This is a genomic window from Paenibacillus vortex V453, from assembly GCF_000193415.1.
Taxonomy (GTDB): Bacteria; Bacillota; Bacilli; order Paenibacillales; family Paenibacillaceae; genus Paenibacillus_AQ; species Paenibacillus_AQ glucanolyticus.
On record NZ_ADHJ01000037.1, the window covers coordinates 1 to 57,671 of the forward strand.

The following is a 57,671-nucleotide window of genomic DNA, read 5'->3' on the forward strand; positions in this document are numbered from 1 at the left end:
GTAGATCCCGTTAAACCCATGATTCCTGTTGGCCCGGTTATTCCGGTAGCTCCAGTTGCTCCAGTCGAGCCTGTTACTCCGGTGGCTCCTGCTGCTCCTGTAACGCCGGTTGGGCCTGTAGAACCTGTAACCCCAGTTATCCCTGTAACTCCTGTTGGACCGGTGGCTCCGGCAGCTCCTGTCGCGCCGGTTGGGCCTGTTACTCCTGCTGAACCTGTGTTACCAGTTACACCGATCGGCCCGGTTGAGCCTGTCGGACCTGTCACTCCCGATGAGCCTGTTACACCGGTGTGGCCTGTTGCCCCGGTTATCCCAGTTGCTCCTGTGACACCAGCGCTTCCTGTTGGACCTGTAACGCCTGTTGGACCAGTAACTCCCGTAATTCCGGTTATTCCAGTCGGGCCTATTGCCCCGGTTGGGCCTGTGACTCCCGTTGATCCAGTTACTCCTGTTGTTCCTGAAACGCCGGTTGCTCCTGTTGGACCTGTTGCGCCGGTTGCTCCGGTGACTCCAGTCGAGCCGGTTACTCCGGTTGCGCCAGTAGATCCTGTTGAACCCGTGGCTCCGATTGCTCCTGTGACACCTGTGCTTCCTGTTATACCTGTAACGCCTGTTGGACCGGTTAATCCCGTAACTCCGGTTACTCCCGTTGAACCCGTGCCTCCGATTGCTCCTGTAACGCCTGTTGCCCCGATTGCACCAGTGGTTCCCGTAGCACCTGTTACTCCCGTTGGACCCGTTAATCCCGTAGCTCCGGTGACTCCTGCTGAACCTGTTGCCCCGGTGGCTCCTGTCAAGCCAGTTGGACCGGTTGCCCCTGTGACTCCTGTAACGCCAGTCGGACCTGTTAATCCGGTTACCCCCGTAACTCCATTGGCACCAGTTGCTCCTGCTGAACCTGTTGCCCCTGTTGCCCCTGTTGCGCCGGTTGCTCCGGTGACTCCCGTTGCCCCTGTTACTCCAGCCAGACCAGTTGCTCCCGTGTTACCTGTTATTCCAGTCGAGCCTGTAGCTCCCGTCGCTCCTGCTGCACCAGTCGGACCTGTTAATCCGGTTACCCCCGTAACTCCGGTGGCACCAGTTGCTCCTGCTGAACCTGTTGCCCCTGTTGCGCCGGTTGCTCCCGTTGCCCCAGTGACTCCTGCGCTACCGGTTGCTCCTGTTCCTCCAGTCGGACCGATTCCTCCCGTTGCCCCGGTAGCTCCAGCAACCCCTGTTACACCCGTTGCTCCCGTATCTCCTCTGGTACCCGTCATCCCTGTAGCACCTGTTTCGCCGGTCGGGCCCGTCGCTCCTGTTATTCCTACCTCACCGCTCATGCCGGCTGCCGCCAGCAAGGTATAATCTGCCGATGCTCCGGGGATCCCCGTGGGATTGGCGACATTGACCAAATACGTACTACCATTGTATGTCACGACTTGATCCAACGGATAAGACTGACCTTGAGCTGGATCAAATGGTATAACCCCGTTTAAGCCTGCGCCTGCAGCAGCAAGCAATGTATAATCCGGCGACATGCCCGGAACGCCTTGAGGCGAAGTGACATTTGCAAGGTAGGTGCTGCCGTTATAAGTAACGACCTGACCTTGCATATAGAATAAACTTGATCCTGGATCAAAACTGACAATTCCATTTAATCCTTCACCTGTTGCTCCTGTTGCTCCTGCACCACCATCTGCTCCGCTATAGCCAATGGGTCCTTGAGGTCCCCTGACCCCCGGAGCTCCCGTTATACCTCTGGGTCCTCTTCTAGCGAGAACTACTTTTCGTATACATTTCCCACGTTTTCTTTTATGGTGATGATGATGTCGTTGCTTTCTATGATGTGACCGAGATTGTCTTGAAATGACCAAGCGATTTTTCCGAAGCGATTTTTGGCGACTGATCTTTTTCATTATTTTTTTTCGTTGAAGTACACGCTGTTTAGGCTTATTTCTGAGCGATTTCCGAAGAACCCATTTTCTTCTCAGCTAATTTCACCTCCTCGTTTTCGACTCGGTTGCATAAGTATATGAGAAATAACGCCTACCCTTGAATGATTAAAAATATTTAGCGTGATCATCAAGCAAAAAAAAGTCCCCCGGATGTTTCCCGGCGGACCTATTTTCTTCAACACCCAATGCCATTCATGACGAACCTAGTATTCCTTCGACTTCATTTATCTGCGCCTCCGACAAAGGTCCAAAAGCAGCTGCCCCGATCAATTCCTCCACCTGCTTCCTGGTTTTAAAACCTGGGATCGGAATTGTCACATGACTTCTCCCCCAAATCCATGCAAGCGCCCCTTGAACTAAAGTTCGATTTCCGCTCGTTAAGACCTCTCTGACTGCCTCAAGCTTTTGGAGGTACGAAGGTACCGCCTTACCATTCTTAAAATAGGTAACCCATTCATGACGGCTTCCCCTTACATCCTGATCACTGAATCTGGAATCATGATTGAATTTTCCGCTCAAGAGGCCCATAGCCAGAGGAGTATTATTAATGCTGGCTAGACCATAACGTTCACATAGAGAGAGCATTTCCTTATCATCACTAAGCACATTCAATACGTGCTGTATGGCAGCTGCTTCCGATTTTTGAGCGAAGATTTGGGCATTGGCTACATCCCATGTGCTCCAGCCATATGTACGGATCAGCCCTTCTTGACGAAGTTCATTCAAACTATCGATGACTGTATCGATTTCCTCTAAACTTAAACCACCTACATGAATTTGGTACATGTCAACATAATCCGTTTGAAGACGTCTCAGGGACCTCTCACACGCATGACGAACATATTCTGGTGTTACATCGTGACGAGTGAATGCTTCCTTGGTTGACTCATCATAGGTATATCCGAATTTGGTAGCAATGACCGCTTCGTGTCGTCTTCCCCTCAACGCACGACCAAGCACCCCTTCGCTATGCCCTGTTCCATATACATCCGCAGTATCAAAAAAGTTTACACCCCTTTCTAACGCTGCATGAATCCCTGCAATCGATTCAGACTCATCGACCTCCCCCCATCCGTCCGGCAAGCCATCTAACGTAAATTCCCCACCGATTGCCCAACATCCCAACCCAAGCGGACTTACGGATATTTCCGATCTGCCTAACATCCTGTTCATGTCATTTCCTCCCTTTTCGGATCACTTCAACATCATTATAATAAGGACAATGGTTTATGATTAGATCCAATATTCGCTGTTATACAGGAACCAATTAGAGGAGGAAAATCGTGTACGGCATTTACGTGGACCGTGAATCTAAGGTACCGGTGACGCGTCAGATATGCCAGCAGTTGCGAATGATCATCGAATCGGGGCAGCTGTCGGCTGGAACCAGACTGCTTCCCACTCGCGTTTTCGCTAAGGAATGGGGAATTGCGCGCAATGTTGTCATCGAGGTATATGAGCAGCTGACAGCCGAAGGATATCTGGATGGTCGGGCAGGATCTGGCACCTATGTGGCCGAAGGAATCTTCCCCTCTTCCGATTCGCGTATTCCCACAATTTCCAGCGGAGCGGCAGTCCAACCACAGCCTAAACCGGAGCGTGAACAAATCATTGATTTTGCGACAGGGGTTCCTGACCAAAAATGGTTCCCTAGGCAAATCTGGGCGAAATACTTGAAAGAAGCAGCAGAAGGCACGTTGTCGTGAACGAACATAATTACGGTCATATACCAAGGCGATTTATCGCTTCGGTCCGCGATATGCGAATATGTATACCGCTCCAAGGGCATTCAATGCACAGCCGAACAAATCATGATTGTTTCGGGCGCTTCCGAAGGTTTTTTTCTCCTGGCCAAATCATTCGCTCCAAAGTTTCATTCCTTGTACATAGAAGATCCAACAATCGATTTTACACAAGAGATTTTTAAGCTGATGGACTATCGTCTTGTCCCTGTTGAAGTCGATCTCAACGGAATGCGTATCGACTTCCTTACGAGTATCACTCCGGGTCATCTTGTTTTATTAACACCGTCACACCAGTTTCCTACTGGGAGCCTGCTGTCCATTCAACGCAGACATCAGATTATCCGGATGGTTGAAGAAGCGGACTCATTCGTGATTGAAGATGATTATGATAGCGAGTTCCGTCTTCGGGGAATTCCTGTACCCCCTCTACAGACCCTCTCCCCTTCCAGAGTCATCTATGTGGGAACGTTTAGCAAAACCTTATCGCCCAGTCTTCGGATCGGATTTATAATTGTTCCGCCGAGTCTAATCGATACCATTGCCGAAGTGAAAGATAAACTGAATTTGCACACACCCTTTATCATTCAAAAGGCATTAAGTCAGTACATTCTGGATGGCCAACTGGAACGACATATCCATAAGATGAAGAAAGTGTACAAGAAACGCAGGAATTTCATGACGGAACGGCTTCAGCACTTATTCGGTAATGATATTTCCATTCTGGGCGATGAGGCAGGCATGCATCTTCAGATCTCTTTTCATCCGAAAGCGTACGCTCTTCTTCCTTGGAATGATACGGCTGCATACGGCTTCCAAGCTGAAACGATTTCGAAATACAGGATCACCAAGCCGAGCCCCTCCACTCCAACCGGTATTGTATTAGGGTACGGGAACCTCACAACAGAAGAGATTGAGGAAGGACTGAGCAGAATTTATCAGTATGCTTCTCAGGCAGGGATACCTCGTGAATGAATACTTCTACAACCAAACAAAACGGCCTGTCCGCTTATTGCGAGCCGAGCCGTTTCATTGGAATACTTCTATGTTCTTCTACTTGCTGCACTTCAATCTCCTCGATCCGATCAGTTACGCAGCCGTCCAAAACGCATTCAGGATTAAACCTGGCTTCTCTATCGATTATTACGACTCTTCATAAAAAATGATTTTATTACCGAATGGGTCAATGACACACAGCTCTTTACTGTTCCAAGGCGCGATCTCGATGCCAGGTCTGGAGTATGGATAATTTTTCTGGATCAGTTGTTCATGAAAATGCTCAATCCCTACCAGGTCCACCCGAATGGCTGCGCCGGGTGAGCAGTCTCCATAATGCTCCGTCAAATGGATTTTTAACGAATCCCTGGATATCTGCATGTATAGCGGTGCGGAATCATCAAAGCGATGTTCCCAATCCAAGGTGAATCCAAGATATTGGATATAAAATTCTTTCGCCTTCGTTTCATCGAATACTCTGAATAAAGGTATGATTTCGCTCATAACTCTCCCTCCCATGTCCTGTTTATTCTATTCAATCACTTACCTAAATCTCTTTAAACGCATTATGTATGTGTGCAGCTACGCTGTAAGCAGCGGTTGCAAGGGCATTCAAATCTGCAGACCTTTTATTTTAAAATGCAAATCATGCCATTCATTCATTTCTGGTGGCATTGGAGAGCTTTTTGGCTTTCTCACGTTTAACGCGATTCCACACAAGCAGGATAAGAAAGGAACAAGCCAGACAGATAAAGATTACCTTCAGATAATGTTCGACCACATTCAGAATATACTGCCACTGCTCGCCAAAGATATAACCTATGCTGAAGAAGGATATTACCCACGCTGCGACCCCCGTGTATCCATAGATCCATACCGTCCGGTAAGGTACTCGAATCATGCCGATAAAGTACCCGATGAATTGCCTCACCCCGGGGATGAAAAAACAAATAATGAGCAGCTTATTTCCATACTTGTTGTAATACACCTGTGTTTTCTCCACAAGGGATGGCTTAATGAAGAGCCATTTTCCATAGCGTTCTATGAGCGGCATCCCCAGCTTATATCCAAGGATATGGGTAATGGTTAACCCTATGGCTGCCCCTATAAAAGCTGATCCAAATGCAGGGACCATCTCAACGATCCCCTTATAGGTCAGGAACCCGGTGTAGGTTAAGGTGCTGTTTCCAGGAGGAATTGGAAGAGCAATAAAATCAAGGGGCAGCCCAATCAATAACACCAAATAACCATATTGTTCAAATAACTGCTCAACCAATTCCAACAAATTCATGGATAAACTCCTTCATCTTACCGATAACTGTCATAGTAATGGTGTAGGGCCTCGTTCTCAAAGACCTCTCTGTTCAGCACCCCGTACGGTACAGCTGTTATGTCGTCTGACCATTCGCGAAGCCGATAGCTCTGTTGAATATGGAGCAATCTGGTCAGAACCGATAGTGCGGAATCTTTATGGGTATTGATTGCGGCTTTGTGCTTCATCTCCTGCAGAAGTGCCGGAGTCGTAATCAACTTCAGCAATTGCTGTTTCAGTTCACCAGCCATGGCTTGCTGAGCCACGCCGATTCCCACCAGATAATCCGCATTATCCTGCTCTTGACCCGGCAGCGGTTTAACTAATAACATAGGACGCTCCATCGTCAACGCTTCGGATATGGTGAGTCCTCCTGGTTTTGTCACCATCAAATCAGCCATCGCCATCAATTCATGCATACGATCTACATAACCCATGACCGTTATTTGGGAATGATCCGAAAAATCCTCCTGCAGCGATTGATACAACTTCGTGTTACGGCCGCACACGATCATAAATCGCACATTCTGCGGGTATTCCCGTGATTTCATCCATTCGATAACCTCTTTATCGATCATGCCTTCTCCTCCGCCCATGATCAGCACAACCTGCTCAGATGCATGTATGCCGTAATGGTCTCGCAGCCGGCCCTGATCCACCGGTTGGCTGTAGAGAGGATTGACGGGAATTCCGGTGACTGAGATTTTTTTACTTGGCACGCCTTTGCGCTCCAGTGCAAGCTGTACGACATCAGAACCCACCATATAATAATCCGTGTGAGAATGTATCCAGTAGCTGTGATCCGTGTGATCCGTCATGACGGTAGCCGTTGGCACATCGGTAAAGCCCATTGCTTTCAATAAGGACATGCCTGCTGCTGCCGGGGGGAACGTACTGACTACAATTGCCGGCTTCTCCGTCTCCAGCATTGTGCTGAGTTTATGCAGGCTGAAAGTACTGAAGCGCTTCAGCATCTGAATTAGGGTGTTTTCCTCACGTGTTTTTTGAAATAGATAACCGTAGACGGATGGGAAATGCTTCATCCACTGCACAAAGAAATACTGGCCTGCCACATGCAGCCGTGGATGGGTTAGCTCCATATAATCCATTACTTTAACGCGCAGATGAGGGTAGTTTTTTTTAGCTGACTCCACAATGGCCTTCGACGCCTGGTTGTGACCCTCTCCCAGGCTTCCGGTTAATATTAATATTTTTTGCTCATTTATGGATCTCATTGATATTACTCCTTATCTAACGTTATGTGTTGCTTATTCGTTAATCAAAACTTCATCATCGAACCATCAATCATTCTTCACCTGCCGTCACATCAATCGAATCTTTTGGAGGCTGCACCACTGAGGTCTCAGAGCGTTTTTTCTTGCGGTTCTTAATCATCCGTACTGTGAACCAAACGCCCCCGATCAGAATCCCAACAGACAACAGAATAATCGTGAGTACACTATCCACCATATTCTCAGCTGCGCGGCCGTAAACATAGAACAGCACGCCCACGGTATAGAACTTCACTGCGCGGCCGATAGCCGCATAACTGAGAAGTTTCCATAAAGGATAGTTCATGCAGCCAGATAGAATGGTAAATATTTTAAAGGGAATTGGCGTGAAAGCTCCAACAAGTATGGCAGCTTCGCCATGCTTGGTGAACAATGCGGTTGCTGAATCATACCATTTTTTCTTCATGATCTTGTTTAAGACTAAACTGCCGGAAACTTTTCCAATTCCATAACCGATAGGCGTTCCAATCAAACACCCTGCAAATCCGATCGTCGCGAGCCAGATCGCCCGGTCCGGGCTCAGAGCGCTCAGGGACAGCTGCGAGAACAGTGCCGGAATCGGAAAAATAAATCGCATCGATCATGGCATGAATAAATAATCCGATATCGCCTAAATTACGTAAAAAATACCATCAGGCCTTATCTCCTCTGCTTGGTTACCACCTACGCAACCCGTATATTGTGCGATATCGTTGTTTAGAATCAAATCAGTAAGCATCCGTTCACATTCCTCTCCCGTGTCTTGTTAATGCAAGGATATCATGATCGGAGAGGGTTATCTTCCGTCTTCAGACGATATTCATCCTAGACTTAGGTCTAGATACTAATAGTAGATATAATATAGTAGATATAGTATAAACGAGTTTTATGATCAATAAGTTGGGTTTATGTCCATTTGGTGTAAAACAAAAAAAAAGCCCAGCCGCAATTCGCGGCCAAGCTCTAGGTAATATTCTATTCGAATTGGCAGATCTGCGCAACTTCCGAAACGGCATGCACCACATAATCGGCTTGGGATAAATCCTGATTTCCCGAATTCGGATTCACGAAGCCGATGCATTTCATCCCTGCCGCTTTCGCTGCGGCAACACCATGGCGGGCATCTTCAAGCACCATGCAATCTTGTGGCTTCACCCCCAACAATTCGGCAGCCTTGAGATATACATCCGGTGCTGGCTTCCCTCTCTCCACTTCTTCTCCACTCACAACGCATTCAAAATGATCTAGCAGATCAAACTTGCGGAGAACGGCCTTAATGAATACAGGTGGCGATGATGACGCAATAGCCGCCGGAATATTCCGTGCTTTGAGCTCTGCCAGGAGTTCCCGTATGCCATCGATAGGCTCCATCTCACTTGAAGTCAGCATTTCGATTTTGTTGGACAACTGGTATTCAATAATTTCTGAAACGGATGGAGTCAGATTATGCTGTTCTTTCACGGCTGCCCACATCTCCGGATTGGTCATCCCCACGTACTGCTCCAGCTGTTCATGGGTTATAGCCGACCCGTAATAGTTCATAACCTGAATATCCACTTCAAAGTGCATGGGCTCGCTATCAATAATGACGCCATCCATGTCGAAAATAAAAGCTTGTATCATGTTCATACCCCTTTGTTGTATTGTTTCTTGCTTAACCCCATATGATATCCAGCACCGTTCCCAGCGCCCCGGATTTATGGCCCCGCAGGACATCGGGATTGAATACCTCTACGAATCCGCACCGGGTGCAGGATACGAACAAATAATGGTGATAATCGATATCGAAAATTTTGCTAACACCGGTACCGCTCATGCTAACTTCCTGCGAGATGCAATCCCGATGACCACAGCGTCGGCAATTGAATTTGCTGATCATCAATTCCTCCATGCTGAGGCAGCCCGCTTCAGTTAATGGATCACTCTGGACGCTTGTCTCTTCATCCGGCCCAGATATCAGATGCTCAGGCAATACCTCGTGTTTACATACCGGACACGTCTGGTCAATCAAAGCTACATCGCTCGCACACCATGGGCATTGAACCACACCAGCACCTTCCTCCCAATCATGTAGACAACAACGTTCTCTCAAACCCTACTCGTGAATACCCTTCGGCAAAATAATTAAGCTCGTAACGGGTTTGTTGGTATCCGAGGCGTTTGTAAAAGTTGAGAGTACCTTCATTCCCAGGGTGACCCAAGGTGAATAAAACGGCTGTGAAATGGCCTCGATCCCGAATGCCTGCACATACGGCATCCAGTATGCCGGCGCCAATTCCCTGCCGTTGATATAACGGAGAAACCACCACACCAACAATTTCATATCTTTTCAGATCAGAATTCCATATGTATCCAGCATGACCCACAACATCTTCTGTATCCCTAACAGCCACCCAGTATTTCGCATCATCCTTATGTTTTAAATAAAGATTCCACCTTTCAGGATACAATCGCTGGACAAAGCCAGGAAATTGCAGTGGATGTCGCCCCATTAGCTCCAACACAAGTTTACAATCTTGTTCCTGAAGAAGTCTATAATGGATCATACTCATGATACCTCCATATTCATCCTGCCCATCGAAACCGATCCTCTAAAACGATATAATATCGTGTAACTCCTCCAGCGTATGGATCTCATACTTGGGTTGAATGGACGTGGAGTTCGCCTTGCGATGCGGGTTATACCAGCAAGTATCAATCCCGTAACGAATGCCGCCCTGTATATCGGAAGTTAGAGAATCACCAACGATGAGGACCTCCTTCTTATCGGGGTAGTTCAATTTATCGAAGGCATAATCAAAAATCCCTTCGTGGGGCTTTTGAGAACCGGCATCCTCCGAGACGATAATACATTCAAAGGCATCACATAACGCAGAACCGTGAATTCGGTTAAACTGTACTTCCTTGATTCCGTTCGTAATGATGGCCATTCGCTGCCCGCGTTCCGCAAGCTGACTGCATAGCTCTTTTGCCCCTTCGATCAGGTATGAGCCCTGCCCTAGATACTTAATGTAGGTATGACTGAATGCATCGGCATCCAGGTCACATTCAATACTGTGTTCGGCCAGCAGCCTTTCAAATCTGGCTGTTCGCAGTTCACTCTGCGTAACGCTTCCTTGCTCGAATTCGTTCCATAACTGCTGGTTAATACGCCTGTAGCTGTCCACGATAGCAGCCGTGCATTCCTGATCGATCTCGCCAAATGAACCTGACAATGCAAAAGCCTCCGACTTGGCATAATCATACAACGTATCACTCTGCAATCGAATAATATAACCTTATATCGCAACGATGTGCCTCCTCGCATGCTTTATTCTTATTTACGCTGCTTACTCCGATGCCGATTCGGATGGCAGATGTTCTCTGGACTTTTGATTCAGTTCATGAATCTTTTGTCTTTTTTGATGGACCACATAATCCCTGCCACTCTTCACCAGCTTCATCTGATAATGGAGTATTAAAGATAACATTGTAATCATAACACCTGCAGCCAGCATAATCATGATCCACACATCCACTGCCAAGAGCATAATGAGCAGCAGCTCAACGACGATGAATATCCCTGCTCCCAAGGCAAGAGTTTTCATATTACCTCCTTAACCCTCTTTGCTGAGCCTATAGTAATGATGAAGCTCCTGATCGAGCTCGACCTCGCCGACGTACGTAAACCCACATTTTCGGATAACTTTATTGGAAGCCTCATTGCCGGGCAGAGCAGCAGCACATAATTCGAGCTCCCCTGTATTCTGGAACAAAAACTCGATTAATCCCCGAGCAGCCTGGGTTGTATATCCCTGATTGTGATGCCGGTTGGACATTCCATACATGATTTCCCTGTTAGGATAAGGCAGCCCGTCCTTGGGTCCTGTGTTGCACCAGCCAATGGTCTCTCCGGTATCCTTCAACACAATAACTAATCGCAGACGCAGTTGGCCCACATCCCCGCCGTCCTGAACGGCTTGCAGGAACTGTCGATTCTCAACCATCTCATAGTTGGTCAGCCAATCAAGGCGCTGTTCCTTCGGCACATCCCAACCCGGCAGGTACTGCCTGATCTCCGGTTCATGCGTGATCTTGTATATGGCATCCAGATCCTCCAGCATATATTCCCTAAGAACAATATCCTCACATTCAATCATAAAGGGTTTGCCTTGCGGATCGGTCATTGTATAATTGTTCAAAATAGTCCTCCTACATTCATTTCCTTAACGAATCCGGCTTAGACTGCTTCCTCTAAAACCGGGTCTTCCGCAGCCTCTTCCATGATTATACAACGGTTACTGATACAGAGTAACCCCCGGCGCGCGAGGCACAGAGGCTCGAACCCCCTACAAGCACCTAACGCACTACCTGTTTACGTCTATACCAATACGTATAAATCTCTTTATACTGTAACCGATCATACAAACGGTTAGCTGCAACATTATTTTGTATCACTTGCAGATAACTGCAAGTTGCACCTTTCGCTTTTGCCCATTGAAGGATGTGCAGCACCAGCTGCTTGCCGAAACCCCGATTGCTGGCAGCTGGCGAGGTGGCAATATCATAAAGCCCGAGAACCCCCTGCTCCAAAGCTCCAATCCCGCAGGCTACGGGCTTGGATTGATCATATAGAGTAAAGAATCCGTATGGAATAGCAGATTGACATAACAACCTTCTCGTAGTTGCCAGATCCTGCTCTGACTGTCCCGTTATCACTCCCAGATTATGAAGCCAGCCATCGCTTACATGCTCCTGAACGGTCACTTCATGATGAGTAGGGGCCTCGATATCATGCAAATGCTCCAGGATTCTGACACTGGATGGATCAACAACAGAGTAATTCATAGAATCTAATGTTGAATCCAGATCGGGCGGGTTGAATGGCGTGATTTTGAAAATAACATCAAGTCCGGCATCTGCATAACTTCTCTCACATAGATGAATCTGTGCGTGAAGATCTATCGGATGTTCTGAATATAACGCGCTGATTGAGTTGGACCTCTTCGTAAAACCGTCTGCAAATCGCAGCAACCAGCCATGCTGGACCACCGTCTGGATGGCCGGCCACGCATTCAGTGTCAGTTCTTCAATTCGCTTATGCATATTTACCACTCCCTATAACCCGTTTAGAATAAATATACATTTTATCGAAAATTTATTCAATAATTTGAGCAAATTGATAGGAAGCTGCCGGTTACACGCATGCCTCTCCTCTAGCTTCCAAGTACACGCTGGATAAACTCTGTTTTTGCAGCCGTGTATGCCTCTCGATCATCCTGATTCTCTTGTGCCAGCTTCACTTTCAATTCAGCATATTGCTGAGCCCACTTAGGCTGCTCCCTAAGCCGATCCCGAAACTGAAGCTGCTTCTCCCATCTCGGCTCCTTGTCCAGCATCAGATGCAAGTGACACTCTCGCCGATCATTCCTGACTCTGACAAAAAATCTTCGGTACGTTCTCCCATCCAACTCTGGTGGAACATAGCTCCAGCGATGCACCTCCAGCATCTCAGCTATACAGTCAATCTCTTCAAAAGATTGGATCTTCGCCATGACATCGATAATCGGTTTTGCCGGCATCCCAGGTATGGACGTGCTTCCGATATGTTCGATCTGCACAACACCATATTGTGCCAGCAACTGCTTAAGTTCGGCAACCTCATGAAGTCCTTTGTTAAGCCAGGCAGGATCCGGTGCGGCAATACTAATCTTCTCCGTTGCCCAATCGGGCCAAGCTTCCTGATGAAACTCCCCCATGTCATTCACCTCGTGTTTAATTGGTTAAGGTCTGTATTGTTCTTCTAATAGGATGGCAGAGTCTCCCGCATACCGCACATGAAACAAACGATCTACGAGATTCATCGTGACCATTTCATGAAGCTTCACTTCAACCGTTCTTGACCCGTCCAGTACATACAGCAATGCATCCGTTGGGAGGTGTATATGCGTATCGTCTGTTACCGGATTGCGAATATAGAATCCATTGCTTAAAGAAGCAGTGTCAGGAACGCCATCCTCGGCGGCAGCTTGCTCTGCTGCTTCAGCTGAGAACCATTCTACATCATCCAATACAAGGGAATAGCCGGCAGCTTCCTTCTTAACAGCTAGAATAAAACCCAGCTTTTCCTTAACCTGAGGCAGATGATCTACGATCTGATTGAGTTTCTTCATATCAGCTTGGACCTCGGAAATGGCCTCGTCGCTCATGCTGCTGACCGCCACAGCCTCCTGTTGCTGATGAGCATCGGATTGTGGATTAACACGATCCATCTGCGTAATTTTGGACTGGGCCAGCAGCATATCATCCTGTAATTGCTTCATGTTCTCTTCCACTCTTTGAATGCTCTGGGCATTCTCTTGCTTATTCTTATGTAAGGCGTTGAATAATACCAGATTTGAAGCTAAAGACACGATGATTAACAATATCAAACCGATGGCAACCTTAGGCTTTTTGGACATACACGTACCCTCTCCCGATCGATAATCAACAGCCTATATTTCGAAATACAATGGGGCCGAAGCATGATACCCCCTCCACAGCGCTGATGATATTGATATAACGCAAAAAAACGAAGACCCAGCCTCAAAAACTCCCGTCTCAGGCCTCGAGTCTCGGTAAAACGCTTCAAGCACTTTACTCCAGGCGTTCATTTCGGATAACCATATGAAGATGGTCCTCCCACACACCGTTAATTTTCAGGTATTTGATTGCCAGACCCTCTTCATAGAAGCCTAAGCGTCTCACCACATTCAACGAGGCTGCATTCCTCGGCATGATATTGGCTTCCAGCCGGTGCATCTCCAGTGTATCAAAGCAATGGGATACGACAGCGCTCAGTGCTTCGGTCATATACCCATTTCCCGTGTGACTCTGTGCCAGCTTGTAGCCGACATGCCCCGATTGAAATACGCCCCGAACGATGTTGCTGACCGCTACGGATCCGATGATCTTGTCATCCTGATGCAGCCACACCTTGAACAGGGAGCCGTCAGCTATACTGCGTCTTTCCGCCGCAAGAAGCTCTACTTGTTTACCAATCGTAAAGTATCCGGTTCCCTTACAGGCTCCCAAATTTTGAAGCAAGGCTCGTTCCCGACGATAAAATCCACCACTTCTGCTGCCCGATCCTGATCCAGGATCTTCAACTGCAGACGTGATGTTTGCCATGCAATGGACATGTGATGCTCCCCCTTGTAAACGTATCCAATACGTAAATAATATCATATCAATCTCTAGGATTATAATGTTTCAGTTGTGATCGGGTAATTCCGCGAGCTTCTCCCTCGGGAGTCAATTGGTACTCGAACTGCATAATATGGTTGTGCGCAAAATAGATGTATTCGACTTCTGGCTCATCCTTAAAGATCACAACCGTATAAAATGGAGGCAGCTTCACTCCCCATATGCCTTGAACGGACTGTATCTCTTCTTGCCGATAATGCTCTTCTTCAAGAAGGTAAGCGTTGACCCTTTTGGCATAGAGCATTTCATTAACCTGTACGTACACAATGGGAGACAATACAACAGCACCAACAGAATCAATAGTGTAATTTTGAACTTCTTCATCCTATTCCCCTGAACCCTGCGCAACAAATTGATCTCCATCCCATATCAAGGTAGACTCGATTTCTTTTCCTTTCGAGTTATTATAATAACTTTTTTATTAGATGAAATCTCTTCTGCCCTCAGTGTTTTTTCGTATCTGCAGTTGGTCAAATAACCGCCCCTGGTCATCGACGGCACGCAATTCCAAACGGTCCGTTGTAACAACCACTTGAAGAAAATGCGGTACGGCCAAGGACTGCGATGTATGCCACTCTCTCTTGGGAAGCAGCCAGTCCGGCATGGCCCCGGCACCACCTGCTACAATGTAAACAATCCCATGATCGTAATCAATTATCCCGTCTCGGAGTGGATGGCTTCGCTCATATACAATCATGTGCGAGTTCATAACCAAATCCACTCCGTACTCTTCAAATACCGGACAGAGCTGCCGGAGAGCCTCCACTTGGTAACCGCCTGAAACATACGGTGGATAGTGAAAAAACACGATGTTCCACCGCGCAGACGACGATTCCAAATCACGCACCAAAAAATCATATTGCGGATTTCCCGGACCCATCACCCCGGAGCTGTAAGGATAATCTTTCTTTTTTATCAAATCCGTGCTGTCCAAACAGACGAAATGAACATCCCCATAGTTGAAGGAATAATAGTTCCGAGGTTCAGGAAAAGCAAAAAGGTCATAATACCAGGATGCGTTGTCCTCATGATTCCCCAGGCAGCTGTAAAATGGCGTATCCACAAAAAAATCGCGGCCGGGTCCGAAGAAATATGTATTCCAATCCTCATCGTTCTTCCCGTCATTGACAACATCCCCGACAAATAAGGCAATATCGGGTCTATACTGCTTCATCTGGCTGAATATCCTCTGATTGATAAGGCCGTCAGTAGCATCAAACCCGCTGTATCCTCCGGTTTCGCTGGTCACCGTAAAGGAGATTGGCACACCGCGTCCTGCCGCGGTCTTGAACATATACAGCTTGGATTCAATCTCACCTGAGTCATTGCGTGAGTGGATCTTGTAATAATAGATGGTCCCCGGCTCAAGGCCCTCTACTATAATTTGGTGAATCCTGGATTCAGACCCGACAGTGAACGTGCCGAATGGCTTATCCGGCAACTTGTAGTTCCCTTGATATCCGCTGTGTATTCGCTCAGCCAGCAAGATGTCCACTCTGGAGGACGCAGGTAACGAAGTTTCCCACATGACGGTTATACAATGCTCAGCCGGGTTTTGGAGATACGGTCCTTTTACAATGGAAAGCATTTTACTCCCCCATCCATTTTATTTCTCGGCAATGTGTTGTTATGACGACTCATCCTCTAATTATAACGATCTTTCCGCGAAAAAGTTACGAGTGCTTCACCATAACATTGGTCTTGAAAAACCGAAAAAAGCCGACTTAATCAGCCGGCTCCTCCACTATTCTATTCGCTTATCCAACCACGGCATCCAGATCCGACTCTCCCTGTTCAGTCTCCGGAACCAACACTTCAACCACGACTCTTGTCGGAACGCAAATGATCTGCTGGTATGGCTTTGAAATAAACCCCATATCCAGTGCAATGCTCTTCGGAGCATCCGAATATATCATCTGTATGCCGTAATCATAAACTTTCAGCGTGTTATGGCCATATTTGGTCTTAATATCAATGACACGCTCGTCTCCGATCAAAGGGACCGTCTCATATTCCTTACCATTGACCGTGATCAATGCCTGGAGCTGCCCCTGCTCATACGCCACATGCTGATGGCTCCACCACTGAAGAACCGTTACAGATCCAATAATCAGGATCATAGTGAACAAAATGATATCCCCTCGTTTTACTTTAGCCATGGCCGCATGCCCCTTCCAACCCTATTAGGAAATTAAGTATGCATGATTTACGGCCAAGTTGAAATGATTTCCGTCATAATCTCCAATTTCCTGGATGATTGTCCGGCTAACAGCCTGTACAAACGAAAGGGGGACCTGTTTATTTGTCCATTGGTCCGAAATCAGCATAGGTTCGGCTGAATTTTTGCGTGAATGCGCTGATGATTGCGAACAGCTCAATACATATCCGTTGACCTGCATGCACAGATGACATAACGTCCATAGACCTGTGCGCCCTGATAACACCAATCCCGTCCGATGTAAGGATGCGCTTGTTGGGAGATGCAATCCTGACACTTCGCCCGCTGCCCGACCGGATCACTTGTATACCACCACCCGGCGGGATAAGGACATAACCCTTTGCAATCAGTGATTACCGTGTTGGGTGTACAAACGATATAATCTGAAGGGCAGGAGGCGTCTGCCCCGCAGCCCGTGCAATATTGTCCGTGCGGAGGTCTGCAAGGGCCCGCGGCGAACGAGATTTTGACGATTTCATCATCGTCAGGCCGAACCAATATCTTGGCCAGCGTCTCTGCCGTCTTTTGCGCAAATTGGTTCAGAAGCGATTTGCGATTCATTTTCCGGGTAACCTGACTGATCAGCACCTGTGTCTCTTCATCCTTGCTTTCCGGCTTCCGCCACATGCTCTACACCCCTTCTTAAGAAGCTCTTGCTGCCTTCGCATACGCCTCGAGCTGTTCCCGGCTGTTAACCAGTCCCTTGTGCCGAATGACACCGTTCGTATCCACCGCATACGCATAAGGTGTAACCTGCACATCCAGATGGTTGGCAAACTCCGAACTTACGATAAGCACCTCATCCTCATATGCGATTTTTCGGATATAATCCGATGCTAAATCCACAGACGAGAATAACAGCAGGACCGGTTTCACGTTGTTCTTCTCGGCAATCCGCTTGAAATCCGGCAAAATGTCGGCGCATTCCTTACACGTCGGTGAGCCAAAAAGCATTAAAGACGGCATGCCCATCAGCTCGCTGGTGGACCACTCAGTTCCTTGCAGCTTTGTTGTCACGGCTTCGGGAATTTTTTTGCCGACAGGAATACCGGATTGATTCACGCCCCTCGCGGTGCCCATCACCATAATTCCCAACTGCCGGAACAGGACCAGATTCAGAATCACCAAGGGTACAACCAGAAGCCATAGAATGGAATAAGAGATCCAGAAGAATGTGTTCATTGGCAGCCTCCTTAAAATCTTTTGAGTTTGGCATAATGAGGTGCGGCAATATCGCGGTACAATCGGATCGCATGCAGGGCATCCGGGACCCCCACCATGATGAGCAGTGCAAGCAGCAGCAGCATGCCCTCCATTAGCAGACCTGTTATGGTGAAGGAGTAACCGTACACAAACCAGTCGGGATTGCTGTATGCCGCCAAACCGATGGAACCCATAACTAAATTGAACAATATCAACGGCCAGCCCAGCTTCGAATTAATCTGAGGACCCAGACAGCCGCAGTCCACCCTCCCCTTTATCCTAATGAAGTAAGCCACACCCAATCCCTGAGTGAAATAAAGTACCGAGAGGATCAGGAAGCTGACAGCTGATGGAAAGCAGTATATCAAGGTAATCGACACCGCTTGTGAGAGGATGAGTTGAACATGCAGACGGGCACTTCCGGGAAAATGATCCGGATCACCGAATATACGGCTCCAGACAAAACTCACCACCGACAAGAGCATGGGAAGCGTAACCGATATGGCAACAAGCTCATACATAGGTCTATCAGGCTCCTTAACTTTAGTAGCTGATGATCCAAATGATGGATCCGATAATCAGCAGCTTGGAAACGGCTTGCCGCACCGCGGTGAGCAGCGTGATGCTGTGTACTCTTTTTTCAAGCATGCGATATACAATAGAGCGGATCAGCGGCAGGCTGAATACCATCCCCCGAACGAACCCGAACGTTATGCCGGCCAGCAAACTCAGCCACCACGGTGAAGCAAACAGGGAAACCAGAATATAGGCGTGAAACAGCACGCCCACTTGCAGCGTGATGAATCCCAAACCCATAATATGTCCCCATAATGCAGCAGAGCGATAACCTGCGTGCTTGATCCACTCCGATGGAACGATGAAATTGCCTGATGGAAGAATTCCCGTTCGATGAATCAACTCCAACACCAGGAATACGGCAAACAGCGTGATAATGATGTAGTTCTGATACAGACCGACAGGGGTGAATTTGAGCAAAAAATTAAAGAGCCCTATTGCCAGTCCCGTCACGGCTCCTCCCAGCGTGCAGGACGCAATATACACAAGCGCATATCTGAATTTGCTGACCTTCGTGCTGTCCAGGCTGCCCAATACATTCAAGCCGCAGGTTGTATCCACACTGGCAATGGCGGCACCGATGGCAAAAATGAATAGCAATATCGACAACAAATCATTCCACCTCCCACAATTCCTTTCGGAGAATGCTCCATCACTTCATCTTATGAGGGACGCTTGTCGATTAATTACGGAAATAATCCATAGGGCTTGGGCATGCTCTTTACATGGCTATCTTATTTAGAAAAAAATAAACCGTCCATGGACAATATCCATAGACGGTTTCTGCTTATTGCTATTGCTGGATACGTGCTCAGGATCATGATGCACAACACGAATCAGAGCCACCCTTTATCCTCCGCGATGGCGGCCGCCTGCTGCCTGGAATCAGCCTCCAGCTTCTGAATGGCAGAGGACAAGTAATTGCGTACGGTCCCTGTAGTCAGAAATAGAGCCTTGCTAATTTCGCCTGTCGTCATCCCTTCCTTGGTCAAGCGAAGCATTTCGATTTCCCGCTCGCTCAGCGGATTCTCTCCCTTCATGAACAGTGCCGCCGCCAGATCGGTGCTGACGACTCGCTCGCCCTTCATGATCCGCCGAATGGCCTCGATCAAGAAATCGATCGGCTCATCCTTTAAGAGATAACCCTCCACCTGCGCATTCATCGCTTTCTGCAAATAGCCGGGGCGCGCGAAGGTTGTAACGATCATAATCTTACACGGTAAGCCGGCATGTCGGATATTCTCGGCCAGCTCAAGGCCGTTGATGCCAGGCATCTCGATGTCGAGCAGGCATATATCCGGCTGATGATGCCGTATTGCTTCCCATGCTTGTTCCCCGTCCGGCACTTCCGCCACCACCTCGATATCGTCTTCGAATCGGAGCAGCGAGGCGAAAGCGCCGCGAAGCATTTTCTGATCTTCGGCAATGATAATCCGAATCATGAATCGTCCTCCTTCTCGTGCTGGTGAATCGGAAGTTTCAGGGACAGAACCGTCCCTCCCGCAGGGGATGGGCAAATCGCGAAGGAGCCTCCTAAGATCTGCATTCGCTCCACCATTGACGGAATGCCATTCCCGCCTTCCTGCTGCGCAACCCCCTTGCCGTCATCTGTAATATGGATGACGTAGGATTGCTCCTTGACTTCCAGCGTGATCGTGCAATGCTTCGCCCCGCTGTGCTTGATAATGTTGGTAGTAGCCTCGCGGACGCACAGCGACAGCATCGTCTCTTCCACGCTGGATAACAGCGGTGTCTTGCCATGATATTCAATATAAAGTGCGATGCCTGCCGTTCGGAGCAGTTCTACCGAATGCTCCAGTTCGCCGGGAAGAGAGATGAACTTCATCTCCGATACCAGTTCCCTCACCTGCTTGATCGCCGTTCTGGAGGTAGCCAGAATATCGCCTAGCTCCCGCTTCGCCTGGGCAGTATCTTTATCTACCCACTTGATGGCCAGCTCGCTTTTCAATTTAATCATCATCAAGGTCTGTCCCAAGATGTCGTGCAGATCTCTTGCAATCCGCTGCCGTTCTTCCTGCTGAATAAATTTCGCAATCTGCTCGTTCGCAGCATCAAGCTCTCCTTGAAGGCTTTTGGATTTCTCCTTGATATAGATGACGATGGGGTACACCGTCTGGATGATCATCACCGGCAAGTACACGGCATTAGATATCTGGAGCAGCGGTTCCATCCGAATGATGAACACGAACATAAAGGAAAGGGCAATGCCCGCGCTGCCGATCGCGATGTGCCCTTTGGATCTGGACCTGCCAAGCAGGTCGGCAAAAATAAACCCGAACCATAGGATGACCGGACCGATATACACCGCGAGGACCGCAAGAACGAACAGGCCGGACAATACGGCCGCCAGCAGCCCGCCGTCCCGGCGCCACAACGCGAAATAAAAGGAGACGAGAAATAGCAGGAGCAGCATAAGGCTGCTCCATAGTCCCAGCGCCCCGTCCAAACGGAGCACGCGGTAGAATAAAAACACGATCAGCACGAAATCTATGAGCAAATAATTTTTAATTTGGTCTTTCGGATACAGCTTGTCGAGCATCCCTAACCCCCTGCTAATTTCTATCGAATAATCCTATTGCCGTTTTGCGGAATGTCTCCATGGGCCCCAGCCGGAAGCTTCGCAGCCACAAGGATGCAAATCCGAGAAGGGATACGGAGATCAGCAGCCAAACAACGATAATGGCGGCGGAATTCAGCTTGCCGGCCAGTCCCAACCCCCAGCCGTAGAAAACGGCGGATGCGATGAGGTTCTGGATCACATAACAACTCAAGGACATTTTCCCGGCATTCTCCAGAAGATGCCACAGCCCATCCCACTTCGTATATTGTATCATTTTGGCAATGATTGCTATATACCCTATCGACATCAGCGGGGCAAACAAGTATCGGACCGGCAGGTCGAATGCCCCACCCGGGATAAAAATGAGCAGATTCAGAGGCAAACCGGCATATAGACCGATCTTCAACAGCTTCTCCCTCAGCTTTTTGCCATTCTCATCCGGTGAGAACACCCCTGCGCGCATGAAACGAACGCCCAGCAGGAACAGGAATATGTTCAGCGGGATGACGAAGATGGCCTCTATCCGGAGGGGAAGGAAGTTGGCCAGGCGGTAGCTGACTTGATCAAGCCACGTCCCTTCTTGATATAGTGTGATGACGGCTTCGAAGCTGCCCGGCGATAGACCGCCGCTTGTCAGCATCAGTGCAAGGAGGGCCAGGAACATCGCTGCGTAGAGGCAGCCGATCACGTTCATCGTGCGGGCGATGAGACGGTCGCCGCCCTTCACGATAAAGGCTGCAATAACGGCCGTCACGCCATAACTCATTAAGATGTCATACTCCATGACCAAGATAAAATGCAGCAAACCTTCAACGAACAGAAACATGACGGCCCATAAGTAAACGCCAGGCCATGGCTTTCCTATACGTTTTGCCTGACGGTACTTCATCTCCAGTCCGACGCCGAACATGATCGTCAGTAGGCCGAGCAGTTTCCCGTTCACCAGAAACAGCACGATCATGCGAAGCAAATCGTTCATCTCCCACCAGCCCTCGTAGTTAGAGGTGGTGATATAGTTCAGGTCTCCCGCATGAGCGAAAATCCAGATATTCGTCCCGAGCGTTCCCAGGATGGCGAAGCCTCTCAATATATCCAGCAGGCGGATGCGGTTCGTTCGTTGTTCCATGGTTGCCTTCCCTTCTTCCCTCGTAGGTTAATCTCGCAGCTTTATTGTAAATGCGAACCGTGAGGAGCAACATTCACACCTGTAAAGAAATCCATATGACACCTGTCATAAGTCTGGGCGCGCATGAAAAAAGGTCGAAGACAAGAACTCATATAGAGCCTGTCTTCGACCTTTTTGGCCGTTCATGAATGAGAATTGGGGCTACGCCCTGTAGACTATCTACTATGGGGACAATTTCTTAGCTGTTGGCATCGCGGGATACGGACTCTCGATCATGATGCGATGTTGCGGTAATCGGAGATATCCACCTCCAGCGACAGCTCGGCTGCGCGAGATTTCTGCGCCGCTTTGAAGAATAGGATCACGAGCACGACACTGATAACCGCACCTGCAACATACGATACATTCAAGGACTGCCTGAAGCCGATTTCGGCGTTCAAAATATACACCGTGGTTGTATAGAGTATAAACGCACCCGGAATCAGAGCCACCCAGTAATTCTTACGGGCAATGAACAGGTACATCGCACCGACAAACAGAGCAATGGCGGCTGTCGCCTGGTTGGCCCAAGAGAAATATCTCCACAGAATATTGAAGTCAATTTGCGTTAACGCAATGGAGATCACAAAGAGCGGAACCGCAATGAGCAGACGTTTTTTCATGCTGAACTGAGGTAGCTTGATATAATCGGCAATGATCATCCGCGCACTGCGGAAAGCGGTATCACCTGACGTAATCGGCAATACGATGACACCCAGCACAGCCAGTGTGCCTACTACGGCTCCTAACGTTACCTTCGCTACTTCACTTACCACGAGACCTGTTCCTCCTGTAGCAAGCAGCTCATTCAAACCGTTGGCCCCTTGGAACAAACTCATGGCAGCGGCCGCCCACACCATCGCAATAATGCCCTCGGCAATCATCATACCGTAGAAAATTTTACGTCCCTGCTTCTCGGTCTGCGTAGTCCGGGAAATGATCGGTGTTTGGGTTGCATGGAATCCGGACAGAGCTCCGCAGGTTATGGTTAGAAACAACAGCGGGAAGATCGGCATTTGATCAGGATGAAGATTGGCTAGAGTCAATTCCGGTATGGGCACCTGCTGAATGATCAGCATTCCGCCGACACCTAATGAGGCAACTAGCAGCAGTGCACCGAAAATGGGATAAAACCGGCCGATGATCTTATCGATCGGCAGCAGTGTAGCCAAAATATAATAACCGAAAATAAACAGTGTGATGATCAACAGGCTGACTTTGCCGTTTATCAGGTTGTGAAGCAAACTGGCCGGTGAAGTAACAAAGACTGTACCCACCAGAATCAGCAGCAGGATCGCGAAAGCGTTCACAACATGCTTCATCACTTTCCCCAGAAACTTGCCTGCAAGCTCCGGCAAATGCGCGCCGCGGTTACGGATCGAGATCATGCCTGTCAGATAGTCATGGACGGCTCCGGCAAAAATACATCCGAGCACAATCCAGATAAAAGCAACCGGTCCATACAGTGCTCCCATAATCGGGCCGAAGATCGGCCCTACACCGGCTATATTCAGGAGCTGAATAAGAGAGTTTTTATTGGAGCTCATGGGGAGGTAATCAACGCCGTCCTGATTGACATAGGCTGGAGTGGCCCTCTCTTCTTTAACCCCGAACATTTTTTCAATGTATTTACCGTAAGTAAAATATCCGGCAACAAGCAGAATGATGGATATAATGAAGGTATACATGCCTTCGCCCTCCTCTATTGGAATCGCTTACATTGATTATAAACAATTCAGCAAGACGAGAGGTCGGTTTTGAGTTAACATGTCGTTCCCGCTCATCAAGATGCGCAAAATGAAGATTAACACGCATATCATGGCATGTACATCCAGCTCTATTTCTATATCATCCCTTACTGCATTGCTACCCAAACACCGCTTGCTATAACTCCATGGCTTCGCGAAACGCCTTGGCATAGTTTCGGCTCACAGCGAGTTTATCGCTGCAGTCCTTAAGCTCAAGCTGGAATGCACCGTTAAACCAGGGAACCAGCCTGTTAACATAATCCAGGTGAACCATGTAGCTTTTGTGGATTCGAAAGAACGGATACTTCTGCAGCTTCACCTCCAGCTCCTTCAACGGGGTTTTAACACGGTAATGCTTATGGGCTGTGACGATCTTGGAATATGTATCCTCACGTGAGATATAGATAATTTCGTCCGGATCGATAAAGAGAATCTCGCCGTTCTCTTCCAGCGACAGCTTGCCGGAGGATTTAAGAGGAAGATGTGCGGCGGAAGCTTCTTTATGAAAAGCTTTTTCCAGACGCCTTGCGGTCTCTGCCAGACGTTCCTCGTCAATCGGCTTTAACAGATAGTCCAGCGCTTCGAATTGAAAAGCCTCCACGCCAAATTGAGGATACGCCGTTGCAAACACGATTTGGGGGGGATTCTTCAATCTCGTTAATGCTCTTGCCGTCTCAAGTCCGTTCATCCGCGGCATTTCTACGTCCAGAAACACCGCTTCCGGCTGCAGCTGCATCGTCCTTAACACCGCCTGTTCCCCGGAATCTGCTTCCCCGACAATTTCCAATGCCGGATGCTGCTTTAATAGAAAGATCAGTTCTTCACGGCTGTAACGTTCATCGTCCACGATCAGTGTTCGAATACGTTCGGTCATGTGATGGGTCCCCTTCCTTCATGAATGGATTTTAACGTTAACTGCAGGCGGAATTCGGAAATTGATTTCGGTTCCTGCCGATTTGTCACTCTTGATGTTTAGTGATGCCTCGGGTCCATACATCAAGGTTAACCTTCGATTTACATTGTACACGGCCATTCCGGTTCCCGATGTTGAATCGAGCATTTGGCGGCCCAGGTACTGAAGCCGTTCCGGCGTAATGCCCTCTCCATTATCCCTGATCGTGACGGATACGCCTGAGGCAGGTTCACCCTCAACGAGGATATCGATGACACAGTTGTCCGTCTTGTCCCTGAAGCCGTGACGTATGCTGTTCTCCACTAACGGCTGCAAGGTCAGCGGCGGCACCAGCGCATGGAGCGCGGCATCCTCCACCTCATAGCGAATAAACAGTTTATCCTCGAATCGAGTCTGTTCAATGCTCATATATGAACGTATATGCTGCAGCTCATCCTGAAGCGTCGCCTTCTCAGAGGTTGCTGCCGACAGATTCTGACGGATATAATTCGATAGATTCCGCAATAGTTTTCTTGCCTTCTCTGCATCAATCCGCGTTAAAGATAGTATGGTATTCAATGTATTAAACAGAAAATGCGGATGGATTTGGGCTTGCAGCGTCTTAATCTCAGCTTCTCTGGCAAGCTCCTTGGTTTCGGCCAACTGAGCGGCCTCCAGCTGGTAACTTAACAACATGGTAAGACCGGACATCAGTTCCTTCGTTACATGCGAGATATCCTTGGGACTGCTGAAATAGAACTTTAGGGTACCCACGGTGTGTTCCCCTTGTTTCAAGGGCCCGATGATCACCGCCCCAAGCGGACATTCCGTCTTCTGGCATTGAATATGATCCCGATCGGCGATCAATTGCTCCCCTTGTTCAATGACCCGGCGTGTTACTTCAGTCTGCAGCGGTCGGCCTGCTGCGTGGTGGTCATCCCCTGTCCCGATATGAGCCAGAATAACACGATCATCGGTCATGGCTATGGCACTGGCTTTGACTTCTTCGTATAAGATCCGGCATACCGCCTCCGCAGACTGTGGATTCATGCCCTGACGCATGTAGGCAAGCGTCCTGCGAGCGATACGAAGTGAGGTTTGGGCCTGCAGGGCAGCAATCCTCTCCTCTTCATTCAATACGGACCGGATAATCAGCAGAAATAAAGCACATCCGATCCCGTTTGCTACAATCATCGGAACTCCAATATATCCAACCAAAGACACGGCCTGTTCAAATGGCCTCGACAAGAGCAGGATGATCAGCATCTGAAGAGATTCTGCCAACGCCCCCATTAACAGTGCCGCTGAAAAAGAAACCTTCTCATTCTTCTTATGAAACAAGCTGGCCAAGAGTCCTGCTAATATGGTGGCCAAGCCACAGGCCAGACTCGTAAAACCGCCTAAAGTAAAACGATGGAGTCCTGCTATCAGGCCTGCGCCGAGCCCGATTCTCCAACCTCCGAACATTCCGGCCATGACTACGCCGACAACCCGGGAGTTTGCAATCGCTTCTTCTCCGGCAACCTGCATCATCCATTTGTTCACTTCAAGCGATTCGGTATTTACGGTTATGCCCGTATACGTTCCGACGATACCCAGAACGCCAAAAACCAATATGGCTTGCAGCTGCTGCACAGGCGCCAGCTTGTCCTGACTTATCATCGTCCGAAAAAATCTCAGACGGGTAACAATAAAGGCAATCGTCACAATGATCCCGATCCGCTCGGTCATCGTGATCAGCAGTTCAAACATGGCGTCACCCCGCAATCCACATCTATTCGGTACTCAACATCTTCACTTCAGTATGAAGTATGCCGTTAAGCTGGCGATACATACTAAAGTATCATGGCTGAAGCTCAAAAAACAAGAAACCTCCCGCTTCGAATTGGAATCGAAGCCGAAGGTCAGAAGGTCGTTCTCTTTCAAGATTATCTATTCAGGTTTAGGTTGAGGGGCTTACTCCACTCCATATAAATGCGTTCATGGAATCCTGAATCCTCCGAGTGCCCTTCGGGCTTGCGTTCAATCTCCCGAAATCCTAATTTCGGATACAGCCGAAGCCCGGCTTCGTTGCTGTTCGCCACTTCCAGGACATAACGCCTGTAGGGCAGCTCCTTCATCACATGCTTCATCAACGCAGTAGAAACTCCTTTGCCGCGTGCTTTTTCCGTTGTGGCCACACATTCGATATAGCCGGTATCGTCATCGTATGGCAGCGCCAGATTAAATTCGTTTTTCATAACCTCATAAGTCAGTTTGCCGGTCTTGTCTCCAAGAGCATCCTGAAGCGGGGTTAACGCCACCGGCATCGCCCGCTGTCCGTTATGGGAACAAGCCAGAATCCCGATGATCACGCCCTGCACCTCAGCCACATAAAACACCTCAGGACTGAACAAGTCTTGAAAGGCTGTTTGCAGCGTGTTCCTGTCCTGCGTGAAATAGGACAGCTCGTTATAGTACCCGTCAACAAATACCTCGGCCACTTCCCTGCGAACGTCACGGTCATAATCTGCCATTCTTCGAATCCTGATTGTATTCACCCTGCATTCCTCCTGTCAAAAATGTAATCTGCGCTTGATGTCCTGGCGGAATCCCTTGTCAGCGAGCAGGCACATCCCGCCAAAGGTGAGCAGCGCGTACAGCGCAGCCGCAACGGCTGTCCATAACACGTGCGACATGCCGACGGCATACAGCAGCAAGGGGATAAATCCAAGGAGAATCAGGGTTAGCAGGTATCCTGCGAACTCCCGCCAACGCATTTTTTTTCGTGCTGCAGATCAGCGTTATGATAAAGGTTGCCGCCATCATCAGGAACGGGATCACGTAGCCGGTCGACCAGTAATTTGTATTCGCCACCACATTGATCCACAGCAGCATACCGGACAATCCGAGCAGTTGAACGATGACCTTGCCGCCAAGATGTGATCGGGACATCAAGGTGTGTCTGATGAACAGCCAGGCATACAGCATACAGGGCATCAGATACAGACTCCACCAAACATCGCGATTTCCCAGCACGTTAATTATGACGGAAACACTGATGACGGCTACAACAATAAAGGCGAGCCACTTGGAGAGAAGAGTGCTGGCACGCTCCTCCTCCTGAACCGTATAGGCGGGATACCATCGATTACCAGCTAATGATGCCGCGTCCTTGCCATGTAAGTTCCTACGGCACAAGGGACACGCTGCATGCGCCGGATCTACGATAACGCCACAGCTCTCGCATCTCATGCCCCCATCCCCCCAATCATTGCTGATAATCCTCACGTCCAGACCGCTTAAGCCGGAGAGCTGGCGGAAGAAGTGTTGGATCACATCGTTTTCGACGATATTCCGTGCAAAGGTGATTGTGAGCTGCTCGTTAATGGAGCATACGGCACAATTCATCGGGCTTTTGGCTGTGGGATACATCGTTGTTTCCATCGCTTCGATATGCGCTCCCATGCTGGCAGGAATATCGATTCGGCCGAGATTGGTAAGCGTGAGGGTTTTGGCGTTCCTCACCGTAATGGTCGAATCCATACCGAATCGCGAGATCCTTACAACTTCAAGGGTGTAAATCTCGATAGAAGGTTCTTCTCGTACTTCATGCTGCTGGCCATCGCTTGAGTTAGATACGGCTTGGTTGTTTTTTCTTTCATCTGGGCTTGTACAATTTCGAGCACCTGCTCGAATGTCATGCCTGCTTCGATCCGCACGCCGATGTTGATAACCGCAAAAAAATTACGCAGGCTGCTGGAAGGAAAGATTTTTCTCAGATTCACCGGCATGCTGATCACAATAGGTCGGTTCTCGTTGTTCAAGGGAAGCGTGGAGTCATGAACCGCCATGATCAGAAGTGCCGTCAAGTAAGCAGTAAGGGTTGCCCCGTGCTGCTTGGCTGCTGCATTCAGCCGGGAGGCGTGAATCATTCCGTGGATCACGTTGTGACCATAAGGCGAAAAGCGCGTACCTGGAATCTGCAAGGCCTCCGGCGTCCTGATTTCCGAAACCGTGGAGGTATAGTGAGCCTTAAAGCTGTCCTGCGCTTCGGCATAACGGGCAAAGGAGGCGGGCGGCAAAATTAGCCCATCCCTGTCCTCCACACTCTCACCGATCCGATATAAATACTGGAACACCAGGGTTTTGAGAAACTCAAGCGCCCCTCCACCGTCGGTCAGTGCATGGAATATCTCCACACTGATCTTGTTGCCGTGATATAGAACCCTCACCAGACTTCCGTTAGCTCCCGATAGCGTGACAGGTGCACAGGGATAGGTGGATTCCGGCTCCACCATCAGACGTGTCTCCTTCTCCCTCAGGAATTTCCAGAACAGGCCGTTTCTCAGTTCGACATTCAATAGCGGAAATCTCGATATGACCTCATCCAATGCCGTCTGTAAAACCTCTTCGTGAACGAGACTCGTCAGCATCATCGACAACCTGTAGGTCGAAGAATTCTCCCTTCCCGCCACCGCGGGGAACAGTTTCCCGGCGTGGTCCAGTTTATACCAATCCTCCATGTATGGATCTCCTCCTTCAACCTTTAACCTTCAATCGTAGCCGATACCAGACTTGCCCCATATCCATCTTCATGTGCCTGCCTTCTATCCGGCATTGAAAAGCGTTTCCTCAGCGAAGACCGGGTATGGATCAGCATCATCGGGACAAGCAATTCGGTTCTTCGTTCGATGCGGCTTTTGCCCTCCGGGTGCATGACAGACAGCAGCATGCGGAGGTACAAAGTCGTTATCTTCTGAAAAATGTCGGGTTTCATCTCTTGATGCTCGAATCCGAGTCCATGCGTCAGGCCGCGGTGCAGCAGCGTAATTCCGACCAAGGCGCTGACCTCGCTGAACTCGGTCTGGTTTTCGTAGGCACAGCTTATCTGCTTCATGGATTTTCTTCCGAGCCTCGCGATTTTCAAAGCCGCACGATCCGGTCCTTCCGACCGAATTAACCTCAGGATCGTTTCGTTGTCCAGATGAAGCTCACCGATTAAATCTCCATTATGTATGACTGTGGAATCCTCACAGACGATGGGTTCCCCCTGATGTCTTACTTAATCATCACCGTGCATATGCCAAAGTGTGAGATATGCGAGCTGCGAAACCGGGATATGAATGCAAAGATGCGTTCCCATATCATCCAGGTGCTCTGCATGACGGATTTAAGCAATTTGTGCAGCAGCTGTAACACCACCTTACTTTTTTGTATTGAATATTCCTTGCCATGAATCCCCCTGCAACATTCGTTAAACACATCATACCGGATATCCCGGCAGGGTCATACCGTCTCAGGTATAGCGCTGCACTCGGTCTCGAGGCGGAGATGCGGGCATAACTTGTTGCGATCGATGATTGATGCGAACATCCCGAATCGCAATGCGTGCTGTCTTGGAATTACATATTGCTTTTGATGCTGTACACAAACCAAAACAACCTTTGGTCTTCACCAAAGGTTGTCTGCCTAATTCCTATATCAACAATCTCACTAAGTTCTCTCTCCCCCAGAATGCTCCCCTCTCCCAATCAACCCATAGTAGAATAGTCGATCAATATCCCGAAGCATAGCTGGGCTTGCTTGTGCAATGAATCCCGGACGCGCTAGCGCATCCTTAAACACTTGAATATAGAACAAAGCCGCTTCTATCGAAATATGGGGATCAATATCTCCTTCCTGCTTGCCTTGCTCAATCAATTTCACAAAAAAGGGAATCGTCCTTTCCTTGTAAAAAGCCTCGATATGCTCCCGAACAGACGGTTCATTGCTGATTTGAATAAGATCCACATTGATTTGATCCACGCTGTTCATTCTTGACCCCAACAACAATTTTAATTTTTCTTGAAAAAGGATAGGCTCTTCCAGGAGCTTCTCATACTCGTTCATGATTTTACTCATATAATCGATAAACGTCATACGTATAAGCTCTTCCTTACTGCCAAAATAATTATAAATGGAGACGGGAGACACGCGAGCGTGTTTGGAAATTTCTGTAATACTTGTCTTATCCACTCCATATTTGCTTATCAAATCAAAGGCTGTCTTCATAATTTGTTCTTTTTTCTTCTCCGTGCGTAGTTGATAGCCGTTCATCTTCTCACCTCTCGTATAAAACTATACTGAATGTTTTGTAATAATGCAATTCATATAGTTCAAAAATACCTTGCTTAATTCTCTTCGTGAATTTATTATGAATTATATGAAACATTTCATTACAAATTATATAAAAAAGGAAGTGTGATCATGAACCGAATCCCTGGACCCCACTCCGCCTTCGGCTGGAGGATCAATATGTTTCACTTTTTTCGCAGCCCTTTCGCATTTCAACAAAAATTGTTAGAAGGGTATGGTAAACTTTCGGCCCTGGGGCAAAGCGTCAAACCTTCAGCTGTATTTGCGTTTGGTCCTGAGCTGAACCGTCAAATTCTATCCAATCCGAATTTCTTTGAGATGAGCACGGCTCTTGTTAAAATACCCAAAGACACGGTTATGGGGGATTTGTTCTACCATAATCTGCGTGTTGATGACGCGGTAGAAAAGCACAAAGAGCATCGTCGCCTGATACAGCCCGCCTTTCTGCACAGTCAAATTGAAAGATACGGCCAGGATATGACGTTAATAACGGAACAGTTGGCAGACGAATGGAGAGGTCGTACCCTGATTGACATTAACACTGAAATGAAAAAGTTAACGCAGCGCATCGCCCTTAAAACGTTATTCGGTGTTCAAAATAGTGAAATGATGGATACGATGGGGATGCTGATTAACCGGTTTACGAAGTCTTTTCTGCTTGCCACGCTTGCTCCACTCAATATTCCTTTCACTCCATATCGTCGCTCACTACGTAATGCACAGCAGCTTAATACTCAAATACGGTCCATGATTCATGAGAAACGACAGGAGTCTGATGCAACGGATGTACTAGCAGCACTTATTAGAGGATATGATGAGGAGGGCTCAGCATTATCGGATGAAGAATTAGTCGGACATGCATTCTCAATCTATACAGCGGGTCATGAAACCACTGCAAATGCTTTGACTTGGGCATTTTTTCTACTGGTACAGCACCCGAATATATATGCAAACTTAATGGAAGAATTAAACGCCGTGATGGGTGGAAGCCATCTGACACATGAGAAACTAAGTCGACTCTCCCTGCTGGACTATGTTGTCAAAGAGAGTTTACGTTTGCTTCCTCCAGCTAGCATCGGTACCCGCATTACAAATGCCCCTTGTGAGCTGGATGGTTACGCCCTTCCGGAGGGCACCAATGTATTTTTCAGCCAATTCATTACACATCGTCTCCCTGAGCTTTACGAGGACCCAAATTATTTTAAACCCTACCGGTGGCAGACCATTAAACCATCTGCGTTTGAATTCTTACCATTTAGTGCAGGACCTCATATGTGTATAGGTTGGCACTTCGCCATGCAAGAACTTAAGATCGTCCTCGCTGTTCTTCTTCAACGATTTAATTTTTCATTAGTGCGTAATGCAAAAATCACTCCGAATCTGATGATGCGGCCCGTTCACGGCATGCCCATGCATATAAGTCTGGATCATGGCACATTTGAACGAGTTGACGTACGTGGTACCATTCATCGGGTTATCGAATATGGAGTCGTACCTGCTTGCCTTAAAAAATAATAACTTAACACGAATCCAACATCGGTTCTAATCGTTTATTTTTGTAATATTAAAAAGTAAACGCTTCAAAATAACACAGATTTGTATTTTTATGTTAGTAACGTCATTTCGGCTGCCGTTGAGTCAATTAGATTTACATCATACTGACAAGGATGTGAATAAAATGATGCTTTCACATTTACGCAGGTGCGGGCTCTTGTTTCTGGCGGCAGTTCTGATGGCGACAATTGGTGTTCCAATCCCCCATGCTCAGGCCGCTGCATTGATTACGTTGGATTCTCATCAGGACGGGCAAACGCTGCAGCCGGGTGTGACTGAGTTATTCGGAACCTACTCCGGTGTATATGATCTCCAGCTCATCGTTAACGGTGAATGGGTAACGGACGTTCGGATGGATGATCCCAATGGGGATGACAGCGGGTCCTGGTCTTACTCACTCGATACAAGTCAGCTGGATGGCTCGGTCGAGATTGTCCTTAAAGCAAACGACGCGGTAACACGATATGGCATCTGGTCTCCTTGGATCCACCTTAACATCGATAATCCTGCGGCTCATATTCCGGAAGTGCAGATTACCAGCCCTGCTGAGTTTACACAGCAGAACGACACCATTGAGGTTGGCATATCAGCCGAGGGTAAAAACCCGATAGCCCTGGTTGAGCTCCGCATCGACGGCGGCGCATGGATGCAAATTCCTTCCGCACATAATGGATACACATACGAATTTGACACGTGTCCATACCCGCAGCAGGTTCACAGCCTGGAAGCCCGCGCCACCGATACGTATGGCAATACAGGTTATAGCTTAACGGTTTATGTAAGTTCCGGTAATCCATTACCCATTAACGAAGGTGATAATTCTGCTGCTGTTACCGATGCCGTGTATCCTGAAACGGTAACAAGCACCACCTACGGTCCTGAGCCGCTGCCGGATCAGGACCGTGCAATCTGGATCTGGGAGAATGCCTCCTATCCACTGGTGCTGAATCCGAATTCGCGAAGCGTGCTCTCTTCTATGGCCAAGGATACAGCGACGTTTAATCAACGGCCGATTACGACCCTTTATTTAGCTGTAGGTAAATATAACGGAGCTGCCATGCTGGAGGATTACCGAGGCGAGGTTCAACAATTCGTAGAATGGGCACACGGCGAAGGTTTCTATGTTCAAGCATTAATCGCCGGCGGCACCACTCCACCTTATTTCGGAGCGTATAGTCGTTATCACCCTCATGCCGTCAAGGAATTCGAGCAAATCTTGAATTACAACCTGGCTTCCTCCGAATTGGCCCGCTTTGATGGCGTAAACGTGGATACGGAGCCGTATATCCTGCCCGATTTCAAAACGGCAAAACCTTCCGTCCAAATCCAGTACCTGGATATGCTGAAACTGCTGATGGAACGCAAACAGGCATCTGGTCTCACCTTGTCCGTCGGCGCGGCCATTCCAAGATGGTACGACACCTCCGCCGATGCCAGCAATATCGCATGGAACGGAGGAACCAAATGGCTCTCTGAGCATGTTCAGGACACGGTGGACTACATCTCGATTATGGATTACCGCGATCAGGCGGAGGGCAGTGCGGGCATTATTGCGCAAGCGCTGAATGAGCTGGCCTATGCCAATGCGATTGGCAAACCGAAATCGGTTGTGATCGGGGTTGAGACAAAAGATATCGCGGATGGCGGAGATCCTGAGACCATCAGCTTCCATGAAGAAGGACGCATCTACATGGAACAGGAGTTAAACAAGGCGTACAACGCTTTTCAGAACGACCCGGCGTTTGGAGGAATCGCCCTCCATCATTACTCGTCCATCGTTGATTTTCCAAGCCAGTGGGGGCCGGGCGGCTACACATGGCAGCCTCCTTCGGATCAAGAACCGCCGAGTACGGTCAGCGGGGCAGAAGCAGTTACTTTTGATTTTCAACGGATTAACATATCCTACGATATGGCAGCGGATAACTCTGCCGTGAATGAGTATCGTGTCTACAGGGGAACCGATGCCGCTTTTAACATTGGGCCGGATACTTACGCAGGGACTTCGAAAGGGCTCAATTACACAGATACGGGGCTCCTGCCGGATACGACCTATTATTATAAAATCTCGGCCGTGGATATTAGCGGCAATGAAGGAGCCCCCAGCGCAGCGGCCACCGCAACGACGGCTCCCTCCGCGATGAAACCCATGGTCATCGACCACATGACCATCGTCTATTCCGCCGGTACGGCCAAAGTAACCGTGAAGATGGTGGATATGGAAACAAGACTGCCGGTAACCGCCAAAATCAGCGGACGCTTCACTCATATGGCCGGCAAGTATGTGAATGCCGCGACGAATGCGGCTGGCGTGTTCCAATCCCAATCCGAATCGGTCCCCGTATCCCGAGGCCAGATCGGCTTCCTGCCGCGGCGAATCATGGCCGACTCCTATTATTGGGCCAGCGCCTACGATCAGCTTCCATACCCGACGGTGACATGGGGGCCTTGATACAAAAAACCGCCCGGCCATAAGCGTCGGGCGGTTTTTTGTATCGTGGATGAGAATATCGTGACATCATAGGGGCATAGTTGATGATACGCAGCAGCACATCCACTTTTTCGTCAACAGATACAGATCCAATAAGCCTCGTGCAATTACCGAATAATTCCGCCACTCTGATCGGGTCGTACTAATTCAAATCTTTGTTTTGTAATCCATCACTACGCATGCGGATCATGCTTCCGATCCCTGTTGCCCCCAGATTTCTTATTATCCTATGATATGGTTGAAAACCGGGGACAAAGGGGACCGCTTTCGCTTCTCCAGCATGATTCCGCCTTCTTCGTTGGAGTAGGAAACCAAACAGAAACCTCTCTATGGTAATGGAGGTTGTAATCACCGCCATTACAGAGAGGTTTCTTTATCAAATCTACTTAACTTGTACAAATATCTTCACATGAAACATTGGATTTTTATCCGCATAATAGATAATTTCTGACAAGGCTGTTCACTAATATTCCCTTTTTAAAATCAATCTTTGTATTTTTCAGGAAATATTCTATGTTGATAAGGTTTTTAATCAAATTTTATCGATATATTCCTCATTTCATAAATTTTTTGCAAGGTATCAAGGTGCATGGATTTATCCTCGGGCGACTCCGCGAATGTATACCACTCCACAAGCCTGTATCCGAACATAGTAAGGATTAGTTCATGGACACAATGATCGGTGATATGGGACACATCCACATATTCCGAAAAGCCCCTGTAATAAGCCGGAATGCATTTTTGGTAGTATTCAACCATATGACAGACGTCCGCTTCGTCCGCTATTAAACTCGCGACGTCCTCGCCCATGTACCCCCATCCAGCGGTATCCCAGTCGATGAGTGCGATTTTCCTGTCCGAGTAGAATATGTTTGCCACCCAAAAATCTCTATGGCAAAACACAATTGGCAGCTTTTCAATGCGACTGAATATTTCGTCCGCATGGTTATCTATGTCTATGAGCATTTTACATAGGTGCTTCGGAATTTCGCAGTCGTCGGAGCGTATATAATCATACAAAACTTTCCACGACTGATACCGCAGATAGGAGCTTTTTACGAAGTCAACCTCGCTTACATTGATCAGATTCAGTGATACATCCGATTGCTTAGCATATAGCTTGCCTTGAAACCGCCCCAATTCCTCGGCTGCACGTTCATACATTTCGGGGGTTAGATTTAAGCCTGACACCCCCTCAATATGTTCCATCCATAACTGTATCTCATCACCGTTCATTTCCCCGTAATAACATTCTGGCCAGCGGAGAGAATCCGTGAAAAACTTTGCGAAATCCGATATATAGAGGTCGTATTCCCTGCGCCATGAATCAGGGTCACCGTGGCGCTCCCATTTTTTCTGTGTTTTCCACACCACCTTATACGGCAGACTCTCACCGTCGGAGGTTTCAGTCATCCCCGTAACAAGCCTAACAACCCCTAATGTCCCGCCTTGCAACTCTTTGAGTTGATAATCTGCGCGTACTACCGTCTTGTCGAGCATTTTACTCAAAACAAGTACCAGTATTTGGGGATTTACGAATTTTTCATCATGGTTGTTCATTTAATTGTAGCCTCCCTTTTACCCTTATGTCGCATGGCAATCGCCTTTTGCCACGCGAGGCAGCAATTTGACAATGCGCGAAACTCGCTGAAGTTCCGTAACCCTTCCGGGTATTACACCTATCGGCAGCGGTTCCGCTTCGATATAGGCGTATGGTTTCAAATCAGTCATTGAACCGATCCCCTCCTACAAAATCAGAGTTGTTTTCGGGCATAAAAATACCACGAACACGCAGCCTCCTAAGAAGCTGCTGTTTCGCGGCGAAAAGCCAAAAGTCGGCTTATAATCAAAAAGGGATACGACCGTCATCGTATCCCGCTTAACAGCAGTATTCACGAAAGGTTACTGATTACGGCATAGCAACAAAACACGGTGGTGTTCCCGATGGTTCTCATTCCAAGCTATAATCAAGATTGGAACTTACTATGCCTGATATTCGGTTAAGGGAAAACCACCATTACCATATTAGCAGTCATTTAAAACATCTCCTTTCATAAGAAACAAGAATTGAAATGCCCTTACACATCCATAGTTTGGCATAATCACTTACGGGTACTCAATGTAAAATATAAATATAAACAAACTTTATTTGGTAAGCTGCTCTCCAACAAGTTCGAACCTTCATCGAAGAACCGCATACACACAGCGAAAATTCTGACATTTTTCAAATATCAATTTCCGCATCCATAAAATATCGGCCCTTTACGCCACTGATCACTTTATGGAGTTCACCCATCGCTCGTTTCACTTCAACAGGCTCGGTCCACCAATTATCTCTTCTCCCTTTGGCACGATGGTCCGGGCTCCAGACAAACTCATACCAAGGCGGCATGAAGGTCTTGAGCAGGAGCTGGCATCGGCGCATATGACTGGGCGCGCTGACAAACAACAACCGCTGGATTTGCTGTAATCCAAGGGCCCGGTCGAGTACGATCAGGGAAGCTATCACATTCTCTTTGGTATGGTTAGACATCGTTTCAATGAAGATGGACTCCGGTGGAACCCCCATCTTCACGGCTTCATCTCGCATCATGGTCGCCTCTGGTTGATCCCATTCACCGAATCGATCTCCGCCAGCAAATAAAATATAGGGTGCGCGACCATCGTTGTACAGTTCAACCGCTTTCCACACTCGATCCAGATTTTTGCCTCCAAATACAAAGATGATATCTGCCAACTGTGTGCCGTCATCAACTTCGGATTCCACTCCAAACACCACTTTGGTAATCTGTTCTCTCGATAATGCCTCTGGTTTCATTTGTGAGATCAGCATACGAGCACCTCCCATTTGTTATGTTGATGGCAAACCATGCCTGCAATCTTTCAAAGAAAAGGGACCACCATGCGATCATCCCATACCTGAGCTTCGATGTATCGTTCAGGTCCCTACTGTTTGCTCCAATACTCGGGATCTCCCGTTTCATACAACTTCTCTCCCTCTTTATTGAAACTTCGGATCGTGATCGGTGAGTTTAAATCATCTTTCATAAGTGCGTACCATACCGTCAGAGAATTGTTTTCTATTATAGTGGCTGCTTTATTTTCCTCACTCAACAGCAAGATATGGCTGGTTTCCGGATTATTCACAACCCCGTACAGCATATGAATATTTTCCGAGTTGGATTCGAAACCAAACCAGCTCAGATCATTTTCCAAACCCACTTCATTCTTTCCGATATACTCTTTTACTCTAAAACCCCCGTAAGCCTCTTCTACTGTTACTACCCCGACTTCGCTTTGGATTGTTGAAAAAAACACAAGTGTTCTTGCTCTATCCATGTGTATATGCAGCACCTCATTCAAATCGGTCTCCAAGGAATGAATAGCTTCTTCGATTTGGTTATATACACTTTCTTTTCTTAGCGGCCCTGCAAATAAAAACCAAAGGCAGATCACAATCAACATCACGGATATAACCATTGCGTTTTTGTTAGATAATGGCATCATAACGCAGCCGATTCGATTTTCTGCTTTTCACGGTCTATGAAATCATATGCTTTTGAAATTTCCTCTTCATAGTTCTCTTCCATTTCAAAATACGCAACTTCGAATGCCGAACATTTTTCACGGAATGGCTTATGCTCATGAATAAAGTCTGCAGCCGTTCCCTCTTCAGGATATACACGCGCTTCAATAGCCTCTCTGTGTTTCACGATGTTGGAATAAAAATTCCGCTCAATGTACGTGGTTGAGAATCCTAAAAAAACCGGGATGATTTGTTCCGAATAAGATGGCTCCAAATCCTGAAGGTGGTGAGGCAGTACATAGCAGCCCTCGATAATTAAATTCTGATTATTCTCGATATTGGTCATGATGATCCCTTTGAGGATCGGCCATAATTTCTCACCGATGTATTCAGTTGAATCCAGCGGCGTGAACCCGCAATTTTGATCCGCTCTGTATAACCCCATTTTTAAATGGTCAATCGAAAGATAAGGAACGTGATATTTCTCAAGTAATCTTTGAGCCATATAGGTCTTACCCGTGCAGCTCACCCCGCTTATGAGTATGATCATGTTATGAAACGCCCTCCCTTAGACCATATTGCTGTATCAATCAAATCTCTTGGTATTCATTTTTCACAATGCCGTAGTAGACAAGATCCTCATAGTGATTTTCTTTCTTCACATGATCGATCAAGACCCCTTCTTGTTTCATGCCTGTTTTTTGTATGACTTGCCCGGATGCCGGATTCGAAGCAAAATGCCGCGCATAGACCTTATGATAATGTTTCACCTGAAAGGCAAAGCCCAATATAGCTTTGGAGGCTTCTGTTGCATATCCCTTTCCCCAATACTCCTCACCAATCCAATAAGCAATTTCTCCATTATCATAGCGCTGATGATTAGTTAATGCGATTGCACCATATACCGTCCCTGTGTGCCTGTCACAAACAGCAAATTCATATGACTTATCCGCATCAAAATTTTGTATATGATGTTCTATCCATGACAAAGCACAATCAAGTGTATAAGGGTATGGCAGCGTGAGTGTGCTTTTATATATATTGTAGTTATTGCATAGCCTGACAACTGTTTCAGCATCCGATTCCCTGAATAAGCGAAGCAATAATCTCTCCGTCGTCATCGTTTTATTGATCTCGTCATATATCATTTCACTTCGCCTCTTTCATAAAAAAGTATTGAACTTCCCTGGATCCCGGTCGTCGCTCTCTATTGTCACTCGCTCCTCGGCGCAATACTGGTTATTTTCGCCTATCATACCATAATCATCTATGGCTAAACATGACAAAAAAGGCCGGATTTCTCATCCCGACCAAACAGATAATTTCTATGATCTTACAAACTAGCGAATCCACGAAGCCATCACCCGCAGACTCGACAACCCCGGGCTCTTAAGGCTCAAACCCCTGTTGGCTCACGAATAACTGCTCCTTCGGAAACGCCTGGCTAAACCGATCATAAACGACCTGATAAGCAGCTGGATCGTACCATTCCTCAAGTCCAAGCTCTTCATACAGCACCTGAACAGGCAGCCTCTTCGTCCGTTTCCCGCCGCTGCCGTCGCCCATGAAATAATCGTCGATGCACACGCGATTCACAAGCGGCCGCAGGATCTCGGGAAAAGCCGCCGTGCTCGGAAGCACGGGTGCGATCGCTGCCTGAGTGGGAATCCCAGCGTCTCTCAGCAGCTCCAGTGTTTTCAGTCTGGCTTGGACCGGCGGTGCAGATGGCGTAAAATGCTTGCGGATGTCCTCACGGTCGGTCTCAACCGTCATGCTGACCCGCACCCGATCACCTAACTGCTGCAGCAGATCGATATCCCGCCGGACTAAGGGACTTCGTGTCTGCACGAACAGGAAATCCGGCGGTTCGCCGACCATGACCTCAAGCAGCGCGCGAGTTACTTGTTCCTTGGCCTCGACCGGCTGATACGGATCGGTACTGGAAGACATGAAGATCGTAACGGGCCCCTTCGTTTTGGCACGTTTCAGTTCTTTGCGCAGAATGGCGGCAGATTCCAGCTTAACGTCAACCCAGCTGCCCCACTCCCCATTGCGAAAGATCGATACCGGCATTTGCCGGACATAACAATAAGAACAAGCGAAGGTACAGCCTGTGTACGGATTTAAAGTATGGCTGTATCCGTTCAGAAATCCCGTTCCTTTATTCAACAGGGTCTTGGGGGTCTTATAGAGCACTTCACTTTTAATCTCAAACACCCCGTTTCTGCACTTTCTTCTATTATACCATGTCTCTCTAGGCATCCTGGCCGAGGAATCCACCCCACTTATGAACCCTTTTACTTCGCATCATGAAAAATAATCCCAAGGCTGTACCTGGTCCCTGCCGTGATGGTGCTAACGCCGTGCCGCAGCGTGGTTCGGTAATACCCTCGGGTCCCCTGAACGGGCCGATGGTTGGTCGGAAAAATCAGTCCCGCGCCCTGTTCCAAAGTAATGACATGCCCCCGGCTCTGTGCCCGCGGCCGCTGTTCAACCAACAGAAACTCTCCGCCCGCGTAATCGACTTCCTTCTCATTCAGCACGAATACCACTTGGAACGGGAAGAATTCATCTCCATACAAATCCTGATGCAGACAGTTGTAGCCGCCCTTCTCATATTTCAAAATGAGCGGTGTAGAGCGCCCCTGCCCTTGCGAATGGCACATCTCAAGGAACTCAGCCAAGGTCCCAGGGTACCGCTCCTCGCTTCCCAGCTGCGTCAGCCAGCGGTTGGCTGTCAGTGCAAGCTCAGGATAGAAGCCTTCCCGAAGCTGTTGCAGGAGTCCTGGCAGCGGGGCCTGATAGTACTTGTACTCCCCAACCCCAAAGCGGTGTCTAGCCATGTCAATGGTATTGCGAAACCGCTCCTCTTCCGAATAAGTGTTTATGATCTCTGTACATTCCTCAGGCAGCAGAAGCTTTGGAATGACAGCATATCCCTGCTCATCCAAAGCTCCCTGTATCCCTTCCCAATGTAGTCCCGAGATTCGCTCCTGCAACGATCTAGACATACTCCGCGGTCTCCTTCACCGGGACACGCCCGCGCTCCAGCTGAAGCAGCCAGGTCTTCATCTCAAGCCCTCCGCGATAACCGGTCAAAGCCCCGCTCTTGCCAATTACCCGGTGGCACGGCACGGTTATAAGCAAAGGATTGGCTCCGATAGCCGCTCCAACGGCACGAACCGCGGCCGGCTTTCCAATCTGGTTGGCGATGTCCGTATACGTATAGGTCTCGCCATACGGAATATGGCATAACGCATTCCATACAGCCGATTGAAAGGCGGTACCTTTGTAATCCATAGGCATTTCAAACCGGTCTCTGTTCCCCTGAAAATACTCGGCTAACTCTTCCGAATATACCTGCATTTTCGCATCATCCCGCACAAGCTCGCTGCCAGGGAACCTGGCGTTCACCCAGTCCGCTAACTCTTCTAACGGCTTATCCTGCGAGCCGACATAACATAATCCTTCCTTCGTAGCCGCCAGATATACATTCCAGTTGTCATGAGTCAGTCGAGTCCAGTAGATTATTGTATTATCGGATTTCATTATGATCCTGCACCTCCATGCTTGTATTATTCAACACATATTGCCCGCGATAACGGAGTGGAGTAACCCCCGTCTTCTTCTTAAACAAGGTGATAAAATAAGCCGTGTTGTCCAAACCCACCTTATGGCCGATATCCGAAATGGTTAATCCGGAATCCCTAAGGAGCGCCTTGGCTTTGTCCATCCGGTAATCCTGGATGTACTCCATCGGGGTCAACCCTTTTACGCGTTTAAATATCCGGTGCAGATGATACGGGCTGCCGTGGCTCACATCGGCCAATACATCGAGTGTCAAATGCTCCGTGTAGTGGTTGTCGATATACTCCGTAACCAGCTCAATCCATTCATGGTCCGGTAGACGTTCCCCTGTCGGCTTGCACCGTTTGCATGGTCGGAAGCGTTCGGCCCTCGCTTCATCCGGGGATTGGAACACGCGCACATTTTCAAATTTCGGGGGTCTGGATTTACAGGATGGCCGGCAGAAAATCCCGGTTGTCTGCACCGCGTAGAAAAACTTGCCGTCACTCTCTTTATCATTGCTGATGATGGCCTTCCACTGTGCTTCGGTTGGCTGAATTCGGTTTGCCACGTTTCCTCACCTCCGCTAACATTATAACCACAGGATGGATTCGCTGTACGCTTTTTGGAATAGAAGAGCAAGATAACAAAATTATACGATCCGCATTTATGTTACAACTAGTATAGATAAGTTTATGAAGGAAAGGAACCGGTGAACATGCGAGATTCAAAACCTATGCCAAGCGGCACAATCCCTGCGCAAGACCCCATATTTCTGAAGAAGCTGCCGCCGGGCCAAACCGCCCACTATAACGGGGACATAGCTCAGGAACAAGACACATATGGCCGTTTTCTTCCCCAGGACAGCTGGGAGGATCTTCAGCATTCGTTAAAGCTGCACGTGCCGAAGGAATTCAGTTTTACCGAGAACCTCCATTATTTGCAGAGATCGCCAAACGAATGTCTCTATCATATTCAACATGACGCGATTTACAGAGCGCTTTCTCTCGATTCAGAGACGGCGGTCATTGAAGTTAGCGAGCTGCCTCAAGAACGGGCTATCCTTGTACGGTTTCTGGGTGATACTGCCCCAACGGAATGGAGCAAGCGTGTCGGAAGTGGCGATTTATGTCCGGGACTGGTTTGATCTGAACACCAATCTGGTTCCCTTCTACGCCATGGCACAGAATGACCCTCTGCTCAGTCGAGCCCTTCATTCCTTCTATGGACTGCGCAACATGGGCATCCCCGACCTGTTCGAGGCGCTGTGTTGGGGTATTCTGGGACAGCAGATTAACCTGACTTATGCATATACGTTAAAAAGACGATTCGTCGAGGCTTTTGGCCGCCGCGTGGAATGTGAAGGAGAGATTTACTGGTTGTTTCCCCGGCCCGAGGACATCGCACATCTAAACGTGCAGGACCTGGAGGGGCTCCGTATGACCGTGAAAAAATGCGAGTACCTCATCGGGGTGGCACATCTTATGGCGGAAGGAGAATTGACGAAAAAGCAGCTGCTTGATACGAATAGCTTAGTAGAAGCTGAAAAACAACTTGTAAGCATTCGCGGCATCGGTCCGTGGACGGCCAACTATGTGCTGATGCGCTGCCTCCGGATGCCCGCGGCATTCCCCATCGACGATGTCGGGCTGCACAATGCCATCAAACATCTGCTGGGTTCGGAGAAGAAACCGACAAAGAAGGAGATTCTGGCACTATCGGCAGCATGGGCGAACTGGGAATCCTACGCTACCTTTTACCTCTGGAGGTTTCTCTATTAAATCGCAGATAGAAAAAGGGATATCTCCCACAACTGCGGCGCAGTCTGTAAGGAGACATCCCTTTCTTAGCGATGATTTCTATCTCGAATACCTATTCGATGAAATATAATTTGCCGTCAACCTCAAGCGAGATCGCGGATTGTGCCAGATCGTCCTTCAGCTTTTTTGCATAATCCACCACTTGATTGAGCGAATCCTTTTCGAGTTTTTCGGCAAAAGCGTACACAATCGTAACTTTTTCCTTGATCAGGGTTTTATGGTTGTCCACCCACGCGCCTTCACCCGGAATCGCGGTAGCACCGCCAAACCAACCGGACAGTTTAGTCAAGGTCTGGTCAACAAACTTCTGATGTGCCGCATCTGTAATCGGGATGTCCCCTTTCACGGTGGAAGGGACATAAATTTTCACCACATGATCCAGATGGAATTGATCGTTCAGGGCACTTTGTGTAATGGCAGTAGCCGTCGGGTTTCCCTCTGCACTGAAAGACTGCTGAACCGGCACCACGATAAGCGTTAACAACAACGCTGCAGCGAATGCAATAAGCCAACCTTTTCTCTTCATCTTCATTTCTCCTCTATGTATGGTCTCGTTCTCCCCGCATGAACCGCTGGCTACCTTTCTTGTGCTGGCCGCCAACCGGACGGTGCAAACTAGCACATATTATATAATGGACTTAACCTGTCAGCTATGGGGCATACGGATTATATTATGCGGATTCATGCAAAAAAGCCGATATTCCCGATGTGAAAACTCACAAAATCGACTTTATGCTGAAACAGAGCTTATTCTACCGTTATTTGATCGTACCGATCCAGGATAAACTCTCCACCGATCGATGATCCATACTGCCATTTAGGATAGCCTGAACGTCATCTAGTGTTTCTAGCAGCGATACCCGCTCGCCCTGTAATCTGGTATATGCTTCCGCAACGTAAAAAGGCTGCGTAAGATAGGCTTCCAGCCGTTCTCCACGCTCATATACTTCCGTCTCGGATGCCGGAATGGCTTGCAGGCCTCGCACTTGAACCAGCGAACGCAGCTCACGGTAACGCCTCAGCAGTTTCTGGGCACGCTGCTGAACCGACAGGTGATGCTGATCCAGATGGACTCCTTCCAATACGGAAGATGTGGAGTATAACGGATTTACGGCCGGAAACATATGTCTGGCAGCCAGGTCCGCATCAAAATACCACAGCGTCTCCAGGGGACCGTAAGGCAAATCCTCATCAACAGCTGCACCTTTTAGATCCACAAGAAAAGTCGTGACATTCTCAATGCCTTCTTGTTGAAGACGTTCCTGAAGATCATAGATCTTCCCGGTTAAGACGTGCTCCCGGTCTGCTGCAAATACAATCTCCTTCTCCCTACTTGTATTCGCCACGATTGAATAAGTTTCTTCTATAGAGTTGGCCACCCGCTGCACATCATTAAGCATGTCCTGCAGCTCCGGATATTCACCTTCCGGCTTCAGCAGAATCGTCACATAACCTCCCGCCTTGAAGTGGTGGAACAATTCCCCCAGCAGCACAAGCTGACCCATTCCGGGACGGGCGACTAAACCGACGGTGCCGCCTTTTGCCAGCGGAGCAAATAAATCGAGCGGCTTGATGCCTGTTTCGATCATATCCACCCTTTCCCCGCGCAGGATCAGTTCATCTAAACTGCATTTCGCCAGGGATGCCAGTGCGGCAATGGTGCGGACTTCCGCCCGTCCCACGGGGATTTTTCCCGTGCACAGATTGGAGACCGTAGCAGGCCGCAGTCCAACGGATTTGGCGGCGCTAGTCAGGTTCGGAACCCTTTGTCGTAACAGTGATACATTGAGCTTCAGATTATCCAAGTGCGTACACCCTTTTTAATAGTGGATTGATTTTGTGCTTTTTTCCATAAAAGAATCTGCTGTGCAGACAAACAACCCCTCATCCGGTTCAAAAATGTTGTGATCAAACTGCTCGAATTCCGCGATTTTGGCCTGAGGCAGTGATTGTTTGTATTGTTTCCACTGCATCTAATGAAACCTAGGACTTGGTTTTATGCCACGGATCATAAGAACTGGGCAAGACAATAGCGTCAGATCGTTCCACAGTTCTACTTTTCGTTGATTCCTTCTACAGAGCATGTAAGGCTGAGGGTTTCATCCATCATTAGCCCCCCTCTTACCTTAATGCGCCAAAAGGCAAAAATGCGTGCACGCCCTTGGCCGTATTCACGATTTGAGTTACGCGCAGATCTACTGCCAATGTGGCGTAAGCGTACGCCTCTGTTCGCGTAATGGAGTAGAGTTCCGTCATGAGGTCAAGCATCCCGCTTAGAGCCATCCACATCGCTTCGTCCAGATCCTCATGAAAACCCATCGTTAGCCAACCGGTGCTCGTCTTCGCTCTTGGCATCGTAATCGGCATATCGTCCCGGATATGAAAGGTCAGACTCACCTTCTCCATGGGACATTACCACGGGCAGGCCCGCTGACTTCGCCGTCCCCCTGCACGGCGTGACCATCCCCTGTAGAGAATAATCCGCCATCGACCGGAATCGGCAAATACAGGGTGGAACCGGCGGTTAACTCTTTGCAATCCAGGTTACCTCCATAGGGGCGCGGCATAAAAGTCGTATGCTGGCCTTCTTCTCCTGGCGGCATGCCCATTATACCCATAAAAGGTTTCAGACCCACGCTGTACTTGAAGGTTCCGAATTGACTCCGGCCTATCAAAGTCTTGGCGTCCAATTCAAAATCCAGCATGATTTCTTGAACATCACGCATCCCCAGCTTCTCGTTCCAATAACTTGGAAAACCTCCGGCGGAGGTCCAACCCCATGATCCGGGAATAATCTCGTTGATCTGGATCTCCAATGTGTCACCAGCTTTTGCACCTTCAATATGTACCGGCCCCACCAATGCATGCCCAAACTGTTTCTCCTGCCGCCCCGGCTTACGCTCAGTGAACTTCGTTCTTGGCGCACCTGGCGCAGAGCGCTTCGCAATCCCCCAGGAAGCATCCAACGTTTGATAGAGGACAGTGTCGCCTGACTGAATATACAGAGCCGGTTCCAGCTCTTTGCTGAAAAATCCATGAAGCGAGTGAATATCCGGTTTTAGCCTATGAACGTTCGACATCGGTTCTTCTCCCTTCACACCCATGATCAGAATAGCGCCGCACCTAGGCAGGCTATACCCTGTTACGTTATAAAGTATTTTATATTACTCTAAAAGTCAATATATATTTACTCTTAGAAGTAATTATAATTACGCATTAAGATGTGTGTTTAGTTGATGCTAGCTATCGACATTCAAATCTGGATACAAAAAAGTCCCCAGCCTCCATCTTATAGACTGGACGGGTGGGAACTTCAGTTATACTTAGACGGCATGTATTACCGTTTGTTATGCTGTGGTTTGCTCGGAGCCTTGTAGGCTCGTAACTTCAATTTCACAGATTCGAAGATCAGGAAGATTCATGGATTCTGAGATCCCTTGAAAAATAGTTCCATCGATTCATGAGTCTTATGAGTTCATTGTATCATTCATCCAGCAGCATGCCGCGTTCATCGTAAAACTTATAGTCCCTGAAGGTGTACGATTGATCTTCGGACGGAGGTAATTCAATATAAGTCACATCTGCACGGTTAGGGACGAATGTTTGCTCCAACAACTCCCCATTAATGCGTACTTGCATTTTGGCGACTTGATTATCGTGATGGGTTACAACCATCCATTTTTGAACCCCTTCCTTGGGATTATTCAGCATGAACAACCCGACAGGATCATGCGCTGCCTCTATATGTTTCCATTCATAGTTCCCTTTGGAATTTCGAGCAAACTCAATATACCCCGGCCTTTGGTCGGACAGGAATCCTACCACCCTGCTGTCATGGAAATCGGATATATCCAGAATCTCGATTTGCCTGTTTTCGTATCCCTCAATCGACTGAATTACTTTTTGGATGGACCCCTCATCGTTTCCATACAGCTTCTTGTCGTTACTAAGATAATAAGCTGATAGAACAACAATACCAATAACCAAAACCAAGCCAATCATTACATTTTGTCTTCTCAAAATTATAGTCACGCCCCAGTACGAAAGGATGTTGTAATTGAAATCTCGGGGTCACGTAGAGAGAATCCCATTACGAACACACGAACCAAGCGACCCAATTAAGGTCATATGACTGAAATACCCACATGAACTCACTCTCCAGAACCCCCACATGAATATACTTTAATTGTACTCTAACGTATTATAGTCATTTTAGGTATCCAACCGAGCATGCAAGCCATGCAACAAAAAACTCCAATCAGCCCATACCAATGGCATAACGGACTCCACGGACGTTATTTACATTAATTCGCGCCGTTTGCAAATGTAACGGACCGAGCAGACGCTATACCATAAGTATTTGCCCATTTTCCCTATTTTGTACCGAATAAGGCGGCTGAGGTCCGTTATCTTGTTCAAATGTTCCTTTTGGAGCAAATAGCGTCTCCTGTGTCCGTTAAAGTGCAAAAAACGTTCGATCACGCGACCTCTCGTTCACAGGTATTTAGGGGTCCATCTTAGAGTAACTTGCCATGCAAGTATTGGTTTGTTGTTACAATGGACTTGAGCCTTGAGATTGTATCATGCCTAACTCGGCAGATTATTCGCCCTAAACAACAGAATGCCTCGCAAACACGCGATGGCTTCGAATAGCTCCAGCTCATCCTCCCCGTATCGGCCCTCGGCACAAAATGCAGCACGGTAGAAAGAGGCCCGCTTCTCACTTACATAAATCCACATCAAGATAATGGACCAGGCTATGTCATATCTAGGGTCACCTATTTGGACGTTAGTCCAATCGATCACGGTCAGCTTGCCTTCTGACTCAAGAATATTGCCCAGATGGTAATCCCCATGAATCATGCACACTGGCTTCAAGTCTGCTCGCTGAACCAGCTTCACTAATAAATCCTGGATATCGGGGTGCTGATCCACTTGCGGATAAAAATAATCAATGAAGTCGTAGCTTGGTAACGCCGAACCAGTCAGACGATCAAGCGGGAACTTATGCACATCATTCAAATTCTTCGCAAGCTTCTTAAGTTTGGGCTGATCCACTTTATCTATGGGTGTCCCATCGTAACTGGTTAGCAGGACTTGATGGCCATTCACCTCATAACCCCAGCCGACAGGTTTCGAAACCGCACTTCCATGCGTGTGTAAGGCATTTAAGATTTCATATTGGAATTGCACATTAGGCTGAGACTCTTTATTCCAAACCTTTAAGACAAAATCAGACTCGGGTGAGCTGATTTTCATAACCTCAGCCTCCAACCCGGAATCCAGGGGAGTTACGCTTAGTGTGGTATCATCTTCCAGCAATAACACCATTCGGTCGCTTTTCTCCACCCAGTTTATTTCACGCGCTTGGAAATCTATCCTGCTCACTGCCTTTCGCGGGGATGGTTGCACGCACTAACACACCAGCTTCCCATATCATTTTATAATCGCTTCATCGCTAACTTGGTCAGATATTCCCTTCTATTTCTGGCAATTTACTCACCTTGCCTTGCCATGTAGATGCATGCAGCCGTTATTACCTCCGTAATTTATAATCCTCCGTGTTTCCCACGATCCTCAGCCTAAAGCAAGTACCCTCTTCTGTTCGTTGTTAGTATACCATCATATTTACGGCATCCATTTCTTCACGCACCTTCATAGCTGCAGCGATTCAATCGTTGTAAAGATTCGGGAATAGACATCCTGGATATTGGACTCATTGCGTACATCGTTGTATAACCCATATTCCCAGTAATGAGATTCCTCGCCATAGTAACCCGTGGCATAAGCGTAAGCTGAAAGATCAGGAACATCGGCATACGATAACTCCTCAATTGTAAAGGGGACGTGTGATTTCTTAGACTCGATATAGAAAAAAGGGATGTCCGAATGGTGATAGACTTTTGCATATTGTGGATTGGAAGCCTCCACTAGAAACTCTTTCGTAATGAAAATAGCGTCAAGGTCAGACGATAACCCCTCCTCTAATTGTTTGAACGTGACTTCCTCAAAATCTATATTCTCTTCCCTTATGTTCGGAGTTTCTCCAATCAAACCAATAACTAGGCTCCTACCCTCATAGGGTGGACCCTCATAAGGTGGAGTATCAACGCTATCGACGTTAGATTTACAGACCATTAACATCAAACATATACAGAATAGGACCATGGCATTTTTCATCATTATGGAAAGCTCCTTCGGGTGATATAGGATAAATTCGCTCACCAGACTTAACGGTTATCTCTTATGGCAATTTGGGCTCGGCTTTCACATCCGGCACCTTAATGACCTTGTAGGTATTGATCGCTTTCTTCAGTTCCCTTGTGCTTCACCGCCTGCAAAGACTCAGCGACTTTTCCAATAACTCCATATTATGTGTATTTCTCCACTTCGTAAATACTTATCTTCGCTATGGCCAAGTATCCGTACAACACAAAAACCGCGATATACGCGGTTTCTGCGATCTCTGTTTGCTATTTCTCGGATAAGGAACTCGCCTTTCCTAATGAAGTTCGATGCTCCCTCCTGGATGCTCCCCAATCATGTATCACATTGAGAACGTCTTCAAATTCTCTTCCCTGCTCCGTTAAGGAATACTCAACCGTAACCGGCATGGTTGGCATGACTTGCCGTTGAATGATTCCGTTCTGTTCCAAATGTCTCAGAATCACCGTCAACGATTGCGTACTGATGTTGCCCAAATTCCGGCGTAAGCGGTTAAACCGCTGAGGACCGTCATGCAGTTCTCCAATCACGTGGACGGCCCGTTTCACGGCAACTATTTTCAAAACCTCGCCAATAACCTCCGTGCATACTTCATATTCTTCGTTATGTTCTGAATGCTCGCTCAAACCATCACCCGCCCTAACCTAAAGTAAGTTGGTCTATAATAAATGATCTTATCAATAAATATTGCCTACTGTTCTTGTTGGTTTAGAGTCATTATAATTTGGCACATAGCTGTTGATCAAGGTGCATTCTTGAATCGACACTCTGAATCGCGCGATTCTCTTCGAATAGCCATATATCCGGAAATGTGGTTATGCACAACAATATACAGTACGAGGAGACGATGAAATGTCGACCACGATTAAAGAAATCCGCGCGCCCTTATTCGCCATCATCATTGGCATGTTTATGGTCCTACTGAATATGACCGCCATGAATGTGGCGATTCCGAAACTAATGAACACCTTTCAAAGCCCACTATCTTTAATGCAATGGGCAACCACGGGTTATATACTGGCCGAGGCGGCCATTATTCCGGTAGCCGGCTGGCTGGCTGACCGCTTTGGCGGCAGGCGCATGTTCATTCTGGCAATCTCCATCTTTACAATCTGCTCTATTCTTTGCGCACTCTCAATTAACGCTGAGCAATTTATACTGTTTCGCATACTTCAAGGTTTAGGTGGAGGCATTGTCATGCCGATTGGTTATGCCATCGTCTTTCGGATCAGTCCTCCGGACAAGATTGGCACGGTGATGGGTTCATACCTGGGCGTTCCCATACTTATTGCGCCAGCCATCGGGCCCGTGTTTGCCGGGTGGTTGGTGGATTACGTAAGCTGGCCTTATCTATTCTGGGTGAATGTGCCTGTAGGCATCTTAGGAATATGCCTCGGGCTGCGATATCTGCCTAAGTTGGAGAGTCAGGTTCAAGCCAAGCTGGATAAACTCGGCATGATTTTCGGCCCCCTTGCTTTTGCAGCCCTCATCTACGGCGTGCACCAAGGGGGCGATGCCGGATGGGACTCCATGCAGACCATCATTGGCCTTGCAGTTGGCGTAGTGGCGCTTCTGCTATTTATTCTGGTTGAACTTCGCTCAAGCGAGCCGCTCCTCGAGCTGCGTGTATTCCGTTCGTGGTCTTTTACAAGCGCCATGTTGATTCTTTGGCTAACGGCCGTTACGTTTTATGGAAACTTCTTTCTCATTCCGGTTTACCTCCAGCAGGTGAAGGGATTTAATGCATTTGATACAGGGCTCCTCATGATTCCACAGGCCATTGCCTGCATCGTTCTCATGCAGATTGGCGGTAGGCTCTTTGACCGGATGAGCGTAAAGCCGCTGGTTATTATCGGTACGGCACTTCTGGGGCTAGGGGCCTTCCTGCTCTCTAGAGTTTCTTCGGGGAGCGGAATGGGAATGTTAATTGTCGCTATGACCTTAGCAGGCTCCGGCCATGCATTGTATGGCATGTCTTTGAATGCATTTGTTATGAAATCTGCACCGCAAGCGCTGATCAACCGCGTTACGTCCTTGAACAATGCTTCACAGCAAGTGATGGGCTCGTTTGCGGTGGCTGCCTTCTCAACCTTGTTGACAGCTCGTGTATCAGCTTCATCTCGTGCAATACCGCAAGTTGAAATCTGGGCAGATGCGTTCTCGTTCACCTACCTTGTTGTAACGGCAGTGTCCATTGTTGGTGTTGTCATGGGGTTATTGATCTGTAAACCAACCGCTCTAACGGATGAAGCCATTGATCAACCAGATGCACGAGGCTTGGACTCCTGATTTTATAGTTGATTAGGTATAACGGGATTGCATCTGTTCTGCTATACTACGTTCAATGTAAACGTTTCCCATATTAAAGGAACGGAGGTGAACTTCATACAGTCCATCGTTTGATTTCCGAGTTCTCAGCCATATATTCTTCTGATTGGAGCTGATCAAACATTGAAATTCGTGAAACTGCTGCTTGGGATGGCTGCGCTCGCAACTGCGTTCCTGTTCCCGGTACAGGCTTTTGCCTACAGTAATCCATTTCATTTAACGGATTCCTGGCGTTGGAACAATAACGATTTCTACGGTGAGGGCGACCCTTACATCCTCAAATTCAACGGAACATATTATCTGTATGTCAGTACGGTTGACCACCAGTCCGGCATCAAAGTGTGGTCTTCCCCCGATCTTGTCAATTGGGCCTACCGCGGTCTATGCGCAACAGATCCGATTACCAAAGCCGCTTATGCTCCTGAGGTATTCTATCATGTGGACGGAAATTTCTATATGTACACATCACCGGGAGGAGGAGGGCATTATGTGCTGAAAAGCGACAGTCCCCTCGGTCCGTTCGTTCCGGTTACTGGCAATGTGGGCATGGGGATTGACGGTTCTGTTTTCGTTGACGACAACGGACAGTGGACCTTTTATGCAACCGGGTCCAATCAGATCATGGCCTGGCCAATGAACAGCCCTACTTCCTTTGGTTCTGCGGTGTCGACCGGTCTCAGCATGAACGGCTGGACTGAGGGTCCTACCGTCCTTAAGCGCAATAACAAGTATTTCATGACCTATACCGGCAATCATGTATGGAGTACGGCATACCGGGTCGATTATGCTGTCAGCAACAACGCAACCCACGCATTCGTGCCCGCGTCCGGCCAGAATCCCGTTCTCCTTGAAACGGAAGGCCATCATGTCGGCCTTGGGCACAACTCCCTTGTGCGCGGACCTGATCTGGATTCGGACTATATGGTTTATCACAGCCATGCGCATGAAGGAAATTCGGTTTATCCGGGACGAAGGATGAATCTGGATCGAATCGTGTGGAACGGGGACCGAATGCTTGTGCTCGGACCGACGTCATCGGAGCAAACCAATCCGGAGCTGCCGTTGTTTGCAGATCGCTTTAACCGGACAACGATCGGAAACCAATGGATCAATGTTGGAGGAGGCACTTGGGGGATCTATAATCAGGAACTCATGTGGCAAGATACCATCGGCAATGCTTCTTGGTACCGTCAAGTAACGGCCAATGCTACGGAAGCCGATTATACGGCCGAGTTCCATACCAAACAGATGAAGCAAGGCTCTGGCAATACGCCTGTGTACGGCGTCGTATTTTCATATCAGGATGAATCCAACTACGGAACGGCCGTCCTGAACCGAAGCTTAAACCGGCTCGAAACCGACTTTGTCATTGGCGGCGTGAGTCAGGGATGGGAATATGCTTCCTTACCTTCGGGTTTCAATTATACGAAATGGCATCAAATCCGTGTGGAGAAAAAGGATTCCAGCTTCTCCATCTTTGTTGATGGCATGAAAAAGCAGACCCGGAACATCACCGGTCTGGCCGGAGGCAAGATCGGGTATGCCACGTCGAATGTCCATGCCGATTTCGGCTATGCTGCCTTTAGCAACAAAGTCGGTGGCAACAGTGCATGGAATACCTATAAGCCCGTTGACGGCACCATCGAAGCCGTTCATTACATGCAGGGCGGCGAAGGAACAGCATACCATGATCTCAGTCAAGGGAACACGGGCGGCGCTTACCGGAATGAACATGTTGATATTCGATCTTCGGCGTCTGAAGGGAAATATGTCATCGGCTGGAACCAGCCGGGCGAATGGCTCAAATATCGTGTCAACGTTGCGGAGACCGGGTATTATGATCTGAGTCTGCGGGCAGCAACGACGTTCCCCAATGCGCAGTTCCGTCTCTGGAATGGAGCCGAAGATCTTACCGGGCCCGTTCCTGTCCCCAGCACGGGAGATTGGGAGAACTGGCGGTTAACCAGCGGCAAGCGTATATATTTGACTGCCGGCCATCATGAATTGCGGCTTGAAACGGTCAGCGGGGAATACGATTTAAGCTCGCTCACCTTCTCGCGCGCGGACGCAGTCACCTCCATCAACGATGATTTCAATGACGGCAACGACAATGGATGGACTCGCTACGAGGGCGACTGGTCGGTTGTTAACGGAGAGTATGCAGGAACAGGGGCAGGCTCCTTTGGCAAAACGGTAATCGGCAGCAGCCTCTGGAGTGATTATTCGGTTGAGGCGGATATCAGGCGGCTGACATCAACGGGAGACGCGGGAATTGTTGTCCGTGTCAACAATCCGGCGAGCGGCAAGGCCTTTGTTAACAACCCGGATTATCTGCAGGGTTACTATGCTCATATCACTGCCCAGGGTGTGCATCTTGGCAAAATGAATTACGGTTACCAAGCGCTCGACTTTGCAGCCATGAGCCTGCCCGCCGATAGCTGGCATCATCTGAAGGTTGTCACTAGCGGAACCCATATTAAAATTTATGTAAATCATGGTGTATCTCCTGTTATCGACTATACCGATACCTAGCATGAATCCATTTACCCACGGCAAAGTCGGACTCCGTGTAATGAACAGCAATGCCCGTTTTGATAATGTTAAGGTAAATCCTTAAGGCTTAAGGGTAAGGTCATCCATCAAGCGAGAAATCCCAAAGCGGAGATACGCCTGCCACGAAGGTCCCTTTTCCCTTTATGCGGGTAACTACGCCATCCTCGGCCAGACCAGCGAGCGCATTCCTGGTCGTGATGACACTGACATGAAACCGCATGGCCTAGTTCTTTCTCGGACGGGATGCGGTCGCCCGGACGCAGATTGCCCTGCTGGATCTGTTCTCTGATTTTATATTGTATTTGCTGGTATAAAGGAAGCTCCTTCACGATAGATCATCCTCTCCTCAACATACTTAAATGAACACATGAGATTTTAAAACCCCGGCCAGGCTCCAATGCCTGGCCGGGATCATGTTTAGCTGTTTTACTCTCCGGAAGGCAGGGGAAGCAAGCTATGCTCAGATATTGGAAGCCCAAAATCGGGCAAGCCATCCTCTTTCCAGCCGAAGCGTTGAATCCGCGTACTGCGTGGACCGCCAGCCGAACGCTGCTGCTCGGCTTCCGAGTAAGAATACGCATGGTAGACGATCCAATCTTCCGAACCGTCCGGTGAGACGGTGAAGCTGTTATGTCCGGGGGCGTACACGCCCTGAGCGGGATTCTTCGCAAACACTGGCCCTGCATGCTTGGTCCAGGCTGAAGCATCAAGCACATCATTCGTCTCCGAAATCGTAATCATCCCAAGACTATAATCATCGGACCAGGTCGCGCTTGCCGAGAATACGAGGAACAAGCGCCCATTCCGCTTCAAGAACACCGGTCCTTCGTTAATCGCCATCCCGCCTTGCTTCTCCCATGCTTCCGTAGGCGCCGATAGAAGCACATTCGGCCCCGTTAAGGTCCAGGGATTAACCATGCGGACCGCATAAATGGCCGAACCGTAGTCCGGGAAAAAACCGTATCCGGAATAGAAAAAATACAGCTCTCCCTTGTGCTGGAGCACGGTTCCATCCAATCCCGGATGCTCCGTGTTTATCACACCTCGAAATATCCACTCATCGTTCACCGGATCGTCGCCTATGAGCTCCAGAACGCATATTCTTCGTGTATCATCGCCGCCCCCATCGTTGGCCGTGTAATAGATGTACCATCGATCCTCAATGTAGTGAAGCTCCGGTGCCCATAAATGATAGGAATACGGCCCGTCCTGTTCGGGGGTCCATATCGTTGTCGGGTTTGCCGCAGCTAACCCGGTCATGGTATGGCTCCGCCAAAGGGCGATCCGGTCACCTAACGTCACCGTCAAATAATAATATCCATCCGTATGTTTGATGATCCAAGGGTCGGCACCATTAGGGAGTATCGGGTTCCTGAACGTTTGTTGAGTCAATTTGTTTTCCTCCTTCCAAACTTAAGAAAGATTGATCTCGCGAATGATATCCAGCGGAAACTTCGGTTTGCGCTCCTCTGTCAATAAACCGTTCATCTCTTGCTGCACGTCCGTTAGCTGTGTGTAACAATATCCTACAATATATTCCGTATCCTTGATCGCTTGGTGAATGCTGCGGAACCTCGAGAGGAATTCCTCCTCTGATGACTCCTGCTTGCCATAACCCCAGCCGGATTCCGATTGAAAGGCAATGCCCCCGAATTCGCTAACGATAATGGGCTGTCCTCCGTAATGGTATCCCTCTGCGTAAGCATACTTCCACTGGTTGAACGATCGTTCGTTATTCACGATCACATCTTTATCCGCATAACGCTTCTTGAATTGTTCCCCGGACTCAATATAATCGTGAAGTGTCAAAATATCGGACACGGTGTGCTCCCAGCCGTCATTCGTGATCACCGGACGGTTCGGATCGAATGACTTCGTCAAATGATAAATGGATTCGGTAAATTTCTGCTGCCTGCGGTCCTTGGCAATTTGCGCGATTCCCCACGATTCATTAAACGGAACCCAGGTAATAATGCTGGGGTGGTTATATTGCTGACGGACGATTTCCATCCATTCGTTGGTGAATTTCTGGATGGCATTGTCATTGAATTCAAAGGCAGCCGCCATCTCCGACCAGACAAGCAGCCCCTTTACATCACACCAGTACAAGAACCGGGCATCCTCTACTTTCATATGTTTGCGGACACCGTTATACCCCATTTCCAGAATTGCATCGATATCCTCAATGATGGCTTCCTCGGATGGCGGAGTGAGATGACTGTCAGACCAATAACCTTGGTCCAGCACGAGTCTTTGATAGATCGGAACGTTATTAAGCAGGACTCTGCCCTTCTCAATCGATATCTTCCTCATGCCGAAATAGGAATAGACGTGGTCGAGCTTCTCCTCCCCTTGATGCAGTATAAATTCAACATCGTATAAATTCGGATGAGCCGGAGACCACAGGCAGTGCTTCCACGGACCGTTGGCCTCGTGAACCAGATCGACGTCCAATTGGAGCCACGGACGATCAATCGTCAAACTCACTTTCTTAACTTGCTTCCCTTTCAAGCTGATAATCGTCTCCAGTCTGGTCTCCTTCGTCGTGAAATCACCCTTCACCTGGTATTCGAAACGCACGGAGCGCGTATCCATATTCGGTGTTATTTTGACAGAATCGACATGGACCGG

At 48.3% G+C, this 57,671-nt stretch carries 58 protein-coding genes and 7 pseudogenes (1 of these 65 running past the window's edge); 7 read left to right on the top strand and 58 right to left on the bottom strand.

Annotated elements, in window-relative coordinates:
* A pseudogene (locus PVOR_RS17925) lies at positions 1-1,592 on the bottom strand (collagen-like triple helix repeat-containing protein); the annotation flags it as partial.
* 534 nt (positions 1,593-2,126) lie between these two features.
* Positions 2,127-3,107, bottom strand: a complete 981-nt coding sequence (locus tag PVOR_RS17930) for an aldo/keto reductase (protein ID WP_006210846.1) — start codon at positions 3,105-3,107, stop codon at positions 2,127-2,129.
* A gap of 110 nt (positions 3,108-3,217) precedes the next feature.
* Between PVOR_RS17930 and PVOR_RS31990 the strand changes: the two genes are divergently transcribed.
* Together PVOR_RS31990 and PVOR_RS31995 are read left to right on the top strand one after the other, a co-directional pair.
* The gene (locus PVOR_RS31990; RefSeq protein ID WP_234973010.1) at positions 3,218-3,640 is read left to right on the top strand and encodes a GntR family transcriptional regulator; all 423 of its coding nucleotides are present in this window, start codon (positions 3,218-3,220) and stop codon (positions 3,638-3,640) included.
* An 18-nt stretch (positions 3,641-3,658) separates the two neighbouring features.
* Entirely contained in the window at positions 3,659-4,651 is a 993-nt protein-coding gene (locus tag PVOR_RS31995) for an aminotransferase-like domain-containing protein (protein ID WP_268741805.1), read from the top strand.
* Positions 4,652-4,819: 168 nt separating this feature from the next.
* Here PVOR_RS31995 and PVOR_RS17940 read toward each other — a convergent pair whose 3' ends face one another.
* The 34 genes and pseudogenes from PVOR_RS17940 to PVOR_RS18095 all read right to left on the bottom strand — a co-directional run bounded on the left by PVOR_RS17940 (position 4,820) and on the right by PVOR_RS18095 (position 30,940).
* Positions 4,820-5,191: a glyoxalase superfamily protein gene (locus PVOR_RS17940; RefSeq protein WP_255308604.1), complete on the bottom strand. Its 372-nt coding sequence runs from the start codon at positions 5,189-5,191 to the stop codon at positions 4,820-4,822.
* 136 nt (positions 5,192-5,327) lie between these two features.
* Positions 5,328-5,963 (bottom strand): DedA family protein, encoded by a 636-nt coding sequence (locus PVOR_RS17945; protein WP_006210848.1) that lies wholly within the window; start codon positions 5,961-5,963, stop codon positions 5,328-5,330.
* A gap of 17 nt (positions 5,964-5,980) precedes the next feature.
* Entirely contained in the window at positions 5,981-7,219 is a 1,239-nt protein-coding gene (locus PVOR_RS17950; protein WP_006210849.1) for an MGDG synthase family glycosyltransferase, read from the bottom strand.
* A gap of 70 nt (positions 7,220-7,289) precedes the next feature.
* Positions 7,290-7,860: pseudogene (locus PVOR_RS17955) on the bottom strand (YqaA family protein).
* A 370-nt stretch (positions 7,861-8,230) separates the two neighbouring features.
* The gene (locus PVOR_RS17960) at positions 8,231-8,878 is read right to left on the bottom strand and encodes an HAD family hydrolase (RefSeq protein ID WP_006210852.1); all 648 of its coding nucleotides are present in this window, start codon (positions 8,876-8,878) and stop codon (positions 8,231-8,233) included.
* 31 nt (positions 8,879-8,909) lie between these two features.
* Positions 8,910-9,302: a zinc ribbon domain-containing protein gene (locus tag PVOR_RS32000; RefSeq protein ID WP_006210853.1), complete on the bottom strand. Its 393-nt coding sequence runs from the start codon at positions 9,300-9,302 to the stop codon at positions 8,910-8,912.
* A gap of 19 nt (positions 9,303-9,321) precedes the next feature.
* Positions 9,322-9,807: a GNAT family N-acetyltransferase gene (locus PVOR_RS17970; RefSeq protein WP_083811708.1), complete on the bottom strand. Its 486-nt coding sequence runs from the start codon at positions 9,805-9,807 to the stop codon at positions 9,322-9,324.
* Between the two features lie 39 nt (positions 9,808-9,846).
* Positions 9,847-10,544: pseudogene (locus PVOR_RS17975) on the bottom strand (YjjG family noncanonical pyrimidine nucleotidase).
* Between the two features lie 40 nt (positions 10,545-10,584).
* On the bottom strand, positions 10,585-10,842 hold the full coding sequence (locus PVOR_RS17980; protein WP_006210856.1) for a hypothetical protein: 258 nt from the start codon (positions 10,840-10,842) through the stop codon (positions 10,585-10,587).
* A gap of 9 nt (positions 10,843-10,851) precedes the next feature.
* Positions 10,852-11,436 carry a GNAT family N-acetyltransferase gene (locus PVOR_RS17985; RefSeq protein WP_006210857.1) on the bottom strand — a complete coding sequence of 195 codons (585 nt, stop codon included), beginning with the start codon at positions 11,434-11,436 and terminating at the stop codon, positions 10,852-10,854.
* A 157-nt stretch (positions 11,437-11,593) separates the two neighbouring features.
* Positions 11,594-12,340 carry a GNAT family N-acetyltransferase gene (locus PVOR_RS17990; RefSeq protein ID WP_006210858.1) on the bottom strand — a complete coding sequence of 249 codons (747 nt, stop codon included), beginning with the start codon at positions 12,338-12,340 and terminating at the stop codon, positions 11,594-11,596.
* A 110-nt stretch (positions 12,341-12,450) separates the two neighbouring features.
* On the bottom strand, positions 12,451-12,993 hold the full coding sequence (locus PVOR_RS17995; RefSeq protein ID WP_006210859.1) for a GrpB family protein: 543 nt from the start codon (positions 12,991-12,993) through the stop codon (positions 12,451-12,453).
* Positions 12,994-13,017: 24 nt separating this feature from the next.
* Positions 13,018-13,695 carry a hypothetical protein gene (locus tag PVOR_RS18000; RefSeq protein WP_006210860.1) on the bottom strand — a complete coding sequence of 226 codons (678 nt, stop codon included), beginning with the start codon at positions 13,693-13,695 and terminating at the stop codon, positions 13,018-13,020.
* A 175-nt stretch (positions 13,696-13,870) separates the two neighbouring features.
* Entirely contained in the window at positions 13,871-14,320 is a 450-nt protein-coding gene (locus PVOR_RS18005; RefSeq protein WP_234973011.1) for a GNAT family N-acetyltransferase, read from the bottom strand.
* Positions 14,260-14,415 (bottom strand): hypothetical protein, encoded by a 156-nt coding sequence (locus PVOR_RS32005; RefSeq protein ID WP_234973012.1) that lies wholly within the window; start codon positions 14,413-14,415, stop codon positions 14,260-14,262. Before PVOR_RS32005 ends, PVOR_RS18005 begins: the two co-directional genes overlap by 61 nt.
* 47 nt (positions 14,416-14,462) lie before the next feature.
* The gene (locus tag PVOR_RS18010) at positions 14,463-14,744 is read right to left on the bottom strand and encodes a DUF3139 domain-containing protein (protein WP_234973013.1); all 282 of its coding nucleotides are present in this window, start codon (positions 14,742-14,744) and stop codon (positions 14,463-14,465) included.
* A 156-nt stretch (positions 14,745-14,900) separates the two neighbouring features.
* On the bottom strand, positions 14,901-16,067 hold the full coding sequence (locus tag PVOR_RS18015; protein WP_006210863.1) for a purple acid phosphatase family protein: 1,167 nt from the start codon (positions 16,065-16,067) through the stop codon (positions 14,901-14,903).
* A gap of 169 nt (positions 16,068-16,236) precedes the next feature.
* Positions 16,237-16,638, bottom strand: coding sequence for a NusG domain II-containing protein (locus tag PVOR_RS18020; protein ID WP_006210864.1), 402 nt, complete (start codon positions 16,636-16,638; stop codon positions 16,237-16,239).
* Positions 16,639-16,853: 215 nt separating this feature from the next.
* Complete coding sequence (locus tag PVOR_RS18025; RefSeq protein WP_006210866.1) at positions 16,854-17,324, bottom strand: hypothetical protein; 471 nt, start codon at positions 17,322-17,324, stop codon at positions 16,854-16,856.
* Positions 17,325-17,339: 15 nt separating this feature from the next.
* Positions 17,340-17,879 (bottom strand): redoxin family protein, encoded by a 540-nt coding sequence (locus tag PVOR_RS18030; RefSeq protein ID WP_006210867.1) that lies wholly within the window; start codon positions 17,877-17,879, stop codon positions 17,340-17,342.
* Between the two features lie 11 nt (positions 17,880-17,890).
* A complete protein-coding gene (locus PVOR_RS18035) occupies positions 17,891-18,421 on the bottom strand; it encodes a MauE/DoxX family redox-associated membrane protein (RefSeq protein WP_006210868.1) in 531 nt (176 codons plus the stop codon).
* A 22-nt stretch (positions 18,422-18,443) separates the two neighbouring features.
* Positions 18,444-19,088, bottom strand: a complete 645-nt coding sequence (locus PVOR_RS18040) for a hypothetical protein (protein WP_006210869.1) — start codon at positions 19,086-19,088, stop codon at positions 18,444-18,446.
* A 224-nt stretch (positions 19,089-19,312) separates the two neighbouring features.
* Positions 19,313-19,918: a response regulator transcription factor gene (locus PVOR_RS18045; RefSeq protein ID WP_006210871.1), complete on the bottom strand. Its 606-nt coding sequence runs from the start codon at positions 19,916-19,918 to the stop codon at positions 19,313-19,315.
* Positions 19,915-21,036 carry a sensor histidine kinase gene (locus PVOR_RS18050; protein WP_006210872.1) on the bottom strand — a complete coding sequence of 374 codons (1,122 nt, stop codon included), beginning with the start codon at positions 21,034-21,036 and terminating at the stop codon, positions 19,915-19,917. Before PVOR_RS18050 ends, PVOR_RS18045 begins: the two co-directional genes overlap by 4 nt.
* 13 nt (positions 21,037-21,049) lie before the next feature.
* Complete coding sequence (locus PVOR_RS18055; protein WP_006210873.1) at positions 21,050-22,183, bottom strand: DUF418 domain-containing protein; 1,134 nt, start codon at positions 22,181-22,183, stop codon at positions 21,050-21,052.
* Between the two features lie 272 nt (positions 22,184-22,455).
* Positions 22,456-23,910, bottom strand: coding sequence for a carbon starvation CstA family protein (locus tag PVOR_RS18060; RefSeq protein ID WP_006210874.1), 1,455 nt, complete (start codon positions 23,908-23,910; stop codon positions 22,456-22,458).
* Between the two features lie 196 nt (positions 23,911-24,106).
* Positions 24,107-24,844, bottom strand: coding sequence for a LytR/AlgR family response regulator transcription factor (locus PVOR_RS18065; RefSeq protein WP_006210875.1), 738 nt, complete (start codon positions 24,842-24,844; stop codon positions 24,107-24,109).
* 18 nt (positions 24,845-24,862) lie between these two features.
* On the bottom strand, positions 24,863-26,614 hold the full coding sequence (locus PVOR_RS18070; protein ID WP_006210876.1) for a sensor histidine kinase: 1,752 nt from the start codon (positions 26,612-26,614) through the stop codon (positions 24,863-24,865).
* 176 nt (positions 26,615-26,790) lie between these two features.
* Positions 26,791-27,402: a GNAT family N-acetyltransferase gene (locus PVOR_RS18075; RefSeq protein ID WP_006210877.1), complete on the bottom strand. Its 612-nt coding sequence runs from the start codon at positions 27,400-27,402 to the stop codon at positions 26,791-26,793.
* A gap of 15 nt (positions 27,403-27,417) precedes the next feature.
* Positions 27,418-27,621 carry a DUF6320 domain-containing protein gene (locus tag PVOR_RS32010; protein ID WP_234973014.1) on the bottom strand — a complete coding sequence of 68 codons (204 nt, stop codon included), beginning with the start codon at positions 27,619-27,621 and terminating at the stop codon, positions 27,418-27,420.
* 61 nt (positions 27,622-27,682) lie between these two features.
* Positions 27,683-28,387: pseudogene (locus tag PVOR_RS32845) on the bottom strand (DUF6320 domain-containing protein); the annotation flags it as partial.
* Positions 28,388-28,404: 17 nt separating this feature from the next.
* Positions 28,405-29,367, bottom strand: coding sequence for an alcohol acetyltransferase (locus PVOR_RS18085; RefSeq protein ID WP_234973015.1), 963 nt, complete (start codon positions 29,365-29,367; stop codon positions 28,405-28,407).
* A 23-nt stretch (positions 29,368-29,390) separates the two neighbouring features.
* On the bottom strand, positions 29,391-29,885 hold the full coding sequence (locus PVOR_RS18090) for a YkoP family protein (protein ID WP_419144520.1): 495 nt from the start codon (positions 29,883-29,885) through the stop codon (positions 29,391-29,393).
* A 452-nt stretch (positions 29,886-30,337) separates the two neighbouring features.
* The gene (locus PVOR_RS18095) at positions 30,338-30,940 is read right to left on the bottom strand and encodes a TetR/AcrR family transcriptional regulator (protein ID WP_006210881.1); all 603 of its coding nucleotides are present in this window, start codon (positions 30,938-30,940) and stop codon (positions 30,338-30,340) included.
* 198 nt (positions 30,941-31,138) lie between these two features.
* Between PVOR_RS18095 and PVOR_RS18100 the strand changes: the two genes are divergently transcribed.
* Both PVOR_RS18100 and PVOR_RS18105 read left to right on the top strand, forming a co-directional pair.
* On the top strand, positions 31,139-32,494 hold the full coding sequence (locus PVOR_RS18100; protein WP_234973016.1) for a cytochrome P450: 1,356 nt from the start codon (positions 31,139-31,141) through the stop codon (positions 32,492-32,494).
* Between the two features lie 163 nt (positions 32,495-32,657).
* On the top strand, positions 32,658-34,982 hold the full coding sequence (locus tag PVOR_RS18105; RefSeq protein ID WP_006210883.1) for an Ig-like domain-containing protein: 2,325 nt from the start codon (positions 32,658-32,660) through the stop codon (positions 34,980-34,982).
* A 567-nt stretch (positions 34,983-35,549) separates the two neighbouring features.
* Here PVOR_RS18105 and PVOR_RS18110 read toward each other — a convergent pair.
* The 10 genes from PVOR_RS18110 to PVOR_RS18150 form a co-directional block, all read right to left on the bottom strand.
* A complete protein-coding gene (locus PVOR_RS18110) occupies positions 35,550-36,581 on the bottom strand; it encodes an aminoglycoside phosphotransferase family protein (RefSeq protein ID WP_006210884.1) in 1,032 nt (343 codons plus the stop codon).
* A 24-nt stretch (positions 36,582-36,605) separates the two neighbouring features.
* The gene (locus tag PVOR_RS30730; protein WP_006210885.1) at positions 36,606-36,752 is read right to left on the bottom strand and encodes a hypothetical protein; all 147 of its coding nucleotides are present in this window, start codon (positions 36,750-36,752) and stop codon (positions 36,606-36,608) included.
* 493 nt (positions 36,753-37,245) lie between these two features.
* Complete coding sequence (locus tag PVOR_RS18115) at positions 37,246-37,854, bottom strand: YdcF family protein (protein WP_006210886.1); 609 nt, start codon at positions 37,852-37,854, stop codon at positions 37,246-37,248.
* A 113-nt stretch (positions 37,855-37,967) separates the two neighbouring features.
* The gene (locus tag PVOR_RS18120) at positions 37,968-38,528 is read right to left on the bottom strand and encodes a hypothetical protein (RefSeq protein WP_006210887.1); all 561 of its coding nucleotides are present in this window, start codon (positions 38,526-38,528) and stop codon (positions 37,968-37,970) included.
* Positions 38,525-39,097 (bottom strand): hypothetical protein, encoded by a 573-nt coding sequence (locus tag PVOR_RS18125; RefSeq protein ID WP_006210888.1) that lies wholly within the window; start codon positions 39,095-39,097, stop codon positions 38,525-38,527. Before PVOR_RS18125 ends, PVOR_RS18120 begins: the two co-directional genes overlap by 4 nt.
* Positions 39,098-39,137: 40 nt before the next feature.
* Positions 39,138-39,695 carry a GNAT family N-acetyltransferase gene (locus PVOR_RS18130; RefSeq protein WP_006210889.1) on the bottom strand — a complete coding sequence of 186 codons (558 nt, stop codon included), beginning with the start codon at positions 39,693-39,695 and terminating at the stop codon, positions 39,138-39,140.
* 241 nt (positions 39,696-39,936) lie between these two features.
* The gene (locus tag PVOR_RS18135; RefSeq protein ID WP_036637441.1) at positions 39,937-40,755 is read right to left on the bottom strand and encodes an SPL family radical SAM protein; all 819 of its coding nucleotides are present in this window, start codon (positions 40,753-40,755) and stop codon (positions 39,937-39,939) included.
* 89 nt (positions 40,756-40,844) lie between these two features.
* Positions 40,845-41,558, bottom strand: coding sequence for a 2OG-Fe(II) oxygenase (locus PVOR_RS18140; protein ID WP_006210891.1), 714 nt, complete (start codon positions 41,556-41,558; stop codon positions 40,845-40,847).
* Positions 41,551-42,096 (bottom strand): methylated-DNA--[protein]-cysteine S-methyltransferase, encoded by a 546-nt coding sequence (locus tag PVOR_RS18145; RefSeq protein WP_006210892.1) that lies wholly within the window; start codon positions 42,094-42,096, stop codon positions 41,551-41,553. The genes PVOR_RS18140 and PVOR_RS18145 overlap by 8 nt, the downstream gene beginning before the upstream one ends.
* Positions 42,083-42,685, bottom strand: coding sequence for a bifunctional transcriptional activator/DNA repair enzyme AdaA (locus PVOR_RS18150; protein ID WP_006210893.1), 603 nt, complete (start codon positions 42,683-42,685; stop codon positions 42,083-42,085). Before PVOR_RS18150 ends, PVOR_RS18145 begins: the two co-directional genes overlap by 14 nt.
* Positions 42,686-42,934: 249 nt before the next feature.
* Between PVOR_RS18150 and PVOR_RS18155 the strand changes: the two are divergent.
* Positions 42,935-43,895, top strand: a pseudogene (locus PVOR_RS18155) (DNA-3-methyladenine glycosylase 2).
* A gap of 91 nt (positions 43,896-43,986) precedes the next feature.
* Here the strand turns inward: PVOR_RS18155 and PVOR_RS18160 are convergent.
* The 8 genes from PVOR_RS18160 to PVOR_RS18190 all read right to left on the bottom strand — a co-directional run bounded on the left by PVOR_RS18160 (position 43,987) and on the right by PVOR_RS18190 (position 50,785).
* The gene (locus PVOR_RS18160) at positions 43,987-44,460 is read right to left on the bottom strand and encodes a hypothetical protein (protein WP_006210894.1); all 474 of its coding nucleotides are present in this window, start codon (positions 44,458-44,460) and stop codon (positions 43,987-43,989) included.
* Positions 44,461-44,692: 232 nt separating this feature from the next.
* Positions 44,693-45,739: an ATP synthase beta subunit C-terminal domain-containing protein gene (locus PVOR_RS18165; protein ID WP_006210895.1), complete on the bottom strand. Its 1,047-nt coding sequence runs from the start codon at positions 45,737-45,739 to the stop codon at positions 44,693-44,695.
* 316 nt (positions 45,740-46,055) lie between these two features.
* Positions 46,056-46,340 (bottom strand): hypothetical protein, encoded by a 285-nt coding sequence (locus tag PVOR_RS32850; protein ID WP_006210896.1) that lies wholly within the window; start codon positions 46,338-46,340, stop codon positions 46,056-46,058.
* Complete coding sequence (locus PVOR_RS18170; RefSeq protein ID WP_006210897.1) at positions 46,328-47,014, bottom strand: acetamidase/formamidase family protein; 687 nt, start codon at positions 47,012-47,014, stop codon at positions 46,328-46,330. The genes PVOR_RS32850 and PVOR_RS18170 overlap by 13 nt, the downstream gene beginning before the upstream one ends.
* Before the next feature lie 403 nt (positions 47,015-47,417).
* Entirely contained in the window at positions 47,418-47,936 is a 519-nt protein-coding gene (locus tag PVOR_RS18175) for a hypothetical protein (RefSeq protein WP_006210898.1), read from the bottom strand.
* A gap of 585 nt (positions 47,937-48,521) precedes the next feature.
* The gene (locus PVOR_RS18180; protein ID WP_234973017.1) at positions 48,522-49,322 is read right to left on the bottom strand and encodes an aminoglycoside phosphotransferase family protein; all 801 of its coding nucleotides are present in this window, start codon (positions 49,320-49,322) and stop codon (positions 48,522-48,524) included.
* 267 nt (positions 49,323-49,589) lie between these two features.
* Entirely contained in the window at positions 49,590-49,988 is a 399-nt protein-coding gene (locus PVOR_RS18185; RefSeq protein WP_231888301.1) for a hypothetical protein, read from the bottom strand.
* 419 nt (positions 49,989-50,407) lie between these two features.
* Positions 50,408-50,785, bottom strand: coding sequence for a winged helix-turn-helix transcriptional regulator (locus tag PVOR_RS18190; protein WP_006210901.1), 378 nt, complete (start codon positions 50,783-50,785; stop codon positions 50,408-50,410).
* Positions 50,786-51,011: 226 nt separating this feature from the next.
* Here PVOR_RS18190 and PVOR_RS18195 point away from each other — a divergent pair, with 226 nt between their 5' ends.
* Complete coding sequence (locus PVOR_RS18195) at positions 51,012-52,448, top strand: DHA2 family efflux MFS transporter permease subunit (RefSeq protein WP_006210902.1); 1,437 nt, start codon at positions 51,012-51,014, stop codon at positions 52,446-52,448.
* 171 nt (positions 52,449-52,619) lie between these two features.
* On the top strand, positions 52,620-55,019 hold the full coding sequence (locus tag PVOR_RS18200) for a family 43 glycosylhydrolase (RefSeq protein WP_234973036.1): 2,400 nt from the start codon (positions 52,620-52,622) through the stop codon (positions 55,017-55,019).
* A 100-nt stretch (positions 55,020-55,119) separates the two neighbouring features.
* Here PVOR_RS18200 and PVOR_RS32600 read toward each other — a convergent pair whose 3' ends face one another.
* The 4 genes and pseudogenes from PVOR_RS32600 to PVOR_RS18215 form a co-directional block, all read right to left on the bottom strand.
* Positions 55,120-55,260, bottom strand: coding sequence for a GntR family transcriptional regulator (locus PVOR_RS32600; protein WP_006210904.1), 141 nt, complete (start codon positions 55,258-55,260; stop codon positions 55,120-55,122).
* Between the two features lie 43 nt (positions 55,261-55,303).
* Positions 55,304-55,369 (bottom strand): annotated as a pseudogene (locus tag PVOR_RS32605) (hypothetical protein); the annotation flags it as partial.
* Between the two features lie 97 nt (positions 55,370-55,466).
* Positions 55,467-56,432 (bottom strand): glycoside hydrolase family 43 protein, encoded by a 966-nt coding sequence (locus tag PVOR_RS18210; RefSeq protein WP_006210905.1) that lies wholly within the window; start codon positions 56,430-56,432, stop codon positions 55,467-55,469.
* Positions 56,433-56,453: 21 nt separating this feature from the next.
* Positions 56,454-57,671: pseudogene (locus PVOR_RS18215) on the bottom strand (glycoside hydrolase family 2 protein) (it continues 544 nt past the right edge of the window).

Coding starts and splice junctions, on each gene's coding strand:
- PVOR_RS17930 (WP_006210846.1), bottom strand. CDS start 3,107: ATGAACAGGATGTTAGGCAGATCGGAAATATCCGTAAGTCCGCTTGGG.
- PVOR_RS17940 (WP_255308604.1), bottom strand. CDS start 5,191: ATGGGAGGGAGAGTTATGAGCGAAATCATACCTTTATTCAGAGTATTC.
- PVOR_RS17945 (WP_006210848.1), bottom strand. CDS start 5,963: ATGAATTTGTTGGAATTGGTTGAGCAGTTATTTGAACAATATGGTTAT.
- PVOR_RS17950 (WP_006210849.1), bottom strand. CDS start 7,219: ATGAGATCCATAAATGAGCAAAAAATATTAATATTAACCGGAAGCCTG.
- PVOR_RS17960 (WP_006210852.1), bottom strand. CDS start 8,878: ATGATACAAGCTTTTATTTTCGACATGGATGGCGTCATTATTGATAGC.
- PVOR_RS17970 (WP_083811708.1), bottom strand. CDS start 9,807: ATGAGTATGATCCATTATAGACTTCTTCAGGAACAAGATTGTAAACTT.
- PVOR_RS17980 (WP_006210856.1), bottom strand. CDS start 10,842: ATGAAAACTCTTGCCTTGGGAGCAGGGATATTCATCGTCGTTGAGCTG.
- PVOR_RS17990 (WP_006210858.1), bottom strand. CDS start 12,340: ATGCATAAGCGAATTGAAGAACTGACACTGAATGCGTGGCCGGCCATC.
- PVOR_RS17995 (WP_006210859.1), bottom strand. CDS start 12,993: ATGGGGGAGTTTCATCAGGAAGCTTGGCCCGATTGGGCAACGGAGAAG.
- PVOR_RS18000 (WP_006210860.1), bottom strand. CDS start 13,695: ATGTCCAAAAAGCCTAAGGTTGCCATCGGTTTGATATTGTTAATCATC.
- PVOR_RS32005 (WP_234973012.1), bottom strand. CDS start 14,415: ATGTCCATTGCATGGCAAACATCACGTCTGCAGTTGAAGATCCTGGAT.
- PVOR_RS18015 (WP_006210863.1), bottom strand. CDS start 16,067: ATGCTTTCCATTGTAAAAGGACCGTATCTCCAAAACCCGGCTGAGCAT.
- PVOR_RS18020 (WP_006210864.1), bottom strand. CDS start 16,638: ATGGCTAAAGTAAAACGAGGGGATATCATTTTGTTCACTATGATCCTG.
- PVOR_RS18025 (WP_006210866.1), bottom strand. CDS start 17,324: ATGTGGCGGAAGCCGGAAAGCAAGGATGAAGAGACACAGGTGCTGATC.
- PVOR_RS18030 (WP_006210867.1), bottom strand. CDS start 17,879: ATGAACACATTCTTCTGGATCTCTTATTCCATTCTATGGCTTCTGGTT.
- PVOR_RS18035 (WP_006210868.1), bottom strand. CDS start 18,421: ATGTATGAGCTTGTTGCCATATCGGTTACGCTTCCCATGCTCTTGTCG.
- PVOR_RS18045 (WP_006210871.1), bottom strand. CDS start 19,918: ATGATTCGGATTATCATTGCCGAAGATCAGAAAATGCTTCGCGGCGCT.
- PVOR_RS18050 (WP_006210872.1), bottom strand. CDS start 21,036: ATGCTCGACAAGCTGTATCCGAAAGACCAAATTAAAAATTATTTGCTC.
- PVOR_RS18055 (WP_006210873.1), bottom strand. CDS start 22,183: ATGGAACAACGAACGAACCGCATCCGCCTGCTGGATATATTGAGAGGC.
- PVOR_RS18060 (WP_006210874.1), bottom strand. CDS start 23,910: ATGTATACCTTCATTATATCCATCATTCTGCTTGTTGCCGGATATTTT.
- PVOR_RS18065 (WP_006210875.1), bottom strand. CDS start 24,844: ATGACCGAACGTATTCGAACACTGATCGTGGACGATGAACGTTACAGC.
- PVOR_RS18070 (WP_006210876.1), bottom strand. CDS start 26,614: ATGTTTGAACTGCTGATCACGATGACCGAGCGGATCGGGATCATTGTG.
- PVOR_RS32010 (WP_234973014.1), bottom strand. CDS start 27,621: ATGCGTTGGCGGGAGTTCGCAGGATACCTGCTAACCCTGATTCTCCTT.
- PVOR_RS18085 (WP_234973015.1), bottom strand. CDS start 29,367: ATGGAGGATTGGTATAAACTGGACCACGCCGGGAAACTGTTCCCCGCG.
- PVOR_RS18095 (WP_006210881.1), bottom strand. CDS start 30,940: ATGAACGGCTATCAACTACGCACGGAGAAGAAAAAAGAACAAATTATG.
- PVOR_RS18100 (WP_234973016.1), top strand. CDS start 31,139: ATGTTTCACTTTTTTCGCAGCCCTTTCGCATTTCAACAAAAATTGTTA.
- PVOR_RS18105 (WP_006210883.1), top strand. CDS start 32,658: ATGATGCTTTCACATTTACGCAGGTGCGGGCTCTTGTTTCTGGCGGCA.
- PVOR_RS18110 (WP_006210884.1), bottom strand. CDS start 36,581: ATGAACAACCATGATGAAAAATTCGTAAATCCCCAAATACTGGTACTT.
- PVOR_RS30730 (WP_006210885.1), bottom strand. CDS start 36,752: ATGACTGATTTGAAACCATACGCCTATATCGAAGCGGAACCGCTGCCG.
- PVOR_RS18115 (WP_006210886.1), bottom strand. CDS start 37,854: ATGCTGATCTCACAAATGAAACCAGAGGCATTATCGAGAGAACAGATT.
- PVOR_RS18120 (WP_006210887.1), bottom strand. CDS start 38,528: ATGATGCCATTATCTAACAAAAACGCAATGGTTATATCCGTGATGTTG.
- PVOR_RS18125 (WP_006210888.1), bottom strand. CDS start 39,097: ATGATCATACTCATAAGCGGGGTGAGCTGCACGGGTAAGACCTATATG.
- PVOR_RS18130 (WP_006210889.1), bottom strand. CDS start 39,695: ATGATATATGACGAGATCAATAAAACGATGACGACGGAGAGATTATTG.
- PVOR_RS18140 (WP_006210891.1), bottom strand. CDS start 41,558: ATGTCTAGATCGTTGCAGGAGCGAATCTCGGGACTACATTGGGAAGGG.
- PVOR_RS18145 (WP_006210892.1), bottom strand. CDS start 42,096: ATGAAATCCGATAATACAATAATCTACTGGACTCGACTGACTCATGAC.
- PVOR_RS18160 (WP_006210894.1), bottom strand. CDS start 44,460: ATGAAGAGAAAAGGTTGGCTTATTGCATTCGCTGCAGCGTTGTTGTTA.
- PVOR_RS32850 (WP_006210896.1), bottom strand. CDS start 46,340: ATGGAGAAGGTGAGTCTGACCTTTCATATCCGGGACGATATGCCGATT.
- PVOR_RS18170 (WP_006210897.1), bottom strand. CDS start 47,014: ATGTCGAACGTTCATAGGCTAAAACCGGATATTCACTCGCTTCATGGA.
- PVOR_RS18175 (WP_006210898.1), bottom strand. CDS start 47,936: ATGATTGGCTTGGTTTTGGTTATTGGTATTGTTGTTCTATCAGCTTAT.
- PVOR_RS18195 (WP_006210902.1), top strand. CDS start 51,012: ATGTCGACCACGATTAAAGAAATCCGCGCGCCCTTATTCGCCATCATC.
- PVOR_RS32600 (WP_006210904.1), bottom strand. CDS start 55,260: ATGCGGTTTCATGTCAGTGTCATCACGACCAGGAATGCGCTCGCTGGT.